This window comes from Serratia sp. BIGb0234 (assembly GCF_024809915.1).
Lineage (GTDB): Bacteria > Pseudomonadota > Gammaproteobacteria > Enterobacterales > Enterobacteriaceae > Serratia > Serratia liquefaciens.
The window spans coordinates 1-56688 of the sequence record NZ_JANUEI010000011.1 but is presented as its reverse complement, the minus strand read 5'-3'; the positions used below and the strand labels follow the sequence as shown (position 1 = coordinate 56688).

At 56.1% G+C, this 56688-nt stretch carries 54 protein-coding genes and 1 riboswitch (1 of these 55 only partly in view); of the genes, 25 read left to right on the top strand and 29 right to left on the bottom strand.

Annotated features, from left to right (window positions below):
• Positions 1-768, bottom strand: partial view of a 2,3-bisphosphoglycerate-independent phosphoglycerate mutase gene (gpmM, locus tag M2407_RS24725; RefSeq protein ID WP_259220107.1) — the 5' portion only. Its footprint begins 777 nt before the window's first position; only the first 768 of its 1545 coding nucleotides appear in the window; its start codon is at positions 766-768; its stop codon lies beyond the left edge, outside the window.
• A 298-nt stretch (positions 769-1066) separates the two neighbouring features.
• Here gpmM and M2407_RS24720 point away from each other — a divergent pair, with 298 nt between their 5' ends.
• From M2407_RS24720 to cysE, 5 genes are all read left to right on the top strand, one after another.
• Complete coding sequence (locus tag M2407_RS24720; protein WP_020837580.1) at positions 1067-1501, top strand: rhodanese-like domain-containing protein; 435 nt, start codon at positions 1067-1069, stop codon at positions 1499-1501.
• A 28-nt stretch (positions 1502-1529) separates the two neighbouring features.
• On the top strand, positions 1530-1778 hold the full coding sequence (gene grxC / locus M2407_RS24715; RefSeq protein ID WP_012147490.1) for a glutaredoxin 3: 249 nt from the start codon (positions 1530-1532) through the stop codon (positions 1776-1778).
• 59 nt (positions 1779-1837) lie between these two features.
• On the top strand, positions 1838-2308 hold the full coding sequence (secB, locus tag M2407_RS24710; RefSeq protein WP_020837579.1) for a protein-export chaperone SecB: 471 nt from the start codon (positions 1838-1840) through the stop codon (positions 2306-2308).
• Positions 2308-3327: an NAD(P)H-dependent glycerol-3-phosphate dehydrogenase gene (gene gpsA, locus M2407_RS24705; RefSeq protein ID WP_020837578.1), complete on the top strand. Its 1020-nt coding sequence runs from the start codon at positions 2308-2310 to the stop codon at positions 3325-3327. Before secB ends, gpsA begins: the two co-directional genes overlap by 1 nt.
• 106 nt (positions 3328-3433) lie before the next feature.
• A complete protein-coding gene (cysE, locus tag M2407_RS24700) occupies positions 3434-4255 on the top strand; it encodes a serine O-acetyltransferase (protein ID WP_046374883.1) in 822 nt (273 codons plus the stop codon).
• Positions 4256-4318: 63 nt separating this feature from the next.
• Here the strand turns inward: cysE and M2407_RS24695 are convergent, their stop codons facing one another.
• The 5 genes from M2407_RS24695 to cpxR all read right to left on the bottom strand — a co-directional run bounded on the left by M2407_RS24695 (position 4319) and on the right by cpxR (position 8541).
• Positions 4319-4990 carry a DUF3313 domain-containing protein gene (locus M2407_RS24695; RefSeq protein WP_020837576.1) on the bottom strand — a complete coding sequence of 224 codons (672 nt, stop codon included), beginning with the start codon at positions 4988-4990 and terminating at the stop codon, positions 4319-4321.
• A 133-nt stretch (positions 4991-5123) separates the two neighbouring features.
• Positions 5124-5873, bottom strand: coding sequence for a CHAD domain-containing protein (locus tag M2407_RS24690; protein ID WP_259220105.1), 750 nt, complete (start codon positions 5871-5873; stop codon positions 5124-5126).
• Between the two features lie 62 nt (positions 5874-5935).
• Positions 5936-6409 (bottom strand): tRNA (uridine(34)/cytosine(34)/5-carboxymethylaminomethyluridine(34)-2'-O)-methyltransferase TrmL, encoded by a 474-nt coding sequence (gene trmL / locus M2407_RS24685; RefSeq protein ID WP_020837573.1) that lies wholly within the window; start codon positions 6407-6409, stop codon positions 5936-5938.
• A gap of 63 nt (positions 6410-6472) precedes the next feature.
• The gene (cpxA, locus tag M2407_RS24680; RefSeq protein WP_020837572.1) at positions 6473-7846 is read right to left on the bottom strand and encodes an envelope stress sensor histidine kinase CpxA; all 1374 of its coding nucleotides are present in this window, start codon (positions 7844-7846) and stop codon (positions 6473-6475) included.
• Positions 7843-8541, bottom strand: coding sequence for an envelope stress response regulator transcription factor CpxR (cpxR, locus tag M2407_RS24675; RefSeq protein WP_004953234.1), 699 nt, complete (start codon positions 8539-8541; stop codon positions 7843-7845). Before cpxR ends, cpxA begins: the two co-directional genes overlap by 4 nt.
• Positions 8542-8689: 148 nt before the next feature.
• Here cpxR and cpxP point away from each other — a divergent pair, with 148 nt between their 5' ends.
• The 4 genes from cpxP (at position 8690) to M2407_RS24655 (ending at position 12751) form a co-directional block, all read left to right on the top strand.
• Positions 8690-9184 (top strand): cell-envelope stress modulator CpxP, encoded by a 495-nt coding sequence (gene cpxP, locus M2407_RS24670; protein ID WP_041415106.1) that lies wholly within the window; start codon positions 8690-8692, stop codon positions 9182-9184.
• Positions 9185-9471: 287 nt separating this feature from the next.
• On the top strand, positions 9472-10374 hold the full coding sequence (gene fieF, locus M2407_RS24665; protein WP_020837568.1) for a CDF family cation-efflux transporter FieF: 903 nt from the start codon (positions 9472-9474) through the stop codon (positions 10372-10374).
• A gap of 232 nt (positions 10375-10606) precedes the next feature.
• A complete protein-coding gene (gene pfkA / locus M2407_RS24660; RefSeq protein ID WP_020837567.1) occupies positions 10607-11569 on the top strand; it encodes a 6-phosphofructokinase in 963 nt (320 codons plus the stop codon).
• Between the two features lie 192 nt (positions 11570-11761).
• Positions 11762-12751, top strand: coding sequence for a sulfate ABC transporter substrate-binding protein (locus M2407_RS24655; RefSeq protein WP_046375108.1), 990 nt, complete (start codon positions 11762-11764; stop codon positions 12749-12751).
• Between the two features lie 68 nt (positions 12752-12819).
• Here the strand turns inward: M2407_RS24655 and tpiA are convergent, their stop codons facing one another.
• Together tpiA and M2407_RS24645 are read right to left on the bottom strand one after the other, a co-directional pair.
• On the bottom strand, positions 12820-13587 hold the full coding sequence (gene tpiA / locus M2407_RS24650; RefSeq protein ID WP_041415104.1) for a triose-phosphate isomerase: 768 nt from the start codon (positions 13585-13587) through the stop codon (positions 12820-12822).
• 127 nt (positions 13588-13714) lie between these two features.
• Positions 13715-14305, bottom strand: a complete 591-nt coding sequence (locus tag M2407_RS24645; RefSeq protein ID WP_020837562.1) for a DUF1454 family protein — start codon at positions 14303-14305, stop codon at positions 13715-13717.
• A gap of 199 nt (positions 14306-14504) precedes the next feature.
• On the opposite strand from M2407_RS24645, the gene M2407_RS24640 reads away from it, so the two are divergent.
• Positions 14505-14930 carry a DUF805 domain-containing protein gene (locus M2407_RS24640; protein ID WP_041415101.1) on the top strand — a complete coding sequence of 142 codons (426 nt, stop codon included), beginning with the start codon at positions 14505-14507 and terminating at the stop codon, positions 14928-14930.
• Positions 14931-14946: 16 nt separating this feature from the next.
• On the opposite strand, the gene fpr is transcribed toward M2407_RS24640, so the two are convergent.
• On the bottom strand, positions 14947-15693 hold the full coding sequence (gene fpr, locus M2407_RS24635) for a ferredoxin--NADP(+) reductase (RefSeq protein ID WP_020837557.1): 747 nt from the start codon (positions 15691-15693) through the stop codon (positions 14947-14949).
• A 3-nt stretch (positions 15694-15696) separates the two neighbouring features.
• Complete coding sequence (locus M2407_RS24630; protein WP_128865471.1) at positions 15697-16320, bottom strand: metalloregulator ArsR/SmtB family transcription factor; 624 nt, start codon at positions 16318-16320, stop codon at positions 15697-15699.
• Positions 16321-16616: 296 nt separating this feature from the next.
• On the opposite strand from M2407_RS24630, the gene emrD reads away from it, so the two are divergent.
• Entirely contained in the window at positions 16617-17801 is a 1185-nt protein-coding gene (gene emrD, locus M2407_RS24625) for a multidrug efflux MFS transporter EmrD (protein WP_128865472.1), read from the top strand.
• Positions 17802-18039: 238 nt separating this feature from the next.
• On the opposite strand, the gene glpX is transcribed toward emrD, so the two are convergent.
• The 3 genes from glpX to M2407_RS24610 all read right to left on the bottom strand — a co-directional run bounded on the left by glpX (position 18040) and on the right by M2407_RS24610 (position 21579).
• Complete coding sequence (glpX, locus tag M2407_RS24620; protein WP_020837550.1) at positions 18040-19050, bottom strand: class II fructose-bisphosphatase; 1011 nt, start codon at positions 19048-19050, stop codon at positions 18040-18042.
• A gap of 131 nt (positions 19051-19181) precedes the next feature.
• Positions 19182-20690, bottom strand: a complete 1509-nt coding sequence (gene glpK / locus M2407_RS24615; protein ID WP_020837549.1) for a glycerol kinase GlpK — start codon at positions 20688-20690, stop codon at positions 19182-19184.
• Between the two features lie 43 nt (positions 20691-20733).
• Positions 20734-21579, bottom strand: coding sequence for an MIP/aquaporin family protein (locus M2407_RS24610; RefSeq protein WP_020837548.1), 846 nt, complete (start codon positions 21577-21579; stop codon positions 20734-20736).
• A 539-nt stretch (positions 21580-22118) separates the two neighbouring features.
• Here M2407_RS24610 and zapB point away from each other — a divergent pair.
• Positions 22119-22358 (top strand): septal ring assembly protein ZapB, encoded by a 240-nt coding sequence (zapB, locus tag M2407_RS24605; protein WP_020837547.1) that lies wholly within the window; start codon positions 22119-22121, stop codon positions 22356-22358.
• A 56-nt stretch (positions 22359-22414) separates the two neighbouring features.
• On the opposite strand, the gene rraA is transcribed toward zapB, so the two are convergent.
• From rraA to priA, 7 genes are all read right to left on the bottom strand, one after another.
• Positions 22415-22900, bottom strand: coding sequence for a ribonuclease E activity regulator RraA (rraA, locus tag M2407_RS24600; protein WP_020837546.1), 486 nt, complete (start codon positions 22898-22900; stop codon positions 22415-22417).
• An 80-nt stretch (positions 22901-22980) separates the two neighbouring features.
• Entirely contained in the window at positions 22981-23898 is a 918-nt protein-coding gene (locus M2407_RS24595) for a 1,4-dihydroxy-2-naphthoate polyprenyltransferase (protein WP_020837544.1), read from the bottom strand.
• Positions 23899-23989: 91 nt separating this feature from the next.
• Positions 23990-25324 carry an HslU--HslV peptidase ATPase subunit gene (gene hslU, locus M2407_RS24590; RefSeq protein WP_259220104.1) on the bottom strand — a complete coding sequence of 445 codons (1335 nt, stop codon included), beginning with the start codon at positions 25322-25324 and terminating at the stop codon, positions 23990-23992.
• A gap of 12 nt (positions 25325-25336) precedes the next feature.
• Complete coding sequence (gene hslV, locus M2407_RS24585) at positions 25337-25867, bottom strand: ATP-dependent protease subunit HslV (RefSeq protein ID WP_012147466.1); 531 nt, start codon at positions 25865-25867, stop codon at positions 25337-25339.
• Between the two features lie 102 nt (positions 25868-25969).
• Positions 25970-26911: a cell division protein FtsN gene (ftsN, locus tag M2407_RS24580; protein WP_020837536.1), complete on the bottom strand. Its 942-nt coding sequence runs from the start codon at positions 26909-26911 to the stop codon at positions 25970-25972.
• A gap of 65 nt (positions 26912-26976) precedes the next feature.
• Positions 26977-28005 (bottom strand): DNA-binding transcriptional regulator CytR, encoded by a 1029-nt coding sequence (gene cytR, locus M2407_RS24575; protein ID WP_020837535.1) that lies wholly within the window; start codon positions 28003-28005, stop codon positions 26977-26979.
• A gap of 288 nt (positions 28006-28293) precedes the next feature.
• On the bottom strand, positions 28294-30489 hold the full coding sequence (priA, locus tag M2407_RS24570) for a primosomal protein N' (protein WP_259220103.1): 2196 nt from the start codon (positions 30487-30489) through the stop codon (positions 28294-28296).
• Positions 30490-30688: 199 nt separating this feature from the next.
• Between priA and rpmE the strand changes: the two genes are divergently transcribed.
• Positions 30689-30904: a 50S ribosomal protein L31 gene (rpmE, locus tag M2407_RS24565; RefSeq protein ID WP_012147462.1), complete on the top strand. Its 216-nt coding sequence runs from the start codon at positions 30689-30691 to the stop codon at positions 30902-30904.
• Positions 30905-30981: 77 nt separating this feature from the next.
• Here rpmE and metJ read toward each other — a convergent pair whose 3' ends face one another.
• Entirely contained in the window at positions 30982-31299 is a 318-nt protein-coding gene (gene metJ, locus M2407_RS24560; RefSeq protein WP_012147461.1) for a met regulon transcriptional regulator MetJ, read from the bottom strand.
• A 317-nt stretch (positions 31300-31616) separates the two neighbouring features.
• On the opposite strand from metJ, the gene metB reads away from it, so the two are divergent.
• The 3 genes from metB (at position 31617) to metF (ending at position 36335) form a co-directional block, all read left to right on the top strand.
• A complete protein-coding gene (gene metB, locus M2407_RS24555; RefSeq protein WP_020837533.1) occupies positions 31617-32777 on the top strand; it encodes a cystathionine gamma-synthase in 1161 nt (386 codons plus the stop codon).
• A gap of 2 nt (positions 32778-32779) precedes the next feature.
• The gene (locus M2407_RS24550; protein ID WP_020837532.1) at positions 32780-35215 is read left to right on the top strand and encodes a bifunctional aspartate kinase/homoserine dehydrogenase II; all 2436 of its coding nucleotides are present in this window, start codon (positions 32780-32782) and stop codon (positions 35213-35215) included.
• Between the two features lie 226 nt (positions 35216-35441).
• On the top strand, positions 35442-36335 hold the full coding sequence (metF, locus tag M2407_RS24545) for a methylenetetrahydrofolate reductase (RefSeq protein WP_020837531.1): 894 nt from the start codon (positions 35442-35444) through the stop codon (positions 36333-36335).
• A 177-nt stretch (positions 36336-36512) separates the two neighbouring features.
• On the opposite strand, the gene ppc is transcribed toward metF, so the two are convergent.
• Positions 36513-39149 (bottom strand): phosphoenolpyruvate carboxylase, encoded by a 2637-nt coding sequence (gene ppc / locus M2407_RS24540; protein WP_046374890.1) that lies wholly within the window; start codon positions 39147-39149, stop codon positions 36513-36515.
• 387 nt (positions 39150-39536) lie between these two features.
• Positions 39537-40682, bottom strand: a complete 1146-nt coding sequence (gene argE / locus M2407_RS24535; protein ID WP_164171170.1) for an acetylornithine deacetylase — start codon at positions 40680-40682, stop codon at positions 39537-39539.
• A 216-nt stretch (positions 40683-40898) separates the two neighbouring features.
• Between argE and argC the strand changes: the two genes are divergently transcribed.
• The 4 genes from argC (at position 40899) to argH (ending at position 45404) form a co-directional block, all read left to right on the top strand.
• Complete coding sequence (argC, locus tag M2407_RS24530) at positions 40899-41903, top strand: N-acetyl-gamma-glutamyl-phosphate reductase (RefSeq protein WP_046374891.1); 1005 nt, start codon at positions 40899-40901, stop codon at positions 41901-41903.
• Between the two features lie 29 nt (positions 41904-41932).
• The gene (argB, locus tag M2407_RS24525; protein WP_020837527.1) at positions 41933-42706 is read left to right on the top strand and encodes an acetylglutamate kinase; all 774 of its coding nucleotides are present in this window, start codon (positions 41933-41935) and stop codon (positions 42704-42706) included.
• A gap of 25 nt (positions 42707-42731) precedes the next feature.
• Entirely contained in the window at positions 42732-43952 is a 1221-nt protein-coding gene (locus tag M2407_RS24520; protein WP_020837526.1) for an argininosuccinate synthase, read from the top strand.
• A gap of 78 nt (positions 43953-44030) precedes the next feature.
• On the top strand, positions 44031-45404 hold the full coding sequence (gene argH / locus M2407_RS24515) for an argininosuccinate lyase (protein ID WP_020837524.1): 1374 nt from the start codon (positions 44031-44033) through the stop codon (positions 45402-45404).
• A 36-nt stretch (positions 45405-45440) separates the two neighbouring features.
• Here argH and M2407_RS24510 read toward each other — a convergent pair whose 3' ends face one another.
• The 4 genes from M2407_RS24510 to M2407_RS24495 all read right to left on the bottom strand — a co-directional run bounded on the left by M2407_RS24510 (position 45441) and on the right by M2407_RS24495 (position 48437).
• Entirely contained in the window at positions 45441-45767 is a 327-nt protein-coding gene (locus M2407_RS24510; RefSeq protein ID WP_128865477.1) for a type II toxin-antitoxin system HicB family antitoxin, read from the bottom strand.
• Complete coding sequence (locus M2407_RS24505) at positions 45754-46014, bottom strand: toxin HicA (protein ID WP_122080447.1); 261 nt, start codon at positions 46012-46014, stop codon at positions 45754-45756. The genes M2407_RS24510 and M2407_RS24505 overlap by 14 nt, the downstream gene beginning before the upstream one ends.
• Before the next feature lie 165 nt (positions 46015-46179).
• On the bottom strand, positions 46180-47628 hold the full coding sequence (locus M2407_RS24500; RefSeq protein WP_259220095.1) for a dihydrolipoyl dehydrogenase: 1449 nt from the start codon (positions 47626-47628) through the stop codon (positions 46180-46182).
• 77 nt (positions 47629-47705) lie between these two features.
• Positions 47706-48437 (bottom strand): glutathione peroxidase, encoded by a 732-nt coding sequence (locus tag M2407_RS24495; protein ID WP_044554933.1) that lies wholly within the window; start codon positions 48435-48437, stop codon positions 47706-47708.
• 151 nt (positions 48438-48588) lie between these two features.
• Here M2407_RS24495 and oxyR point away from each other — a divergent pair, with 151 nt between their 5' ends.
• On the top strand, positions 48589-49506 hold the full coding sequence (gene oxyR, locus M2407_RS24490) for a DNA-binding transcriptional regulator OxyR (RefSeq protein WP_020837516.1): 918 nt from the start codon (positions 48589-48591) through the stop codon (positions 49504-49506).
• On the opposite strand, the gene sthA is transcribed toward oxyR, so the two are convergent.
• Entirely contained in the window at positions 49489-50886 is a 1398-nt protein-coding gene (gene sthA, locus M2407_RS24485) for a Si-specific NAD(P)(+) transhydrogenase (protein ID WP_020837515.1), read from the bottom strand. The two genes, oxyR and sthA, sit on opposite strands and share 18 nt — an antisense overlap.
• Positions 50887-51101: 215 nt before the next feature.
• On the opposite strand from sthA, the gene fabR reads away from it, so the two are divergent.
• Both fabR and M2407_RS24475 read left to right on the top strand, forming a co-directional pair.
• Entirely contained in the window at positions 51102-51734 is a 633-nt protein-coding gene (fabR, locus tag M2407_RS24480; RefSeq protein WP_020837514.1) for an HTH-type transcriptional repressor FabR, read from the top strand.
• A gap of 14 nt (positions 51735-51748) precedes the next feature.
• Positions 51749-52117 carry a YijD family membrane protein gene (locus M2407_RS24475; RefSeq protein WP_259220094.1) on the top strand — a complete coding sequence of 123 codons (369 nt, stop codon included), beginning with the start codon at positions 51749-51751 and terminating at the stop codon, positions 52115-52117.
• Positions 52118-52159: 42 nt separating this feature from the next.
• On the opposite strand, the gene trmA is transcribed toward M2407_RS24475, so the two are convergent.
• Positions 52160-53263, bottom strand: a complete 1104-nt coding sequence (gene trmA, locus M2407_RS24470; RefSeq protein WP_259220093.1) for a tRNA (uridine(54)-C5)-methyltransferase TrmA — start codon at positions 53261-53263, stop codon at positions 52160-52162.
• 120 nt (positions 53264-53383) lie between these two features.
• Positions 53384-53597: riboswitch (cobalamin riboswitch) on the top strand.
• Between the two features lie 67 nt (positions 53598-53664).
• Here trmA and btuB point away from each other — a divergent pair.
• Both btuB and murI read left to right on the top strand, forming a co-directional pair.
• Positions 53665-55536, top strand: a complete 1872-nt coding sequence (btuB, locus tag M2407_RS24465) for a TonB-dependent vitamin B12 receptor BtuB (RefSeq protein ID WP_115060808.1) — start codon at positions 53665-53667, stop codon at positions 55534-55536.
• Positions 55481-56344 (top strand): glutamate racemase, encoded by an 864-nt coding sequence (gene murI, locus M2407_RS24460; protein WP_122080446.1) that lies wholly within the window; start codon positions 55481-55483, stop codon positions 56342-56344. Before btuB ends, murI begins: the two co-directional genes overlap by 56 nt.
• Positions 56345-56688: the final 344 nt, after the last annotated feature.

The window sequence follows — 56688 nt, the reverse complement described above, 5'->3', positions numbered from 1 at the left end:
TGCGTCACCGTCGTGCAGTTCGGCCGTGGCCTCCCCGGCAGTCTGGAGAACGGTCGGCTTGACGAACTCGTCGTTCTCGCCGCGCTGGTAAGCGGCCTGCAGGGCAGCAACGGCGTTGTCGGCGACAAAGTCGCCCTTGGCCTGGGTCAGTAAATCATAAGCCAGTTGAACGCGATCCCAGCGGTTGTCGCGGTCCATGGCGTAGTAACGGCCGATCAGCGATGCGATACGCCCGCAGCCGAGGCTGGCAAAGGTATCGCTAAAGCGTTGCAAGGAGGGTTCAGCACTGCGTGGCGGGGTATCGCGACCGTCGAGGAAGGCATGCAGATAAACGGCTTTTGCACCGCGTTGCGCGGCCAGTTCAATCATGGCCAGAATATGGTCTTCGTGGCTGTGCACGCCGCCCGGCGACAGCAACCCCATGATATGCACTGCTTTGCCGGCCTGCACGGCCTTATCGACCGCCGCCGTCAGCGTTGGGTTAGCGAAGAAATCGCCTTCTTTGATTTCTTTATCCAACCGGGTCAGATCCTGATAAACGATGCGCCCGGCCCCCAGATTGACGTGCCCGACTTCCGAGTTGCCCATCTGACCGTCAGGCAGGCCAACATCCAGCCCGGATGCGGCGATAAGAGTATGCGGCTGTTGTTGCCACAGGCGATCCATCACCGGCGTTTTGGCGTTCACAATGGCGTTGTCCTGTTGCTCCTCACGGTGGCCGTAGCCGTCCAGGATCACCAGTACCATCGGTTTTTTGTTGCTCGACATTGCATTAACCTCATTATGAATTTTAAGTTGTGAATAGCCATCTGCCCGATGCCGGAGTGATGGCTATTCACCCTAAAAACCGGCCGATTTTACAACGCCGACGGTTAAAAAGAGCCCAGAGAGATCAAAGTTGCGGTCAACAAGGGCGGCTTTTAGGCTGTGGCGCAGAGAATTTCTCAGCGTAGCCCGCAGTTTCTGCACTAGCACTTGCTTATTGGCTGTATTTGCTGCACTCGGCAGGTATACTCTGGAACCTTGAGTTATTTTTTCCTTAAACTGACGGGAGTTGTTACACCTCATGCTGCAAGAAATTATGCAATTCGTTAGCAAGCATCCCATACTGAGCCTGGCCTGGATCGCCCTGCTGGTTGCGGTGATCGTCATGACCTTCAAGAGCAGTTTCTCCAAGGTGAAAGAGATCACCCGTGGTGAAGCCACCCGACTGATTAATAAAGAAGATGCCGTTGTGGTGGATACCCGCAGCCGTGATGATTTCCGCAGAGGCCACCTGGCCAACGCCATTAACCTGACCGCCAGCGAAATCAAAAGCGGCAGCCTGGGCGAGCTGGAAAAACACAAGGCTCAGCCAATCATCGTGGTGTGTGCCAACGGCACGACTTCACGTGAGCCGGCAGAAAACCTGCACAAGGCGGGCTTTGAAAACGTCACTACGCTGAAGGACGGGATTGCCGGCTGGAGCGGGGAAAACCTGCCGTTAGTGCGCGGTAAGTAATTGTTTAACGTAGTTGAGGTGGTAATCCATGGCTAACATTGATATCTACACCAAAGCGACCTGCCCGTTCTGCCATCGCGCTAAAGCGCTGCTGAACAGCAAGGGCGCCGCGTTTAACGAAATCGCCATCGATGGCGATAATGAAAAACGCGAAGCGATGATTGCGCGCAGTGGGCGCACCACCGTGCCTCAGATTTTCATCGATGGCCAACATATCGGCGGCTGCGATGATTTATATGAACTCGATGCTCGTGGTGGTCTGGATCCGCTGCTTTAAGCGGGCCGCTACCGGTTACTGAGTGTCAATAAGGACGTTTAACCAAGGGTATTACACACATGTCAGAACAAAACAGCACAGAGATGGCTTTCCAGATTCAGCGTATTTACACCAAGGATATCTCTTTCGAAGCGCCAAAAGCGCCGCAGGTTTTCCAGCAGGAATGGCAGCCAGAAGTTAAACTGGATCTAGATACCGCTTCCAGCCAGTTGGCTGACGAAGTGTATGAGGTTGTACTGCGCGTAACCGTGACGGCGTCTCTGGGCGAAGAAACTGCGTTCCTGTGTGAAGTGCAGCAGGCGGGCATCTTCTCCGTAGCGGGCATCGACGGCACGCAGCTGGCGCATTGCCTGGGCGCATACTGCCCGAACATTCTGTTCCCGTATGCGCGTGAGTGCATCACCAGCCTGGTTTCTCGCGGTACATTCCCGCAGCTGAACCTGGCACCGGTTAACTTTGACGCGCTGTTCATGAACTATCTGCAGCAGCAGGCGGAAGGCGAAGGTGCCGCACCACATCAGGATGCCTGATGAACAGCGTCAATGCTTCAATGACAGTGATCGGTGCCGGCTCGTACGGCACCGCATTAGCTATTACGCTGGCGCGTAACGGCCACTCCGTGGTGCTCTGGGGCCATAACCCCGAGCAGATTCAAAAAATGCAGCACGATCGCTGCAATCAGGCCTTTCTTCCCGACGTCACCTTCCCCGATACGCTGTTGCTTGAAGCCGATTTGGCCCGTGCGCTGGCGGCTAGTCGCGACGTGTTGGTGGTGGTGCCAAGCCATGTATTCGGTGATGTGCTACGCCAGTTGAAACCGCATTTGCGGCCGGATGCCCGTATCGTTTGGGCAACCAAAGGGCTGGAGGCAGAAACTGGTCGGCTGTTGCAGGACGTGGCGCGCGAAGCACTGGGCGAAGCCATTCCGCTGGCGGTGGTCTCCGGACCGACGTTCGCCAAAGAGCTGGCCGCCGGGCTGCCTACCGCCATTGCGTTGGCCTCTACCGATGCGCAGTTCGCCGATGACTTGCAGCAGTTGCTGCACTGCGGCAAAAGTTTCCGCGTCTACAGCAACCCCGATTTTATCGGCGTGCAGTTGGGCGGGGCGGTGAAAAACGTGATTGCCATTGGCGCTGGGATGTCAGACGGTATCGGGTTTGGTGCCAATGCCCGTACCGCATTGATTACCCGCGGCTTGACGGAAATGACACGCCTTGGCTCTGCTCTGGGTGCCGATCCTTCGACCTTCATGGGCATGGCAGGGCTGGGCGATCTGGTGTTAACCTGCACCGATAACCAATCGCGCAACCGCCGCTTCGGTATTATGCTGGGGCAGGGAAAAGGCGTGCAGGAAGCGCAGGACAGTATAGGTCAGGTGGTCGAAGGCTATCGCAATACCAAAGAGGTATTGGCGTTGGCGCAGCGGCACGGCGTTGAAATGCCGATTACCGAACAGATTTACCAGGTGCTGTACTGCCATAAAGATGCCCGCGAGGCCGCGCTAAGCCTGTTGGGGCGGACCAGAAAAGACGAAAAACACAACGCTTGACCTATAAAATAGAATGCGGGGCGGCATGCTGACCCCGGCAACTGAATTGGGCTGCCTGATTGCTATGCGATGAGGTAGCCTGTTTTGCAAGGCGGAGAGGAACCTGATGTCGTCAGAAGAGTTAGAGCAGGTCTGGAATAGCATTAAATCAGAGGCGAGAGAGCTGGCTGAGTGTGAACCGATGCTGGCTAGCTTTTATCATGCGACGTTGCTCAAGCACGATAACCTGGGCGGTGCGCTCAGCTATATTCTGGCAAACAAGCTGGCAAATCCCATTATGCCGGCCATTGCGGTGCGTGAAGTGGTGGAAGACGCCTACTTAGCCGACCAGCAAATGATCGCTTCGGCCGCCCGTGACATCCTGGCCGTGCGCCTGCGAGACCCGGCGGTAGATAAATATTCAACGCCGCTGCTGTACCTGAAAGGTTTTCATGCGCTGCAGGCCTACCGTATCGGCCACTGGCTGTGGCTGCAGGGGCGGCAGGCATTGGCGATATATCTGCAGAATCAGATTTCGGTCGCTTTCGGCGTGGACATCCACCCGGCGGCCACGATTGGCTGCGGCATTATGCTTGACCACGCTACTGGTATCGTGATCGGTGAAACTGCCGTAGTAGAAAATAACGTGTCTATTCTGCAGTCGGTTACCCTTGGTGGTACCGGAAAGACCAGCGGCGATCGCCATCCGAAGATCCGTGAGGGCGTAATGATTGGCGCCGGGGCTAAAATTCTCGGCAATATCGAAGTGGGTAAAGGCGCTAAAATCGGTGCTGGCTCGGTGGTGCTGCAGTCTGTACCTGCGCATACGACCGCCGCGGGCGTGCCTGCACGCCTCGTCGGCCGGCCAGAAAGCGATACGCCGTCGATGGATATGGACCAGTACTTCAACGGTACCAATCACGGCTTTGAATACGGTGACGGGATTTAATCCGGTGAGTTGACGAATAAAATCGGGGGAGCTTTGGCTCCCCTGATTTGTTTCTTCGCAGGGTTAACCCTGTTTAGGGAAGTTGGTGATGTCTTTAACCATGTCGTCGATCGCTGCTTTGACGTCTTCCGCTGTTACCGGTGAGCTGTCGTTGCTGACGGTTTTACCATAGGCTTTACGAGCGACTTCCAGCACCGTTTTGCCGGTGTCCTGATCGATCAATTCACCTTCGATATACAGCGTGGTGTTTTGGGTTCTGTGACCGCTGGCCGCCATGGTGCTGGCAACCACAGCCGCGACCGGTACCACCTCATAGAATTTCATATCTTCGTTTTCTGCAGACACTGCGGTGATGGCGAGTTTAGCCACCAGCACGCGTGATCCGGCCGGACTATTGAGTACGGTAAAGCGATCTTGAAGCGCGGTTTTAATCCGCTGAGAAGCGTAAGCCTTTATTTTATTCAGCGTATCTTGGCTAACGCGCGTCGTCGGTTTTTCAGCAGGGAAATAGACTACTGGCTCAAAATACAGGCCGCGGTAGTTGGACTCTTTGTAGCTTGGGTCGATCCAGCGCAGCGTTTTGTGGCCGCTTGGTGATGTGGTTTCCTGCAGTTTGCTGTAGTCAGACAGGAATCCCGAGTACTGATCCGTTTTGGTTACTTTGGACGAACAGCCCGCCAGTAACAGGCCCGCTGCCAAAACCGCCATGGCAACGCCCAAACGTTGTTTTTTCATACGATTTCCTATGATGAATGTCGATTACCCTTACAAAACATAGCTTATTATCCTCCGGGGCAGTGAATGTTTTCGGCGCTCGCCGTGCCCTGTTTCTGCATTCTTTTGACAGTATCGTGATACGCCGCTGGTTTTAGGCACTCAGCGTTCGCGAAAGTGAAAGCAGTGCCTTTTCTGCTTGCTCCCGCGTCGTCTCCAGCGCCATTTGCCACTGCGGCAACAGCGGCCAGAGATCTTGCTGGTTTTCGGCCTGCTGGCACCAGACAAAACGATCGTGCCAATCTCCGAGTGCGCTTTGTGCCGTTTTCAGGCTGGCGACGGTTTCAGGCGTGATGAGGGAGAGTTGAGAATAGGCTTCGGCAACATAACGCAGACGCTTAACCAGCAGGCGCAGTTGGTGCCGATCGTAATGTATGTCGGCCAATGCCAGGCGTAGCTGTTTTACCTGGAGGCGCAGGCGGAGGGCAACACGACGTTTGATGTGTCGGGGTTGAGTTCGGTGAAAGATTTTTGGCCAGGTATGTAGCAGAGTGGGAAAATGGGTCAGCAACGGGTGTGACATCAGCGCGAGTTTGCGGCGGTACAGCTCGGTTTTGCGCGTATTGGCCTGCCATGCCAACTGATGCAGTTCCAGTTCGGCGATCAGCACTTCCAGATCGCGTATCGGCGTAGTGATTTTTCCCAAGTCGGCAGCAGCGCTGCTGAGGCCAGTTACGCCGGGGATACCGCGTAATGGTCGCAGCAGACTTCTGATACGCTGCAGGTTGATGCGTACGTCGTGCAAGGCCTCAACGTCTGAGGGGGCCTGCAAACGCAGCAGCGCCTGATTCAGCGCGCGCTCGAGCCTGCGTATCTGCGCAATAATGCTCTTAGCCAAAGCCATGCGATGTCCCCGGAGAGGAAACCTTTCAGTATTATCGTCTCCGCAGGAGCGGTTGTCATTGATTAAGACTTAATCAGCGCGCCCGCGTAGTCCAACTGCCGCCAGGCTTCGTACACGACTACCGCGACAGCATTGGACAGGTTCATGCTGCGGCTTTGTGCCTGCATGGGGATGCGGATTTTCTGCTGTGCCGGCAAGGCGTCAAGGATCTCGGCGGGCAGACCGCGAGTTTCCGGTCCGAACAACAGGTAGTCGCCAGCCTGGTAGCTGACTGCGCTGTGTGCCGGGGTGCCTTTGGTGGTCAGGGCAAACAGACGCTGCGGATTTTCGCTGGCGATAAAGGCGGCGTAGTCGGCATGACGTCGGATACTGGCGAATTCATGGTAGTCCAGCCCGGCGCGGCGCAGGCGTTTATCATCCCACGGGAAGCCCATTGGCTCTATCAGATGCAGTTGAAAACCGGTATTGGCGCACAGACGGATGATATTGCCGGTATTGGGTGGAATTTCAGGTTCGAATAAAACGATGTTCAGCATGTAAAAAGCCCCTCATGACGAGGGGCGCAGAATAGCAAAATCTTACCGGCCTGTCTTAGGCTATCAGCGTTGGTGGAGCGGTAACCACAGCACCAGACGCAGGCCGCCGAGCGGACTGTCTTCCGCTTTCACCCAGCCACGGTGCTGGTTAACCGCTGCCTCTACGATGGCCAGGCCCAGACCTGTCCCGCCGGATGCGCGATCGCGTGCTTCATCGGTTCGATAGAACGGTCGGAATATTTGCTCGCGATCTTCCGCGCTGACACCGGGACCGTCGTCGTCGACCACAATGGTGATGCCTTGGTTGTCTGCGCTGAACGCCACGGCAATATGGGTGTTCGAATAACGCAGGGCATTACGCACGATATTTTCCAACGCGCTATCCAGCGCACCGGCGTTACCGTACAGGGTCCACGGGCCGGGAGGGGAGGTGATCTCCAGCTGTTTGCCCATTTGTTCTGCTTCGAAGCTGGCGTCGTCCAGCACGTCGGCCCACAGTTCGTTGGCCAGCAAGCGCTCACGCACCAACTCACTTTTCTGTTGCCCACGCGACAACACCAGTAAATCGTTAATCATCGAGTCCAGGCGCTGTGCTTCGGTTTCGATACGTGCCAGCTCGTGCCCTTCGCCGTGGCGACGGCGCATTAATGCCGTGGCCAGCTGCAAACGGGTTAGCGGCGTGCGCAACTCATGCGAAATATCGGAGATCAGCCGTTGCTGAGCGGTCATCATGCGTTCCAACGCGCTGACCATTTGGTTAAAACTGGCGCCGGTCGCCAGGAACTCTTGTGGCCCGGCCTCCAGCTCAGGATGCTGTTTCAGGTTGCCACGTGCGACATCGTCCGCCGCATTCTTCAGCTTGCGCGCCGGTTTTGCCAGGCTCCAGGCCAGCCATAGCAGCAAGGGGGCGCTGATCAGCATAGTGACGATCAGCAGCAGCAGCGGCCGGTCGAACATCAGGTTGATAAAATCGGATTGTGGGCTGTTGGCAGGGCGGATCAGGTACAGCTGGTAGTTGTCTTCACCATCCCGCACCGAGAAAGGGCCGACCAGTTCGACACGGCCATATTTCTTCTTCTTCGGATGATCGGCGTTATCGGATTGGCCGATAAAATTGCGCACCAACTGCATTTCGTTGCGCTGCATGTTGCCAATCACCCGGCCTTCGCTGGTGACCAGCAGCAGGCGCTGCCCTGGCGGGGCCCATTTTTCAATGGCGCGGAATAAGCGTCGCCACCACATCAGATCGTTGGCCGGATCGTTTTGCAACTCGGCCTCGACGTGTTGTTCCAGCATCAGCCCCTGCCGCTGTTCGCTGTCCAGCAGCGAGGTCATTTGGCGGGAGTCTAACTTGGGCACCATCAACACCAACATCAGCACCAGGGCCAATGTGAACCAGAAAATGGCGAAGATGCGTGCCGTCAAACTGTTGATCATGTTGCAGATACCATTAAGTAACCCCGACCACGCAGCGTTTTGAACCACGGATGACCGTCTTTGCGGTTCGGCAACTTACGTCGCAGGTTGGAGATGTGCATATCGATAGCGCGATCAAAAGGCGTCAGCCGTTTACCCAGTACTTCCTGGCTCAGCAGTTCGCGTGACACCACTTGACCAAGGTGCTGCGCCAGCAGGTACAGCAGGGTAAATTCGGTGCCGGTGAGATCCAGCGTTTGGCCGTCGAAGCTGGCTTCCTGGCGACCCGGGTTGAGCTGCAGGCCGTCTACGTCCAGCGTTGGTGCGCCGGTATCGACATTCTGCTGTTGTTCGCTCCAGTTGGAACGGCGCAGAATTGCGCGGATACGTGCCACCAGTTCGCGATCGTTAAAGGGTTTTGGCAGGTAGTCATCGGCGCCCAGTTCCAGGCCCAAAACGCGGTCAAGTTCACTGCCGCGAGCGGTCAGCATGATGACCGGCGTCTGGTGATGCTGACGCAGCTCTTTCAACGTATCGATACCGTTTTTCTTCGGCATCATGATATCGAGCAGCAGCAGATCGATGGAGCTGTCCAGTAGCGACAACGCCTGTTCGCCATCGTAAGCAACCACGATGGTAAAGCCTTCCATTTCAAGCAGTTCTTTTAACAGCGAGGTCAGCTCGCGGTCGTCGTCAACTAACAGAATTTTATTCATTATGTTTTACCTCCTGACGCAAAATACGTCATCAACTGTTGGCATTCCATGACTTTACGTAGTTTTACATGCACTGACGCATGTTTGCAGGTGCAGCAGTACACTGCTCCTCGTTGATTCGCAAAGTGAGAAAGCACGAGGAGTTGAAATGCGTAAGGTGACCGCATTAGTTATGGCATCAATGCTGGCAATAGGTTCTACCGCTGCGTTCGCTGCCGACACTACATCGGAAACTGCACCGACTCCCGGAAACGATGCGACCACCAGAACACCTGGCCAACACCACATGTTTGACGGTGTCAGCCTGACTGAGCAACAGCGCCAGCAAATGCGCGATTTAATGCGCCAGGCGCGCCACGATCTGCCAGGTGTCAATGTAGCTGAAATGGAAGCCATGCATAAGCTGGTGACCGCAGACAAATTTGATGAAGCCGCCGTGTATGCCCAGGCGGAACAGATGGCCCAGCAGCAGGTTAAGCGTCAGGTCGAAATGGCCCGGGTACGCAACCAAATGTATAACCTGCTGACGCCACAGCAAAAAAGCGTTTTAGACCAGAAACATCAGCAGCGCATGCAGCAGATGGAGCAACAGATTTCTGGTTTGCAGCAAACTTCTGCCCAGAAGTTAAGTACGACTGAGTAGTCCCCTGTTTTTTCCTTGCCATAGACACCATCCCTGTCTTCCCCCGCCATGATGGCGGGGTTTTTTTTATCCATCAATTACAGCTTGATAGCCCGCCAGGCAACTCTGCAAGGTTAAACCACAGAGTATGGACCATGACGACGTTTAGCGCCGGTCGCACGGATTGTTTGCATCGATATGGCGACATCCCTTCGCGATATGCACTACGTTGGCGGCGGTTATCTGAAGGGCTTTTTTGCTCACCATTCCGTTATACTGACCCTCTGAACGTTTAACCGGGATGGGTTATGGAACCGCAATATGCGCGTTTGGTTAAATCCGCCGCGTTAGCGGCCACCGTTTTGGCCTCAACGCTGTTACTGATCAAAATTGTCGCCTGGTACCGCACCGGTTCGGTGAGCCTGTTGGCCGCGCTGGTGGATTCGCTGGTGGATATTGCCGCGTCGCTGACCAACCTGCTGGTGGTACGTTACTCGCTGCAGCCGGCCGATGAGGAGCATACCTTCGGGCACGGCAAGGCCGAATCGTTGGCGGCGCTGGCGCAAAGCATGTTCATTTCTGGCTCGGCGCTATTTTTGTTTCTCACCGGTTTTCAGCATCTGTACTCACCGGAAACCTTGCGTGACCCTGGCATCGGTATTGCCGTGACGATAGTGGCGTTGGTCAGCACCCTGCTGTTGGTCACCTATCAGCGTTGGGTGGTAAGAAAAACTCGCAGTCAGGCCGTCCGAGCAGATATGCTGCATTATCAGTCAGATGTCATGATGAATGGTGCTATTCTTATAGCGCTTGCGCTAAGCTGGTACGGTTTTCACCGGGCAGATGCGCTGTTTGCACTGGGAATCGGCGTCTACATTCTTTATAGCGCGCTGCGAATGGGCAATGAAGCTGTGCAATCGCTGCTGGACCGGGCATTGCCGGACGACGAGCGCCAGGCGATTATCGACGTGATCTCCTCATGGCCTGGGGTCAAAGGCGCGCACGATCTACGCACTCGCCAGTCCGGTCCGACGCGTTTTATTCAGTTGCATCTGGAGATGGACGATGCGTTACCGCTGATGCAGGCGCATATTCTGGCTGAACAGGTGGAACAGGCGCTGTTGCACCGTTTCCCGGGGGCTGATGTTCTTATCCATCAGGATCCTTGTTCTGTAGTGCCCGCGGGCCGACAGGGGCGTTGGGAGCTATAATTAATGCAGGACAACGGGAACTCGCACAGCGGATAGATAACGGCATTAGCTCCGCGTGCCATGACGCTTTTTTACCGCAATATTGCGTGACTTGAATCAATTCAGCTGGGTGTTTTTGCTATAATATCCAGCAATAAAGCCGTAAAGCTGGTTTTCTGCAGCCGGAGAGGTTTCAAGACAATCGGCGAATACAGAATTCTTAAGAAATTGCATCTACAGTTCAGAGGTAGTCATGATCAAGAAAATCGGTGTACTGACGAGTGGCGGTGATTCGCCGGGTATGAACGCTGCAATCCGCGGCGTTGTGCGTGCTGCACTTTCGGAAGGTCTGGAAGTTTTTGGTATTTACGATGGCTACCTTGGCTTGTACGAAGATCGCATGGAACAATTGGACCGCTATAGCGTGTCCGATATGATCAATCGCGGCGGCACTTTCCTCGGTTCAGCCCGCTTCCCTGAGTTCAGAGACGACAGCGTACGCGCCAAGGCAATTGAGAATCTGAAAAACCGCGGTATTGACGCGCTGGTGGTGATCGGCGGCGACGGTTCCTATATGGGCGCCAAACGCCTGACGGAAGAAGGTTTCCCTTGTATCGGCCTGCCAGGCACCATCGATAACGATGTGGCCGGTACCGACTACACCATCGGCTTCTTCACCGCGCTAGAAACCGTCGTGGAAGCTATTGACCGTCTGCGCGATACCTCATCTTCTCATCAGCGTATTTCCATCGTTGAAGTGATGGGGCGCTACTGTGGCGATCTGACCCTGGCGGCGGCGATTGCCGGTGGTTGTGAATTTATCGTATTGCCTGAAACCGAGTTCAACCGCGAAGACCTGGTCTGCGAAATCAAGGCTGGTATTGCCAAAGGCAAAAAACACGCGATTGTGGCGATCACCGAACACATCTGCGATATCGATGAGTTGGCTCGCCATATCGAACAAGAAACCAAGCGTGAAACCCGCGCGACCGTGCTGGGCCACATTCAGCGCGGCGGCTCGCCGGTAGCTTATGACCGTATTCTGGCTTCCCGCATGGGCGCTTACGCGATTGAGTTGCTGCTGCAGGGCTACGGCGGTCGTTGCGTCGGTATCCAGAACGAGAAGATGGTGCACCACGACATCATCGATGCGATCGAAAACATGAAGCGTCCGTTCAAGGGCGACTGGCTGGATACAGCGAAAAAGCTGTACTGATCCCGCATTAATTCAGCTCGAGAAGCCTCCGCACGCGGAGGCTTTTTTTATGCCCGTGGTAGTTATATTCCATAATCGTCTAGCCCAACATTTTTTATTCTTTAATTGGCGGGAAAGTTTCTGGCAGGCTCTGATGCTAAATCAACCGATTGAGGTTGTGATTAATTTTCCTGGGAGAGCGAGTCGATGCGTATGCGTAAATGGGGTGTAGGTCTGACAATAATGCTGTTGGCGTCCGGCGCCATGGCGAAAGATATCCAACTGCTGAACGTTTCGTACGACCCGACACGCGAGTTCTATCAGGAATATAACACCGCATTCGGTAAATATTGGCAGCAGCAGACCGGCGATAAAGTGACGGTACGTCAGTCACATGGCGGCTCCGGCAAGCAGGCGACCTCGGTGATTAACGGCATTGAAGCCGATGTGGTCACGCTGGCGCTAGCCTATGACGTGGATGCCATTGCCGAACGCGGACGCATCGATAAAGATTGGATCAAACGCCTGCCGGACAACTCGGCACCTTATACCTCGACCATTGTATTTCTGGTGCGTAAAGGCAACCCAAAACAAATTCACGACTGGCCAGATCTGATTAAACCGGGCGTCTCGGTGATCACCCCGAACCCGAAAACTTCCGGGGGTGCACGCTGGAACTATCTGGCGGCCTGGGGTTACGCACTACACCAGAACAATAACGATCAGGCCAAAGCGCAGGAGTTCGTTAAAAACCTGTATAAGAACGTCGAAGTGCTGGATTCCGGCGCACGCGGTTCAACCAATACCTTCGTTGAGCGTGGTATTGGCGATGTGCTGATCGCCTGGGAAAACGAAGCTTTGCTGGCGGAGAAAGAGCTGGGTAAAGACAAGTTTGAAATTATCACCCCAAGTGAATCGATTTTGGCGGAGCCGACCGTCTCGGTGGTGGATAAAGTGGTTGATAAGCGCGGTACCCGTGATGTGGCGACGGCTTACCTGAAATATCTGTATACGCCGGAAGGACAAACCATCGCGGCGAAAAACTACTACCGTCCGCGTGACGCGGCTGTGGCGGCCAAGTTTGCCGAGCAATTCCCGAAACTGAAGCTGTTCACGGTGGATGATACCTTCGGCGGTTGGACTCAGGCACAGAAGGTACACTTCGCCACCGGCGGTGTGTTCGACGAAATCAGCAAACGCTGATGCCTTGATGACAATAATAAAAAACCCCGGCAAGCCGGGGTTTTTTATTTAGCAGCCAGAGAAAGAAATCAGGCTTTTTTAGCAGCGGCAGCGGCTTTGACGATCACAGCGAAAGCATCGGCTTTCAGTGAGGCGCCGCCAACCAGCGCGCCGTCGATGTCCGGCTGGGTGAACAGCTCGGCGGCATTTTTATCGTTCACAGAACCGCCGTACTGGATGATCACTTCTGCAGCTACTGCAGCGTCCTGTTTGGCGATGTGATCGCGGATAAATTTGTGTACTGCCTGAGCCTGCGCAGGGGTGGCGGATTTACCGGTACCGATAGCCCAGATTGGCTCATAAGCGATAACGGCGCCTTTGAAGGCTTCTGCGCCCTGAGTTTTCAGCACGGCGTCGATCTGGCGTGCACAAACTTCTTCGGTTTTACCCGCTTCGTTTTCTGCGTCGGTTTCACCGATGCACAGCACTGGGATCAGGCCGGCTTTTTTCAGCACGGCAAATTTCTCGGCGATCGCTGCATCGGTTTCTTTGTGGTAAGTACGACGCTCGGAGTGGCCGATGATGATGTATTGCGCACCGATATCTTTCAGCATGTCGGCGGAAACTTCACCGGTGAATGCGCCGGACAGGTTCACGTCTACGTTTTGAGCGCCCAGAGCAATGCGGCTGCCGGCCAGTGCGTGTTTCGCCTGGTCCAGGTACATCACAGGCGGTGCGATAGCGACGCCACAACCGTCAACGCTGCTCAGCTCATTGCGCAGAGCGGCGATCAGTTCGTTAACCATGTGAGTGCTGCCGTTAAGCTTCCAGTTACCCATAACTAATGGATGACGCATGTTTTTTCCTCCAACAAGGGAACGCGAGAGTCGAAATAACCACTGCCGGACCGGCAGTTTACCTGCCCAACAGTATAGAGATGATTAAGCGCGAAGGCTTTGCTTTTTGTCATTAAATAGCCTGCCGTTACGGCTCGGATAACGTCAGCTTAACCGGTTCAACAGCGAAAGTTACTCCTTTATCGCCGTTGTCTGCCACTACATAGCGGATCGCACCGACCTGCTGTTGGTAAAAGCGCTGGCCTTTGCCTTTTTCCAGCAGGTTGGCCACTTTACTCAGGCTTTTTTCCACCGTCAGCGTCGGTTCAAACTGGCGCATCAACGCGGCCATATAGCTGACGGCAATGGTGCGAGCGGCTTTTTCTTCGTTGCTCTGCTGTAGCGGCAGGTGGGTAATTTGCAGCGTTTTGATTTTTCCGGTGCCTTTTTCCAGCGCGGTTGAGGCATAGAGATTTTCATTTAGCTTGCTGGCAGCGCGCGTCAACAGCGGCGTATCGTCTTCGGTGGTGGCAATAGCGCGGAATTCGCCGATCGGTAGCGTCGGGTTATCGCGGTTATATTTTTCGCGGAACTTCACCACCGTCAGATCAAACGTTGGCGCTCCGGCCAGCAGGTAGGGCGCGGTAGGCGAAGCGTTGGCGGGGGCATCCGGCGGATCGGCCCAGGCGCTGCCGATGCCCAGCAACAGGCAGGCAATGGCGATGGTTTTTCTCAGCATGGTATACACGGCATCAATGACAAAGATGGCTCCGATTAAAGCGAGAACAGAGGGGGGTGTCAAAGATCCCGCGCCATTATCGCTCGCTGACAAGAAAGCTGTGCGTTACTCCGCGTAATGCAGGGCAGAAATCTTCGCCCGGCAGCGCCTATGTTACACTGCACGGCAGAATATGGGCAGGCAAACAACGCAGGATTCAATGACAATACAACAGTGGTGTTTTTCGTTTAAGGGTCGTATTGGGCGGCGTGATTTCTGGATTTGGATGGTGCTGTGGGTAGTGCTGATGGCGGTGGCTTTTTCACTCGCCAGCAATAAACTGGTGGATATCCAAACCATCGCCTTTTTTATCGTTGGGCTGCTGTGGCCAACGGCGGCGGTGCTGGTGAAGCGTTTGCATGACCGCAATAAAGCCGGTTGGTGGGCGTTGTTACTGATTGTGGCTTGGCTGCTGGCGGCGGGTAACTGGCAAATGCTGGCGCCGGTTTGGCAGTGGGGCGTGGGGCGTTTTATCCCGACGTTGATCATTGTGATGATGATGATCGATTTGGGCGCGTTTGTCGGCACGCCCGAGGATAATCGTTTTGGTCCGCCGGCCAAACCCGTTAAGTTCGGCGCGGATTAAAACCAGAGGCTATCAATTACCAATAGTGTTCGCTGGTGATATGGCCCGGTTTGCGGCGCAGGTGCTTGCGCATCTGGCGCTGATCTTTCAGCGTTTGCTGGGTATCGCGTACCATTTGCGGGTTACCGCACAGCATGACGTGGTCAGTTTCGGCGTCGAGGGTCAAGCCTACCGCCGCTTCCAGCCGGCCATCCTCAATCAGCGCGGGTACGCGTCCCGTCAGCGAGCCGGGGACTTCTTCACGGCTGACGATGGTTTGAATGCGCAGTTTGCCATTGTAACGCTGTTGCAACTGCTGCATCAGCGGCAGGTAGCTGAGATCGCGCGCAAAGCGTGCGGCATGCACCAGCACCAGGTTTTTGAAGCGCTCCAGGCCTTTGCCTTCCTGCAGAATCGACAGGTAAGGGCCGATGGCGGTACCGGTGGCCAACATCCACAGGGTGTCGCATTCCGGCACCTCGTCCAGCACGAAAAATCCGGCGGCCTCTTTGGTCACCATCACGTCCGAACCCGGCCGTAGCTGATTGAGCCGTGGGCTCAGTTTGCCTTCCGGCACGGTAACCAGGTAAAACTCCAGATTCGGATCGCTGGGGGCGTTGACGTAAGAATAGGCGCGCTGCACGCGTTCGCCGTCAACTTCCAGCGCCAGCTTGGCAAACTGCCCGGCAATAAAGGGATCTATGGGGGCGTCGACGATAATGCTGAACAGCCCGTCGGTCCATTGTTTGACTTGCGTAACCTTGCCATTAACCCAATCAGCCATACTCTAAAGCTCCAATGGTCGAATCAAATAAGCGCAATGTCGTGAGCCGGAAATAGCATGCGCAGTACGCTCTATACGATAGCCGTGGCCAAACAGGCGGTGAAACAGCTGCAGCTCCGAGTTGCACAGGCTGCTGCAGGCGGTGGCCGCTACGCCGATGGGGCAGTGGTTTTCCACCAGCAATGTGCCCTCCGGATGCTCAAGCAGTTCGGCCATATAGCCATCGTGTTGCCGCAGACGCACTAACCGGGCGAGTTTCGCCTGATGACAAGTCTCTTCCGACAGCTCTTCGGCATAGCGCTGATAAAGTTTTTCTTCGCGCGCACTGAGTAACTGTTCAACCGCTTCAGTGCCAAACAGCTGATGGGCGGAATCCAACAACGTCGTCGCCAAAGTATCGTGACCATCGGCGAACCGGCTGTGTCCCTCATGGGTCAGCGACCAGTAGCGCGTCGGACGGCCCACTTTGGTGCGCGCTTCCTCGTAACAAACCAGCTCACGTTTTTCCAGGGATTGCAGATGCTGACGAATGCCCATGGGGGTGATATCCAGATGCTCGGCCAGCATTTTGGCGGAGTGTGGCCCCAGGGTTTTTAACTGCAATAAAATCAGCTCTGGTGTCTTCATAATCCAAATCCCTATGGTGTTATTTTATTTCAAGATGATGAAAATAATTATCGATTAAATGCTAAAGCTAAACTACTGAAAATTTACCCTTTTTAACCCTTAAGCGGTAGACGTACAGTTTAATTTACGAGGCTGGTTGCCTTTGCTGCCACTGTGACGCAGATCAATATCTGTCTGAAACTCGCTAAAAAAATCAGATTTGTTAGCTTATGCCGCCATAGAGGGCTGCTCGCCGTTCTGGCTGAAAGTGGGGCCATACCGGGACGCTGTGACGAGTTAAAACGTTAACGAAGATAATGAGAAAAATAGAAAACTTTCACCTGCTGGTGATGCTTATCCTGTTGGTGGCCGTCGGTCAGATGGCACAAACCATTTATGTTCCTGTTATTGCTGATATCGCCAAGGATCTGTCGGTGCGCTCCGGCGCAGTGCAGCGCGTGATGGCGGCGTATCTGATGACCTACGGGTTCTCGCAGCTGATTTACGGCCCGTTGTCGGACCGCATAGGCCGCCGTCCGGTGATCCTGGCCGGGATGATGATCTTCCTGATGGGGGCCCTGGGCGCGCTGTTGTCCAACAGCCTGACGATGCTGGTTGCTGCCAGCGCCATTCAGGGTATGGGCACCGGCGTGGCGGGGGTGATGGCGCGTACCATGCCGCGTGACCTGTATGCCGGCACTTCGCTGCGGTATGCCAATAGCCTGCTTAACATGGGCATCCTGGTGAGTCCGCTGCTGGCGCCGATCATCGGCGGGGCTTTGGCGATGGTCTTTGGTTGGCGCGCCTGTTATGCCTTCCTGTTGGTATTGTGCGCCGGTGTAGCCTTCTCCATGTTCCGCTGGCTGCCGGAAACCCGGCCGCAGCAAACCGAAAAGCGGCGTATGCTGGCAAGTTTCCGCAAGCTGCTGGCTGACGGCACGTTCAGTTGTTATCTGGTCATGCTGATTGGTGCGCTGGCGGGGATCGCCGTATTTGAAGCCAGCTGTGGCGTGTTGATGGGTGGCGTGCTGGGTCTGAGTGGCCTGACCGTCAGTCTGCTGTTTATTCTGCCGATCCCGGCGGCGTTCTTTGGCGCCTGGTATGCTGGTCGCGACGGTAAAACCTTCCATACTCTGGTGTGGCATTCGGTTATCAGCTGCCTGTTGGCGGGTCTGATGATGTGGATCCCGGGCTGGTTTGGGGTGATGAACATCTGGACGCTGATTGTGCCGGCTGCGCTGTTCTTCTTCGGCGCGGGGATGATGTTCCCGTTGGCCACCACCGGTGCGATGGAGCCGTTCCCCTATCTGGCCGGCGCGGCGGGGGCATTGGTCGGTGGTATGCAGAATATGGGGTCTGGCCTGGCGACCTGGCTTTCTGCCATGCTGCCGCAAACCGGGCAGTTCAGCCTCGGTCTGCTGATGTTTGCCATGGCGCTGCTGATATTGCTGTGCTGGTGGCCGCTGTCGAATCGAATGCAGCATCAGGGCCATACCGCATAAAGCGTGTAGGGAGTTTGATGACAAAGTGGTCTGTGGACCCGAGATACTCGGGCCTAGCGCACCGAGGGGCCATTATGGGACACATCCTTGTGTCCCACCCTACGGGCCGACTGGAAGTCGTTCCCATTTGCTCCCGGCAAATGGGTCGGCGGGCAAGCCGCTACGACCCCATCGGCACGCTCTCCCTAATAACGGGCTTTGTCAGCAGTCTGAGGGCGCCAATCGGCGCCCTGTTTCATTACAGCAGGAACTCGTGCAGCGCCGGGTCTTTGCGATCCAGATAATGGGTCGAACGAATGCGGCGGATAGTGCGTGATTTACCGCGGATCAGCAGGGTTTCCGTGGTGGCCATATTTCCCTGGCGGCTGATGCCTTCCAACAGATCGCCCTTGGTGATGCCGGTTGCGGAGAAAATAACGTTGTCGTTGCGCGCCATGTCATCCAACACCAGCACTTTGCCGGCTTCGATGCCCATCGCTTTGCAGCGTGCCAACTCTTCTTCGCCAATACGGCGATTTTCGGCGCTGTCGCCTTTCACCTGATGGCGTGGCAGCAGGCGAGCCTGCATATCGCCATCCAATGCGCGGATCACCGCGGCAGAAATCACCCCTTCAGGCGCGCCGCCGATGCCGTACATCACGTCGACTTCGCTGTCCGGCATACAGGTCAGAATAGAAGCCGCTACGTCACCGTCAGGAATGGCAAATACGCGAACCCCGAGTTGTTGCATCTGGGCGATAACGCCGTCGTGACGCGGCTTGGCCAGAATGACCACGGTCAGTTGAGTCAGCGGTTTGCCCAGGCAGGCCGCCACCTTATTCAGATTTTCCGCCAGCGGCAGGTTAAGATCGATAGCGCCGCGTGCCGCCGGGCCAACCACCAGTTTTTCCATATACATGTCCGGCGCGTGCAGGAAGGTGCCGCGATCGCCGACCGCCAGCACCGCCAATGCATTGGGCTGGCCCATGGCGGTCATGCGGGTACCTTCAATCGGGTCGACCGCGATATCTACCGCATCGCCCTGACCGCTGCCGACCTGCTCGCCGATATACAGCATCGGTGCTTCATCAATCTCGCCTTCGCCGATCACGATGCGGCCATCGATATCCACTTTGTTGAGCATAATGCGCATTGCGTTGACTGCGGCGCCGTCGGCGGCATTCTTGTCGCCGCGTCCCAGCCATTTGTAGCCCGCCAGCGCGGCGGCTTCGGTAACACGGGAAAATTCGATGGCTAATTCACGTTTCATGGCAAAACCTGTCTGTGAGAAAGGAAGAAAATATCGGCAAAGTTTATCACAGCGGGCGACGGCGAGGGCGGGGCAAAAAAAACGCGCCGCCCGAAGGCAGCGCGTGATCAGGGTAACAAAGCAAAACAGCGTTAGTCGTGCTCTTCCCATGCTTGTGCGCGGGCAACCGCTTTTTTCCAGCCGCTATAACGGAAGTTACGCTCGGTGGTTTCAATGCTTGGACGGAACTCGCGTTCGATAACCGCCTTGCTCTTCACTTCATCCAGGTCATTCCAGTAGCCGATAGCCAGGCCTGCCAGGAATGCGGCACCCAGCGCAGTCGATTCACGCACTTCAGGGCGCTCGACACGGGTACCGAGGATGTCTGACTGGAACTGCATCAGGAAGTTGTTGGCGACCGCGCCACCGTCCACACGCAGCGATTGCAGACGGGTATTGGAGTCTGCCTGCATGGCATCCAGCACGTCGCGCGTCTGATACGCAATGGATTCCAGCGTTGCACGGATGATGTGGTTGCTGTTCGCGCCGCGGGTCAGGCCGAAGATCGCGCCACGGGCATACGGGTCCCAGTAAGGAGCGCCCAGGCCGGTGAAGGCCGGGACCACATACACGCCGTTGCTGTCTTTCACCTTGGTGGCGAAGTACTCGGAGTCGGCCGCATCGCTGATCAGTTTCAGTTCGTCGCGCAACCACTGGATAGAAGCACCGCCGATGAACACAGCACCTTCCAGTGCGTAATTCACTTCGCCGCGTGGGCCGCAGGCGATGGTGGTCAACAGGCCGTGGCTTGAGCGTACCGCTTCTTTACCGGTGTTCATCAGCAGGAAGCAGCCGGTACCGTAGGTGTTTTTCGCCATGCCCGGTTGAACACACAGTTGGCCGTACAGCGCCGCCTGCTGGTCACCGGCGATACCGGCGATAGGAATACGCGTACCGCCTTTACCACCGATGTTGGTCTGGCCATACACTTCAGAAGAAGGACGGACTTTAGGCAGCATGGCGCGTGGGATATCCAGCGCTTCCAGCATGCGGTCATCCCAATCCAGCTCATGGATGTTGAACATCATGGTACGTGAGGCGTTGGTGTAATCGGTCACATGCACCCGCCCTTGGGTCATTTTCCACACCAGCCAGGTATCGACGGTACCGAACAGCAGCTCGCCGCGTTTGGCGCGTTCGCGGGCGCCTTCAACGTTGTCGAGGATCCATTTTACCTTGGTGCCGGAGAAGTATGGGTCAACCACCAGGCCGGTATTGTGACGGATGTACTCTTCCAGGCCGTCACGCTTGAGCTTTTCGCAGATGTCGGCGGTGCGGCGGCATTGCCAGACGATGGCGTTGTAAATCGGTTTGCCGGTCTCTTTTTCCCAGACGATGGTGGTTTCACGCTGGTTGGTGATGCCGATACCGGCGATCTGATCGGAATTGATATCGGCTTTCGCCAGCACTTCCACCAGCGTGGAGCTCTGTGATGACCAGATCTCCATAGGATCATGCTCAACCCAGCCGGCTTTTGGGTAAATCTGCGTGAACTCGCGCTGGGATACCGCAACAATGTTGGCATCGTGGTCGAGCACTACGGCACGTGAACTGGTGGTACCCTGGTCGAGAGCGACAATGTATTTTTTTTCTACAGTCATGATCTTAGTCCTGCTGTTGTTAACCGTTTTAAAACTGTGCCAATCACGCTTTACGCTGCTGGGCCTTGGCGGCGGGTTGCTCTTCGTCTACACAAACGTCACACGGCAGATTGCGGCCAATGAGCATGCGGTAGCCGAAGGCACCCAGGCAGGCACCGATGATTGGACCAAAGATTGGCACCAGGAAGTACGGAATATCACGTGCACCGGTGAAGGCCACTTTGCCCCAGCCGGCCAGATAAGCGAACATTTTCGGGCCGAAGTCACGCGCCGGGTTCAGCGCAAAGCCGGTTAATGGTCCCATAGAGGCGCCGATCACGGCAATCAGAATACCGATCAACAGCGGGGCCAGCGGGCCGCGCGGGATGCCGTTGCCGTCATCGGTCAGTGCCAGGATCAGGCACATCAGGATTGCGGTAATGACCGTTTCAACCAGGAACGCCTGGCCAACGGAAATGTGCGCATTCGGGTAGGTAGAGAAGATGCCGGCCAGGGCCAGGCTTTCGTCGCTGCCGCGTACCATATGATTGGCCGCTTCGAAATCGAAGAACAGGTTGTAGTACAACCCGTAGACCAGGGCTGCTGCACAGAAGGCTCCGGCGATCTGCGCGACAATGTAAGGCAGTACTTTGCGTCCGTCAAAGCAGGCGAACAACCACAGCGCAATGGTCACGGCCGGGTTGAGGTGCGCGCCGGAGATGGCAGCGGTCAGATAGATGGCCATGGCGACGCCCAGGCCCCAAATGATACTGATTTCCCATTGGCCGAAGCTGGCGCCTGCCAGTTTCAGCGCGGCAACGCAGCCTACGCCAAAAAAGATCAACAGACCGGTGCCGAGGAACTCAGCGATGCACTGGCCTTTTAGGGTCGGACTGGTGGTTTGGCTCATAATGTTGTTGTCCTGCAAAACGGCGGTTATAGGTTTATAGGCTCGGAAGGTGTATCGATCCGTCCTAGGGGTACAGTTTTTTTCATCTCGTCCAATTATTAATTGAGGACGTGATGTAAATTTATCGTTAACGAACATAAACGAGAAATAGCGAAATCAAAATGTGTGTGCTTCGTCATAAAATTGAGCGAATTCGCGTCGTTTTGTGTTCTTTCTGCTCCATAAAACTGTGATCTGACCAGTGCTTTTATCCCCGACTGTTAACAAATCAATTTATGACCGAGAGGCATTTTCGGTTTTTGCTGATGGTGGGGGCAGGAAAATTGCAACAGACTGCGCGATGAGCCGGATGTTGCTAGACAGCCGGGGACAGGCTACTTACAATCGTTTTTATCGAAAGAAGCGTTTTATCGAGACAGGCGCGTTATTTTCAATAAAAGCGTGTGTCACTTGGCGCGATGCATATTCGCAGCAGTTGCAACCTGAGTTGCGGCCGTTACCTATAGATGTACGCCTTGCTATCATGAGGGGACTGAAGAATGTCATTTGAAGTATTTGAGAAATTGGAATCAAAAGTTCAGCAGGCGATCGATACCATCACCCTGCTGCAGATGGAAATTGAAGAGCTGAAAGAAAAAAACAATACTCTGTCTCAGGAAGTTCAGGCTGCCTCCGGCAACCAGGAATCGCTGGTACGCGAGAACCAGCAACTGAAAGAAGAGCAGCACGTATGGCAAGACCGCCTGCGCGCGCTGTTGGGCAAAATGGAAGAAGTCTGATTCCGTATTGCACGATCGAAAAGGGCGCCTGAGGCGCCCTTTTTCATGTCGGAAGATTACTCGATATCGAGCGGGTCTTCGGACAGAATAATACCGGTGTTGTCGGCATACAGATGATCGCCGGAGAAGAAGGTCACGCCGCCAAAGTTTACGCGGATGTCGCTTTCGCCGATGCTTTCACTGGCTGCGCCGACCGGAATGGCCGCCATCGCCTGAATGCCGATGTCCAGTTCTTCCAGATCGTCCACCTGGCGTACCGCACCGTAAACCACGATGCCTTCCCATTCGTTCTGGGTAGCCAGGCGCGCCAGTTCTGCGTTGATCAGGGCACGGCGAACCGAACCACCGCCATCAATCACCAGAACACGGCCGCGACCGTTTTCTTCAAGCAGCTCGAATAACAGGCCGTTATCCTCAAAGCATTTCACCGTAGTGATTTGCCCGCCAAATGAAGTACGCCCGCCAAAATTGGAGAATAGAGGTTCAACAACGTTTACCTCTTCATGATAGATGTCGCAAAGTTCGGAAGTATCGTATTTCATAGGATTTTACGTCTGTTTGCCGCTGGAATAACCAGTATATCCCTTTATCCGCCCTGTTGGCAAAATCATCAGTTCGATGGCTAACTGAGCACCACGCCAATCGCGAACAACACATTGGCCAACAGCGCCGCTTTGACCATATGTTCCAGCATCGGGCGCATGCCTGCCGGCGTTGGATCGCGTAACACGCGCAGGCCGTGGCGCACCAGTAACGGGATAGCCAGGACAAACAGCCAGCCCCACGGGCTATGCAGGTTAAGCAGCGTGAACAGCGCGAAGCAGGCTACTGCGCCGATCAGCAGCGCCACGTGGTAATAGCGTGCATTCTGTGGCCCAAGGCGTACCGCCAGCGTATTTTTGCCGTTGGCGCGGTCGCTTTCGATATCGCGCAAATTATTGATGTTCAGCACCGCGGTGGCCAGCAGGCCGCAGGCCGTGGCCGGCAACATCACGATACTGTCGAACGCATGGGTTTGCAGGTAGTAGGTGCCTGCCACGCTCAGCCAGCCAAAGAACACCAGCACCGAAATGTCACCCAGCCCCAGATAGCCATAGGGTTTGGTGCCGACGGTATAGGTAATGGCGGCGACGATAGACAGCCCGCCCAGCACCAGGAAGCCCACCACGTCGCTGGGTTGTTCGCAGGCCACGGCGATCAATGAACAGCCGGCAATCGCGATCAACACTACCGTCACCACCAGCGCGCGCTTCATTTGTGCCTGGGTGATCATGCCTTTCTGCATGCCGCGCAACGGCCCGATGCGATCTTCTTTATCGCTGCCTTTTACCGCATCGCCATAGTCGTTCGCCAGGTTGGAGAGGATTTGCAGCAGGCCAGCAGTCAGGAGTGCCAGCAGCGCCACGCCGGGTTTCAGGCTGCCTTGCCAGGCGGCAATGGCGGAACCGACGACGATCGAGGCAAAGGCCAGCGGCAGGGTGCGCGGTCGTAAACTTTCAAGCCAGGCTCTGGCCGGGGAGGTGGTAGTTGATGAGCTCATTTTTCGCTTCAGAGTTAGTGGCTGTGTCCGTTAGAAATAATTGTGGGAGGCAATGCCTCCCACAGATGACTGACTGGACATGATTGAGCGATTATAGGATAAAACGACTCAAATCTTCATCCGCTACCAGTTCATCCAGATGATTACGTACGTAATCCGCATCAATTGTAATGGATTGACCATTAATTTCACTCGCATCATAGGAAATATCTTCCATCAGACGCTCAAGCACGGTGTGCAAACGACGCGCGCCGATGTTTTCGGTGCTTTCGTTAACCTGCCATGCGGCTTCTGCGATGCGGCGGATGCCATCGGCGGTGAAGTCGATATTGACGCCTTCGGTACCCATCAGCGCTTTGTACTGCTCGGTCAGCGACGCGCTTGGCTCGGTCAGGATGCGCTCGAAATCTTCGGTGGTCAGCGCCTGCAATTCAACGCGAATCGGCAGGCGGCCCTGCAGTTCCGGGATCAAATCTGACGGGCTGGCGGTCTGGAATGCGCCGGAGGCGATAAACAGAATGTGATCGGTTTTCACCATGCCGTGCTTGGTGGAGACGGTACAGCCTTCCACCAGCGGCAGCAGATCGCGCTGAACGCCTTCACGTGACACGTCCGGGCCGGAGCTCTGGCCGCCGCGCTTACAGATTTTGTCGATCTCGTCGATAAACACGATGCCGTGCTGTTCAACCGCTTCAATCGCCTGTTCTTTCAGCTCTTCCGGGTTCACCAGTTTGGCCGCTTCTTCTTCCACCAGCAGTTTGAAGGCTTCTTTAATCTTCAGCTTGCGCGGTTTCTGCTTTTGGCCGCCGAGGTTCTGGAACATCGACTGCAGCTGGTTGGTCATCTCTTCCATGCCCGGAGGAGCCATGATCTCCACGCCCATCGGCGCGGTAGCCAGATCGATCTCGATTTCTTTATCGTCCAACTGGCCTTCACGCAGTTTCTTGCGGAATGCCTGACGTGCAGCAGAAGGCTCTTGATGCTCTTCCGCCTGGCCCCAGTTGTTCTTGGCCGGCGGGATCAGCACATCGAGGATACGCTCTTCGGCCAGCTCTTCGGCACGGGTGCGGTTCTTGTCGATTGACTGCAGGCGCACCATTTTGATCGCGGCATCGGTCAGATCGCGGATGATGGAATCCACTTCTTTACCGACGTAGCCCACTTCGGTGAACTTGGTGGCTTCAACCTTGATGAACGGCGCGTTGGCCAGCTTCGCCAGACGGCGGGCGATTTCGGTTTTACCGACGCCGGTCGGGCCGATCATCAGAATGTTCTTTGGTGTGACTTCATGGCGCAGCATCTCGTTGAGCTGCATCCGGCGCCAGCGGTTACGCAGGGCGATGGCAACGGCACGTTTGGCTTTGTTCTGGCCAATGATGTAGCTGTCCAGTTCGCTGACGATCTCGCGCGGGGTCATTTCAGACATAGTATTCGATCCTTACGCTTTGGAAGGCAATTCTTCAATGGTGTGGAAATGGTTGGTGTAAATACAGATGTCACCGGCGATGTTGAGGGATTTATCAACAATTTCGCGGGCGCTCAGCTCGGTATTTTCCAACATCGCACGAGCGGCTGCCTGGGCGTACGGACCGCCGGAGCCAATCGCAATCAAATCGTTTTCAGGCTGGATCACGTCACCGTTACCGGTGATGATCAGCGATGAGTTTTCATCCGCGACGGCCAGCAGCGCTTCGAGCTTGCGCAGCATGCGGTCGGTACGCCAGTCTTTCGCCAATTCAACGGCTGCTTTCACCAGGTGACCCTGGTGCATTTCCAGCTTGCGCTCGAACAGCTCAAATAGCGTGAAGGCATCCGCGGTGCCACCGGCAAAACCGGCAATCACTTTATCGTTATACAGGCGACGTACTTTCTTGACGTTGCCCTTCATTACCGTATTGCCCAAGGTGGCCTGGCCATCGCCACCGATCACTACCTGGCCATTGCGGCGTACGCTTACAATTGTTGTCACGAGCAGACCCTCGTTGAAGACGGAAAGAAGCCCTCGCAGCATCTGCTTGCGCAGACACTACGAGGCATATTGAGAGTATAGATGGGGGGGGATTGACGCTTTTCAACCCCCAACGGAGAGGGGAATGCAACTTGACATGCCTACGCCCTTCAGGCGCGACAGGGTTTTGTCCGCAGCAGCCCGGCTGCTGTATGGGCCAAGAACCACGCGATTCCAGCCTCCGCCGGCGGTGATACGGCTTTCGATGCCTTCAAACGCCAGGCGCGCACGTACGGATTCTGCCTGATCGGTGGCGCGGAACGAGCCGCACTGTACCATCCACTTCTGCTTCGATTCTGGCTTGGTTTCCGTTTCCTGCTTGGCCGTTTCCTGTTTCACTTCCGGTTTCGGCTGCGGTTTTGGCTCAGGATGCTTAACCTGCGCAGGCGGCGGTGTGACCGGCTGCGGTTTGGGTTGCGGCTTAGGCTGTTGCTGCACCGGCTGTGTCGTCGCACCGTTGTTAAATGGATTACGCGGCTGAGTCACCTGCGGCTGCTGTTGGACCTGTTGCTGCTGGATTGGCTGCTGTTGCATCTGCTGTTGCTGCTGGCGGTTGTTACGCGCAGCGGCTTGTGAAGGGTCGTTATACGGCACTTCATTGAGCTGCGTCGGGCGCTGTTGCATATCCGCCTGCATTTGATCCAGCAGTTGGCGCTGCTCGGCGGTCAGCTGAGTCTTGGAGTTGGCTTCGCCGCCAGCCGTCGGTTCGGTCGGGGTTTGTACGCCAATCTGGCGATTCTCCAGCTCTTTGATATAACGCCAACGTTCTTCCGGCTTCGGCGGTAGGCCATTGCCCGGACGATTGGTGTGCGCAGGCAGCAGCGGCACGTCATCCGGCTTGTTGTGCGTAATGAAATAGAGGCCACCGACAAATATCACCAGAAGTGCGACGGCCAGCGCCAACACGGTTTTGGAGACCTTCGGAGAACTGCGTTTTTTACGGCTGGGGGTTTTTCGCTTAGCTCCTGCTGCGCGCCCACGGCTTACATAGTCTTTTTGTGCCACTATTATTCCGCTGTGTCCTGATGAGGGGATAAGTCCGTCATGTTACTGAACCCTAAAATGTTTGACTAGCGTTTAGGGGCAGCCGTGCTGCCTCTGATAATCAATTCACTGTCCAAAAGCCGGGAGCCGCTGGCCACGTTCTGTCCGTGCAACTGCTCCAACAGCAACAGCATTGCCTGCTGGCCAATCTGGTAGCGCGGTTGAGCCACCGTGGTTAACGGCGGATCGCAATACTGCGCCAGTTTAATGTCGTCAAAGCCGACGATGGAGAGGTCCTGCGGTACCCGCAGCCCCATTTTTTTCGCCTGCGACAGCACGCCAATCGCCATTACGTCGCTATGGCAGAAGACTGCCGTCGGTGGTTTTGGTTGCGCCATCAGCGCCGCCAGCGCCTGCGCGCCAGCTTCGTAGGTGAAATCACCTCGGGTAATATAGCTGCTTTCGACGCTAATGCCATTACGACGTAGCGCCTGAATGTAACCTTGCAGCCGATAATGGCTCAACGGCATCTGTTCAGGCCCGGCGACACAGGCGATTTGCTTGTGTCCGAGCTGATGTAAATAATGCACGGCCTCGAAGGCGGCGGTCAGGTTATCGATGTGTACCGTCGGCAGTTCCAGCTCCGGGGCAAACTCGTTGGCCATCACCATCGGCGGCAGATTGCGTTGTTCTTCCTTGCTGGCGTCGAACGGCAGGTTGGAGCCGAGCAGCAGCATGCCATCGATTTGCTTGGTGATAATCAAATTGACGAAGGTGCGTTCCTGTTGGTTTTGCTGCGCGCAGTCGCCAATCAGCACCAGATAACCCTGTTGTGCCGCGGTCTGCTCGATCCCCTGGATCACATCGGCGAAAAAGGGATCGCAAATGTCGGGGACGATCACCAGGATGGTGCGGGATTCGTTGCGTTTGATATTACGGGAGAGGGCATGAGGAGAATAGCCTACGGCCAGCACGGCCTGTTCCACTTTCTGACGCGTCGGCGTTGACACCTTTTCCGGATTCATCAACGCACGCGACACGGTTGCCGTTGAAACGCCCGCCATTTCGGCAACGTCTTTCATGGTTGCCATGGATAATTCTTTCTTGTGTTCCAACGCCTTTCTCCTTGCGTTAGCCCCATGCCAACGCGACTACTTCAGTTTGCTCACAAATTCTGGCGTGCGGTGGAGTTGTTATGATTTAGCGCCATCCGCGCTTAAACATTCGGTCACGGTAGTGCAGCGGTGACAAAATTGCCTTCACAGACATTCTAAACAGAATATGTCCTGCCTTTGTTACCTAATTTGCATAAAAAGTGTGACCTGAGGAGGTTTTTTAGCGTTCGCTCGCAATTTCAAGGGTAAACGTTTGCCTGGCAGGAACTGAATCAGACTTTTCTGGGTTCAGCTGTCTATCGGGTCGATGTCCAGCGTCCATTTCACCTTGCGTGCCTGCGGCAGGGTACCGACTAACGGCAGGGTGCTCTTCATCAGCCGTTGTAACACCTGCCGTGAAGGGTGCTGCAACAGTAACTGCCAACGAAAACGGCCGCCGCGTTTTGACTGTAGCGCGGGAACCGGCCCCATCACCCACAGGGAATCGTCCTTCAGCGGGCTGGCTTCCAGCAGATTGCGCAATTGCTGCAGGAATTGCGGAGCCTGTTGGTTGTCGTGATCTTCCGAACGGACAATGATGTGGCTGGTATAGGGTGGCAGGAATACGCTGTTGCGCTCTGCCAGCGTCTGTTTGACAAAGGCGTCGTAGCCCTGTTGCAACAGAATTTGCAGCAGCGGATGTTCCGGATGATGGGTTTGCAGCAACACTTCGCCGGCTTTACCTGCCCGGCCGGCACGACCGGAAACCTGGGTATACAACTGGGCAAAACGCTCGGCGGAACGGAAGTCGGCCGAGAACAGCGCACCGTCAACGTCCAGCAAGGCCACCAGCGTGACATCCGGGAAATGGTGCCCTTTTGCCAGCATCTGGGTACCGATCAAAATACGCGCACCGCCGCGGTGAATATCCGCCAGGTGCTGTTCCAGCGAGCCCTTGCGGCTGGTGGTGTCGCGATCGATGCGGGTGATGGGCGTTTCCGGGAACAGCGGCGCCAGTTCGTTTTCCAACTGTTCGGTGCCGACGCCCACCGACACCAGGTGCGTCGAACCGCACTGCGGACACTGGTGCGGTACCGGGCGCTGGCTGTCGCAGTGGTGGCAGCGCAGTTGACGTTGGTTTTGGTGGAAGGTGTAGTAATGATCGCAGCGCTGGCATTCGGCAATCCAGCCGCATTCGTGACACAGCAACGCCGGGGCGTAGCCACGACGGTTAAGGAACAGCATCACCTGGTTACCGGCCTTCAAATGGTGCTGCATGCTTTTCAGCAACGGCTGCGACAACCCTACCTTCAGCGGCAGGCCTTTCAGATCGATCAGGTGCTGAGCCGCCGGTTTGGCGTTGCCCGCACGCTGGGTGAGTTTCAACTGGCGATATTTGCCCAATTGCACGTTGTGCAACGTTTCCAGCGCCGGCGTCGCGGAGCCCATCACCATCGGGATGTTTTCCTCGCGGGCGCGAAACACCGCCAGATCGCGTGCGTGGTAGCGCCAGCCTTCTTGCTGTTTATAAGAGCTGTCGTGCTCTTCGTCGATGATGATCACGCCCAGGCGTGCAAACGGGGTAAACAGCGCCGAGCGGGTGCCGATGACAATCGCCGCTTCGCCGCTGCGGGCGCGCAACCACACCGACAGCCGTTCGCTGTCGTTAAGACCGGAGTGCAGCACCTCTACCGGCGCATTGAAGCGTTCGCGAAAGCGGGCGATGGTTTGCGGCGTCAGGCCGATTTCCGGCACCAGCACCAGCGCCTGTTTGCCGGCAGCCAGAATGTTTTCCAGCACGCTGAGATAGACCTCGGTTTTGCCGGAGCCGGTGACCCCGGCCAGCAGCCAGGCGGCGAACTGAGTATCTTCGCTGCGGATGGCACCCACGGCGGTTGCCTGCTCGGTGTTCAATCGTAACCGTTCGCCCAGCACTTCAAAGCCGGGCCGCCAGTCTTGCGTTGCTACCGTCTGGGCCCGTAAATCGACCAGCCCCTTGGTGCGCAAGGCCTGCAAAGCGCTCTCGGTTAACGCCAGTTCATTGACCTGGTGGCGATAAACCGGGCGTTGCAGCAATGCCGCCAGCGCCTGCTGTTGTTTGGGGGCGCGCTTCAGGCTTTCCGGCGGCGTGGCGCGGCCCTGTTCGGTCGCGAACCATTGCCACAGCGGGGCCGTTTCCGCCGCCTTCCCCTGACGCAGCAGGATGGGCAGCGCGTGGAACAGCACTTCGCCGATCGGGTAATGGTAATAGTCGCTGGCCCAGCGAAGAATACGCCACAGGCTGGAGGAGAATAAGGAGGCGTCGTCGATCACGCTGTCGATCGGTTTGAGCTTATCCAGCGGCAATTCGCTGGTTTCGCTGCAGCCGGTGACGATACCGATCGCCCGCTGCTTGCCCCAGGGAACGCCTACGCGCGCGCCGACCGCAGGCTGCAGGCCTTGCGGCAGCAGATAGTCGAAGGTGCGGGCGAGGGGTACCGGCAAAGCAACGTGAACAACAGGCATTGAGGTCATCCAGAGTAAAAAAACAGTCCATCAGTTTACACGGCGCATCGGCAAATGTACGGTTCCGATTGCGTGGTACTTTTAATTCTGTATAATTTGCCGCCTTTGGTATAATTCGATACCAAATTTTATTATCAACCACGTGTGGTGTCTGGCGAAACAGGGCTGGATAGCGACACGGCCTTAACTGAGGTTTCCCATGAAACAAGGTATCCACCCAAAATACGAAGAAGTTACTGCTAACTGCTCTTGCGGTAACGTGATCAAAATCCGCTCTACCGTGGGTCACGATCTGAACCTGGACGTTTGTGGCGAATGCCACCCGTTCTACACTGGCAAGCAGCGTGACGTTGCTACCGGTGGCCGCGTTGACCGCTTCAACAAGCGTTTCAGCGTGCCAGGCGCTAAGAAATAAGATTTCTTATCGTCAGATGAAAAAGGCGCCTTCGGCGCCTTTTTTCGTTTCTACCGTCTGCTTTCGCAGACCGGCGCTTAGTATTCCCAGGTATCGGGATCCACACCCAATTCACGCATCAACAGCTTCGCGGCTTCCGGGATTTCATCGCTGCGTTCTTTGCGCAGGTCTTCGTCGTTCGGCAGCGGCTGGCCGGTAAAGGCGTGCAGAAACGCTTCACACAGCAATTCGCTGTTGGTGGCGTGGCGCAGGTTATTGACCTGGCGACGGGTCCGTTCATCGGTGAGGATTTTCAGGACCTTCAGCGGAATGGATACCGTGATCTTTTTGACTTGCTCGCTTTTTTTACCGTGTTCAGCGTAAGGGCTGACATACTCGCCGTTCCACTCAGCCATGGGACACCTTAAATTTGTCAGAAAAATTACAAAATTCTAAAAACCGGCCAATTATGCCCGATCTTCACTGTTCTCACTAAATAAATGTCAATTATACGCGACCAGGGTCACTGAATGCGGACGATCAATAGGTGTCGCCTATGCATTCCGGGTTAACATCGTATCGTCATATCAAACCGGCATAATTTTAGCGGGTATTAGGGCATTGCTCAATCTATACGCAAAGAAGTTTAGATGTCCAGATGTATTGACGTCTATCCTCGCTGCGATTAATCTTTAGGCCTCATTCATCCGAATCCCGAGAGCCGAGCGACCCTATGACGCGTAAACCTGCCACGATTGCCGTACGTAGCGGCCTGAACGATGACGAACAGTACGGCTGCGTTGTTCCGCCGATCCACCTTTCCAGCACCTATAATTTTACCGACTTCAATCAGCCTCGCGCTCATGACTACTCGCGCCGCGGTAACCCGACGCGTGACGTGGTCCAGCGTGCGCTGGCGGAACTGGAAGGCGGTGCCGGTGCGGTGATGACCAGCAGCGGAATGTCGGCGATCCATCTGGTGACCACCGTATTGCTGCAGCCCGGCGATCTGCTGGTGGCGCCGCATGATTGCTACGGCGGCAGCTACCGGTTGTTCGATAGCCTCAGCAAGCGTGGCGCTTACCGCGTGCTGTTTGTCGATCAGGGGAATGAAGAGGCGCTGCAGCAGGCGTTGGCGCAAAAGCCCAAGCTGGTGCTGATTGAAAGTCCAAGTAACCCGCTGCTGCGGGTGGTGGATATTGCGGCGATATGCGATGCGGCACACGCAGTGGGGGCCTTGACGGTGGTGGACAACACCTTCCTCAGCCCGGCGCTGCAGCAACCCATCGGGCTGGGTGCCGATCTGGTGGTGCATTCCTGCACCAAATATCTTAACGGCCATTCCGACGTGGTCGCCGGCGCGGTGATCGCCAAAGATAAAGATCTGGCGGTGGAGCTGGCGTGGTGGGCCAATAATATCGGCGTGACCGGCGGCGCGTTCGACAGCTATTTGTTGCTGCGCGGCATGCGTACCCTGTCGCCGCGTATCAAGGCGGCGCAACAAAACGCCGAAGCTATTGTCAGTTATTTACAGCAGCAACCCTTGGTGAAAAAGCTGTATCATCCTTCTCTGCCACAGAACCCTGGGCACGAGATTGCACGTCGTCAGCAACGCGGTTTTGGCGCGATGCTCAGCTTTGAACTGGACGGTGATGAAGCGCTATTGCGCCGTTTTCTGTCTGCCCTTGAGCTGTTTACTCTGGCAGAATCGTTGGGCGGCGTAGAAAGCCTGATCTCGCATGCAGCGACCATGACCCATGCAGGTATGGCGGCAGAAGCCCGTGCGGCGGCCGGTATTTCCGAGAGCCTGCTGCGTATCTCCGTGGGTATTGAAGACAGTGAAGATTTGATTGCCGATCTGGAACGTGCCTTCCAGGCGGCGGCAACGAGGTAAGCATGAATGCAATTGCGGTAGCAGGGCCGGTGAGCGGGCGTCAACTGCACAAGTTTGGCGGCAGCAGCCTGGCGGACGTGAAGTGTTATCTGCGGGTGGCCGGGATCATGGCCGAATACAGCCAGCCAGGCGACATGATGGTGGTGTCGGCTGCCGGCAGCACCACCAACCAACTGATTAGCTGGCTGAAGCTTAGTCAGAGCGATCGCCTTTCTGCGCATCAGGTTCAGCAGACGCTGCGTCGTTATCACAGCGATTTGATTAGCGGTCTGTTACCGCCGGAAACCGCTGAACCCTTGATCGCCGAGTTTATTCAGGATCTGGAGCGTCTGGCCGTGTTGCTGGACGAAAAGCTCGACGACGTCATCTATGCCGAGGTGGTTGGTCACGGCGAGATCTGGTCGGCGCGTCTGATGGCGGCGGTACTGAACAAACTGGATATGCAGGCGGCCTGGTTGGACGCGCGCGATTTCCTGCGGGCGGAACGTGCTGCCCAGCCGCAGGTTGATGAAGGCCGTTCTTATCCTCTGCTGCAACAATTGCTGGCACAGCATCCGGGCAAACGCCTGGTGGTGACCGGTTTTATTTCACGCAATGACGCCGGTGAAACCGTGCTGTTAGGGCGTAACGGCAGTGACTATTCCGCCACGCAGGTCGGTGCGTTGGCCGGTGCGGAGCGCGTGACCATCTGGAGCGACGTGGCTGGGGTCTACAGCGCCGATCCCCGCAAGGTGAAAGACGCCTGCCTGCTGCCGCTGCTGCGCCTGGACGAAGCCAGTGAACTGGCGCGTTTGGCGGCTCCGGTGCTGCACACCCGTACTTTGCAGCCGGTATCCGGCAGCGATATCGATCTTCAACTGCGTTGCAGTTATCAGCCGGAACAGGGTTCAACGCGTATCGAACGCGTGCTGGCCTCGGGCACCGGTGCGAAGATCGTCACCAGCCATGACGACGTGTGTTTGATTGAGCTGCAGGTTGCCAGTCAGCATGATTTTAAACTGGCGCAGCAAGAGTTGGATTTGGTGCTTAAGCGCGCGCAGATCAAACCGTTGGCGGTAGGGGTTCATCCGGACCGCAGTCTGGTTCAGCTGTGCTACACCTCCGAAGTGGTGAACAGCGTCCTGCACACGCTGCAAAACGCGGGGCTGCCGGGGGAGCTGCAACTGCGCGAAGGCTTGGCGCTGGTGGCGCTGGTAGGTGCCGGCGTTTGTAAAAACCCGCTGCACAGCCATCGCTTCTATCAGCAACTGAAAGACCAGCCGGTAGAGTTTATCTGGCAGGCTGAAGACGGCATCAGCATGGTGGCGGTGCTGCGTCAGGGGCCAACCGCGCTGCTGATTCAGGGCCTGCATCAGACCCTGTTCCGCGCTGAAAAACGTATTGGTCTGGTGCTGTTCGGCAAAGGCAATATCGGCGCACGCTGGCTGGAGCTGTTTGCCCGCGAGCAGAAAAACATCTCCGCCCGCAGCGGCTTCGAATTCAGCCTGGCGGGCGTGGTGGACAGTCGCCGCAGCCTGCTCAATTACGACGGGCTGGACGCCAGCCGCGTATTGGCCTTCTTCGAGGACGAAGCGCAGGAACTGGACGAGGAGTCGTTGTTCTTGTGGATGCGCGCGCACCCGTTTGACGATCTGGTGGTGCTGGACGTGACCGCCAGTGAAAATCTGGCCGAGCAGTATCTGGACTTCGCCAGCTACGGTTTCCATGTGATCAGCGCCAACAAACTGGCGGGAGCGTCGTGCAGCGCCAACTATCGCCAAATTCGCGATGCCTTTGCCAAGACCGGCCGCCACTGGCTGTATAACGCTACCGTCGGTGCCGGTCTGCCGGTCAACCACACGGTACGCGATCTGCGCGACAGTGGTGACAGCATTCTGGCCATTAGCGGCATCTTCTCCGGTACGCTGTCCTGGCTGTTCCTGCAGTTCGACGGCACGGTGCCGTTCACCGACCTGGTGGATCAGGCCTGGCAACAGGGGCTGACAGAACCGGATCCCCGCGTCGATCTCTCCGGTCAGGATGTGATGCGCAAGCTGGTGATCCTGGCGCGCGAAGCGGGCTACGACATTGAGCCGAATCAGGTGCGGGTGGAGTCGCTGGTGCCTGCGGGCGCAGAGCTTGGCTCCGTGGATCAGTTCTTTGAAAATGGTGATGCGTTGAACCAACAGATGCTGCAGCGCTTTGAGGCCGCCAGTGAAATGGGGCTGGTGCTGCGCCATGTTGCGCGTTTCGATGCCAACGGCAAGGCGCGGGTCGGTGTAGAAGCGGTCCGCCCTGAGCACCCGCTGGCGTCGTTGCTGCCTTGCGATAACGTATTCGCTATCGAAAGCCGCTGGTATCGTGACAATCCGCTAGTGATCCGTGGACCCGGGGCCGGGCGCGACGTCACTGCCGGCGCGATCCAGTCAGACCTTAACCGTTTGGCGCAGCTGCTTTAATTTTCTTGTGGGCGCGCATTCGTCGCGCCCCTCGTTTTTCCTGCCATAATTCTCTGTGTTGCGAACATGAAATTCCTTCTCTTAACGGGTGAGGATTAATCATCGTATTCCCCTCACTTTCCTGTTGACTCTTTAGCCAACATGCGGCATTTTCTATCTAGACGTCTAAACGTATAGACGCTTATCAAAACAAGCAGAACAGCGATCGATAAGAGGCGGGCAGGGTATGAGTTTTTTCCACGCAAACCAGCGGGAAGCGCTGAATCAGAGTCTGGCGGAGTTAAACGGCCAGATTAACGTATCATTTGAATTCTTCCCGCCGCGCACCAGCGAGATGGAAGACACCCTGTGGCAATCCATTGACCGCCTGAGCAGCCTGAAGCCAAAATTTGTTTCCGTGACCTATGGCGCTAACTCCGGCGAGCGCGATCGCACCCACAGCATCATCAAAGGGATCAAGGATCGCACCGGTCTGGATGCGGCCCCACACCTGACCTGCATCGACGCCAGCCCGGCTCAGCTGCGTGAGATTGCGACCGATTACTGGAACAGCGGCATCCGGCATATAGTGGCACTGCGTGGCGACTTGCCACCGGGCAGCGGCAAGCCGGACATGTACGCGACCGATTTGGTGGCCTTGCTGAAGGAGGTCGGCGATTTCGATATCTCGGTTGCCGCTTACCCTGAAGTGCATCCTGAAGCGAAAAGCCCGCAGGCGGACCTGATTAACCTGAAACGTAAAATCGATGCCGGCGCCAACCGGGCGATTACCCAGTTCTTTTTCGATGTGGAAAGCTACCTGCGCTTCCGCGATCGTTGCGTCGCTACCGGCATTGATGTGGAAATCGTCCCGGGCATTCTGCCGGTATCCAACTTCAAGCAGCTGCAGCGTTTTGCCACCATGACCAACGTACGCGTACCGAGCTGGATGACCAGCATGTTTGAAGGGCTGGATGACGACGCGGAAACCCGCAAAATGGTCGGCGCCAATATCGCGATGGATATGGTGAAGATCCTCAGCCGCGAAGGGGTAAAGGATTTCCACTTCTATACGCTCAACCGTGCCGAGATGAGCTACGCCATTTGCCATACGCTGGGTGTGCGTCCGGTCGCGGCCTGATTCACTCTATTCATCATCATCGGGAAGGGCGCTGGGTCAATACAGCGCCCTTTTTGTTGGGCGCAATTTCCTCCAATACCGCTACCGCTGCTGGGCAACCCGTCGAGATGCAGCATCCGTCAGCGAGGGATAAAAAAAAGGCCCCTGCAAGCAGGAGCCGTGCTTTTGGCGCTTAACCTAGCCGGTATTGCGCATCCCGGCGGCAACGCCGGCAATGGTGACCATCAGCGCCTGCTCAACGCGGGCGTCCGGGTGCTCCTGCTGGCGCGAACGGTGCAGCAGCTCAGCCTGCAGGACGTTCAACGGGTCGGTGTACACGTTACGCAGCGCAATGGATTCGGCGATCCACGGCAGGTCTTCCATCAGGTGCGCGTCATTGGCGATGGTCAGCACCACCTTGATGTCGCTTTCCAACTGATCGCGCAGCTGCTGGCCCAGTGGCCACAGCGATTTGTCCACCAGGCGTTGGTCGTAATATTCCGCCAGCCACAGGTCGGCCTTGGCGAACACCATTTCCAGCATCGCAATACGGGTGGAGAAGAACGGCCAGTCGCGGCACATGGCTTCCAGCTGATCCTGCTTGCCGGCTTTTACCGCTTCCTGCAAACCGGCACCGGCGCCCAGCCAGGCCGGTAACATCAGACGGTTCTGCGTCCAGGCGAAGATCCACGGAATGGCGCGCAGGCTCTCTACGCCGCCGTTTGGCTTGCGCTTGGCAGGGCGGGAGCCCAGCGGCAGTTTGCCCAGCTCCAGTTCCGGCGTGGCGGCGCGGAAATAAGGCACAAAATCCGGGTTTTCGCGCACGTAGCCACGGTACATTTTGCATGAGGTGTCTGACAGCTCATCCATCAGCGTACGCCACTCTTTTTTCGGCTCTGGCGGCGGCAGCAGGTTGGCTTCCAGGATGGCACCGGCATACAGCGCCAGGCTGCTGATGGTGACTTCCGGCAGACCGAATTTGAAGCGGATCATCTCGCCTTGCTCGGTCACGCGCAGGCCGCCTTTCAGGCTGCCCGGCGGTTGCGACAGCAGTGCCGCATGCGCAGGTGCGCCGCCGCGGCCAATCGAACCGCCACGGCCGTGGAACAGAGTCAGCGCTACGCCAGCCTTTTCGCAGGTTTTGATCAGTGCGTCTTGAGCGCGGTATTGCGCCCAGGAGGCGGCCATCACCCCGGCGTCTTTCGCCGAGTCGGAATAGCCGATCATCACCATCTGTTTGCCCTGGATAAAGCCGCGATACCAGTCAATATTCAGCAACTGGGTCATCACGTCGTCGGCGTTATTCAGGTCGTCGAGAGTTTCGAACAGCGGCGCGACCGGCAGCGGGAACGGACAACCGGCTTCTTTCAGCAGCAGGTGAACCGCCAGCACGTCCGAAGGTGTGCGCGCCATGGAGATCACGTAGGCGGCAATCGAGCCTTCTGGCGCCTCGGCGATCACCCGGCAGGTTTCCAGCACTTCCTGGGTATCGGCGCTCGGTTCCCACTTCAACGGGACCAGCGGGCGTTTGGAATTCAGTTCACGGATCAGGAACGCCTGCTTGTCGGCTTCTGACCAGCTTTCGTAGTCGCCAAGGCCCAGGTAGCGGGTCAGTTCGGCGATGGCTTCGGTGTGGCGCGTGCTTTCCTGGCGGACGTCGATGCGTACCAGCGGCACACCAAAGCAGCGCACGCGACGCAGGGTATCCAGCAATTGACCGTTGGCGATGATGCTCATGCCGCAGGCCTGCAGCGACTGGTAACAGGCGAACAGCGGTTCCCACAGCTGTTCGTTATTCACCAGCAGATCGTGCGGCTTCAGTACGCGCTCGCCTTTCAGGCGGCCTTCCAGATAGGCCTGAGAGCTCATCAACTGGCTGCGTAGCTGCTTCATGATTTCGCGGTACGGCTCTTGAACCTCGTCACCACCGGCCCGGGCGCGCAGTTCCGGAGTACATTCGGTCATCGACAGTTCGGACACCAGCACCTGAATATCGCGGGTAAACAGATCGCAGGCTTTCCAGCGGCTCAGCAGCAGCACGTGGCGGGTGATCTCGGCCGTGACGTTCGGGTTGCCGTCGCGGTCACCGCCCATCCAGGATGTGAAACGCACCGGCACCGCTTCCGCCGGCAGGCTGTAATCGATGGAGTTTTCCAGCTGTTCGTTGAATTCACGCAGGAAGGCAGGCACCCCTTCCCACAGGCTGTTTTCCACCACCGCAAAGCCCCACTTGGCTTCGTCAACCGGGGACGGACGGTGTTTGCGGATCTCGTCGGTATGCCACGATTGAGCCACCAACTGACGCAGGCGGCGCATGATCTTGTTGCGCTCGTAGTCGGCCAGATCGTTATGGTCGAGCTGGCTGAGGCAGGTGTTCACCTCTACCAGTTTGTGGATCAGGGTGCGGCGGGTGATTTCCGTCGGGTGCGCAGTCAGCACCAGCTCGATAGAAAGTTGAGACACCGCATTCTGCAGCTCTTTGGTGCTGAGCTTTTTGTCTTTCAGCCGTGTGAACAGTTGAGCCAGCGCTTCCGGGTTGCTGGCGGCTTCACCGTTGGGTGAAATGCTGTGGTACTGCTCGGCGGTATTGGTCAGATTGAGAAACTGACTGAAGGCGCGTGCGACCGGCAGCAACTCGTCGTTGGACAGGTTTTGCAAGGTGGAAAGCAGCTCTTGGCGGTGCGCTTCATTGCCTGCACGTGAAGATTTGGAAAGCTTACGGATAGTTTCAACGCGATCGAGAATATGCTCGCCCAGCGCTTCTTTGATGGTATCGCCGAGCAATTTGCCGAGCATACTGACATTACTTCGCATTGCCGAATATTGTTCGTTCATATAACCCCTGACCCAGTTCTGTATTTACCCTTCATCTTTCAAGCCACAGCGGTGTTGGCTTCGCGCTCTCACCCCGTTCACTTGGTTGATCCAAGCTCCCGGGGATTCAAGCGTTCGCCGCCTAGCTGCAACTTGAAATCTATTGGGTAGATGATTTTTATCTTGTAAGTAAGTTTCACATGTCAGGCGAAGAGCGCCTGTTTTATCTCGCCACGTTCCTGTCCAATCGTCAATTGACACTATTTTTAGCAAAAAAACATCAAAATCGGCGCATTTTCTGAAATTTAATTACGGCACGCCGGTTATCAGTCTGGCTTATTTCATTGGTTTAATACGTATTTTGAGGTAGGGGAAATGATAAATCATAACCCCTACTTTGTATCAGGTTTATTGACGGCAGAAATGATCGACCAGTTGGCCCAGCAGTTTGCGCGTGGGTTCGATAAAGCCGGTATCGATGTATTCATCCGGCTGATGCGCCTGGTCGATAGAGCCGGGGCCCAGCACCAGGGTCGGACAGACCTGCTGGACGAACGGCGCCTCGGTGCAATAGTTGACCACCTGTGTACGGGTGCCCAGCAGTTTCTCAATCACCGCCACCATCTGATGATCGGTCGGACACTCGTAGCCCGGTACCGAGGCATGCAGTTCTTCAATGCTCAGGCGGCCCGGCCAGCGTTGGCTGATGGGTTCCAGCGTTTGGTGCATCAGTTCATTGATATTGTCGAGCGTCATGCCCGGCAGCGGACGGATATCCAGATGCAGTTCACAGCAGGCGCAGATGCGGTTAGCTGCATCGCCGCCGCTGATATGGCCGAAGTTCATGGTGGGATAAGGCACGGCGAATGCCGGGTTGTTGTAGCGCTCCTGCAGCGTTTTACGCAGCTCCATCAAACGGCCGATGGTGTCATGCATCAGATCGATGGCGTTCACGCCGCGCGCCGGGTCGCTCGAATGGCCAGATTGGCCGACAATGCGAATGGCGTTGGCCATATGGCCTTTGTGCGCACGCACCGGCTGCAATGAGGTCGGTTCGCCGATAATCGCGAAGTCAGGGCGGATGCTGGTCGAGGCGGCGAAGTAACGTGCGCCGGCCATCGTCGTTTCTTCATCTGCGGTGGCCAAAATGTACAGCGGCTTGGTCAGCTGGCTGGCATCGATGTCACGCACCGCATCCAAAATAAAGGCAAAGAAGCCCTTCATGTCGGCGGTACCCAGTCCATACAGCTTATTGTCGTGCTCGGTTAGGGTGAAAGGATCGCGTGTCCAACGGCCTTCATCATAAGGCACGGTATCGGTGTGGCCCGCCAGCAGCAGGCCGCCACTGCCTTCGCCAATGCTTGCCAGCAGGTTGAATTTGTTGCGGCTGTCCGGCACCGGCTGCACGTCGACGCGGAAACCCAAATCGGCAAACCAGCCGGCCAGCAAGTTGATTAACGCTTCATTACTCTGATCGAGGGCACCATCGGTGGCGCTGATCGACGGAGTGGCGATCAACGCCCGGTACAGCTCAATAAATGGAGGTAATTTCATCTTCACTGTTGACAGCCTTTGGTTAGGTTGGTATCAATATTCATGCAATTATTGTGAATAAAAATACAATAAGCTGGAGCGTAAGGGAACCCGATTCCCGGATGATTATAAAAACATCAACGCTCGACCTCGTGGGTGAACGGCGAAACAACGCTGGTGAGCCTGGAAACCTGAGTCGAAAACGACCAAACGCAAGTCAAGAAGGTGAAAGGCCCCATGTTGAATACGCTGATTGTCGGTGCCAGCGGTTATGCCGGAGCGGAGCTCACGGCGTACCTTAATCGTCACCCACACATGAACATAACCGCTTTAGCGGTTTCAGCGCAAAGTGCAGATGCAGGAAAATTGCTTTCCGATTTGCACCCTCAGTTAAAAGGTATCGTCGATCTGCCGTTGCAACCACTGGTTGACGTTGCGAAAGCGGCTGAAGGTATCGACGTGGTGTTTTTGGCCACGGCGCATGAGGTCAGCCACGATATCGCGCCGGCATTCCTGGCCGCAGGTTGTGTGGTGTTCGATCTTTCCGGTGCATTCCGCGTAAAAGATACCGCTTTCTACAGCCAGTACTACGGTTTTGAACATCAGCATGCCGAGCTGCTGGAGCAGGCGGTATATGGCCTGGCGGAGTGGCAGAGCGACGAAATCAAACGGGCGCAGCTGATAGCCGTGCCAGGCTGTTACCCAACGGCAGCGCAGCTGGCACTGAAACCGCTGATCGACCAAGGTTTGCTGAACCTCGACCAGTGGCCGGTCATCAACGCCACTAGCGGCGTTAGCGGCGCGGGCCGCAAGGCCAGCGTTACCACCAGCTTCTGTGAGGTGAGCCTGCAGCCGTACGGAATTTTCAACCACCGTCATCATCCGGAAATCGTCGCGCACCTGGGAGTGCCGGTCATCTTTACGCCACATTTGGGTAACTTCCCGCGTGGTATTCTCGAAACCATCACCTGTCGCCTTAAAGCCGGCGTGACCGCGCAGGACGTGGCCGCCGTTTATCACGCTGCCTATGACGACAAACCGCTGGTGCGGCTGTACGACAAAGGCGTGCCGGCGCTGAAGTCAGTGGTTGGGTTGCCGTTTTGCGATATCGGCTTTGCCGTGCAGGGCGAACACCTGATTGCCGTGGCGGTGGAAGACAACCTGTTGAAAGGCGCAGCCGCTCAGGCGGTGCAATGCCTGAATATCCGTTTTGGGTTCCCGGAAACCCAGTCATTACTTTAATAAATCACCAGCGTGGGATGTAAACAGCGATGAACCCGTTAATTATCAAGTTAGGTGGCGTGTTATTAGACAGTGAAGAAGCGCTGGAGCGTTTGTTTACCGCGCTGGACAGCTACCGCCAGCAGCATCAGCGCCCACTGGTTATCGTCCACGGCGGCGGTTGCGTGGTGGACGAACTGATGAAGCAGCTTTCCCTGCCGGTGGTGAAGAAAAATGGGCTGCGGGTCACCCCGGCCGATCAGATCGACATTATCACCGGCGCACTGGCCGGTACGGCCAACAAAACCTTGCTGGCATGGGCGATCAAACACCAGATTAATGCCGTAGGCCTGAGCCTGGCGGACGGCGGCAGCGTCACCGTCACCCCGCTCGATCCGGCGCTTGGCCACGTAGGCAACGCGCAGCCGGGGTCGCCGGCGTTGCTCAATACCCTGCTGGGTGCCGGCTACCTGCCGGTGATCAGCTCTATCGGTATTACCGCCGATGGGAAGTTAATGAATGTAAACGCCGATCAGGCGGCGACCGCGTTGGCCGCCACGCTGGGTGCGGATTTGATCCTGCTGTCGGATGTCAGTGGCATCCTCGACGGAAAAGGGCAGCGCATCGCAGAAATGACGGCGCAAAAAGCGGAACAACTGATTGCCCAGGGCATCATCACTGATGGTATGGTGGTGAAGGTGAATGCGGCGCTCGATGCGGCCCGCACCCTCGGTCGCCCGGTAGATATCGCCAGTTGGCGCCATGCCGATCAGCTTCCTGCACTGTTTAACGGCGTGTCGATTGGCACCCGGATCCTCGCTTAAATTTAGAATTAAAAAGGAAAAGACCATGCAAAACCAAGGCATCAAAAAAATCGTTCTGGCGTACTCTGGCGGCCTGGATACTTCGGCCATCATTCCCTGGCTGAAAGAAAACTACGGCGGCTGCGAAGTGGTGGCGTTCGTGGCAGATATCGGCCAGGAGCGCAGCGATCTGGAAGGCGTGGAGCAAAAAGCCCTGCAATCCGGTGCCTCTGAGTGTCACGTTGTTGATCTGCGTGAAGAATTCATCAGTGATTATGTTTACCCCGTGCTGCAAACCGGTGCTCTGTATGAAGGCAGCTACCTGCTGGGGACCTCAATGGCCCGTCCGATCATCGCCAAGGCGCAGGTTGAGCTGGCGCTGAAGGTCGGTGCTGACGCGCTGTGCCACGGCGCAACCGGTAAAGGTAACGACCAGGTGCGTTTCGAAACCACCTATACCGCACTGGCGCCGCACCTGAAAGTGGTAGCCCCTTGGCGCGAGTGGAACCTGCGTTCCCGTGAAGCGCTGCTGGACTACCTGAAAGAGCGCAACATTCCGACCACGGCGTCGCTGGAAAAAATCTACAGCCGTGACGAAAACGCCTGGCATATCTCTACCGAAGGCGGCGTGCTGGAAAGCCCGTGGAATGCACCGAATAAAGACTGCTGGGTCTGGACCGTCGATCCGCAGGAAGCTCCGGATCAGCCAGAGCAGGTGACTGTCACCGTCGAGAAAGGTCGGGTAGTGGCGGTAAACGGCGAAGCGTTGAGCCCGTACAAATGCCTGGAAACCCTGAACGTGCTGGGCGCCAAACATGGTGTGGGCCGTATCGATATCGTGGAAAACCGTTTGGTGGGTATCAAATCCCGCGGTTGCTACGAAACCCCGGGCGGCACCATCATGGTGGCGGCACTGCGTGGCGTTGAGCAGCTGGTTCTGGATCGCGATAGCTTCAAATGGCGTGAGCAGTTGGGCCTGGAAATGGCTTACGTAGTGTACGATGGCCGTTGGTTCGCGCCGCTGCGTCGTTCACTGCAAGCATCTGCTGAGGCACTGGCCGAAGAAGTGAACGGCGAAGTGGTGCTGCAGCTGTACAAAGGCCAGGTAACGGCAATTCAGAAGAAATCTGCCAATAGCCTGTACTCTGAAGAGTTCGCCACCTTTGGCGAAGACGAAGTTTACGATCACAGCCATGCCGGTGGCTTTATCCGCCTGTTCTCGCTCTCTTCACGCATCCGTGCGCTGAACGAGAAAAAGAACAAGTAACTTTATTGATTATTCGGCGTGACTTGATAAGGGCGCAGCGTGCTGCGCCCTTATTCGCATAAAATTCAGGAGTAAGGTATGGCACTTTGGGGCGGACGGTTCAGTCAGGCGGCAGATCAGCGGTTCAAGCAGTTAAATGATTCTTTGCGCTTCGATTATCGCCTGGCGGAACAGGACATCGTAGGGTCAGTGGCCTGGTCGAAAGCGCTGGTGACCGTCAACGTATTGACGGCGACCGAGCAGCAACAGCTGGAACAGGCGTTGAGCGTGCTGTTGGAAGAGGTACAGGCCGATCCGCAGGCGATTGTCAGCAGCGATGCGGAAGATATTCACAGCTGGGTGGAGCAAAAGCTGATCGACAAGGTCGGCGATCTCGGTAAAAAGCTGCACACCGGCCGTAGCCGTAACGATCAGGTCGCGACCGATCTGAAATTGTGGTGCAAACACCAAATTGGTGAACTGCATCAGGCCATCGTGCAACTGCAACAGGCGCTGGTGGAAACCGCCGAAGCCAACCAGGATGCGGTGATGCCGGGTTATACCCACCTGCAGCGTGCGCAGCCGGTGACCTTCGCGCACTGGTGTCTGGCCTATGTTGAAATGCTGGCGCGTGATGAAAGCCGCCTGCAGGATACGCTGAAACGCCTGGACGTCAGCCCGCTGGGCAGTGGTGCACTGGCCGGCACTGCGTACCCGATCGACCGTGAGCAATTGGCCGGTTGGCTGGGCTTTGCTTCGGCAACCCGTAATAGCCTGGACAGCGTTTCGGATCGTGACCACGTGCTGGAACTGTTGTCTAACGCCTCCATCAGCATGGTGCACCTGTCGCGCTTTGCCGAAGACCTGATCTTCTTCAACAGCGGCGAAGCGGCCTTTGTCGATCTGTCCGACCGCGTGACTTCCGGCTCCTCGCTGATGCCGCAGAAGAAAAACCCGGATGCGCTGGAGCTGATCCGCGGTAAATGCGGGCGTGTACAGGGTGCATTGACGGGCATGATGATGACGCTGAAAGGCCTGCCGCTGGCGTACAACAAAGATATGCAGGAAGACAAGGAAGGGCTGTTCGACGCTTTGGATACCTGGATGGACTGTCTGCAGATGGCGGCGCTGGTGCTGGATGGCATCCAGGTGAAACGTCCGCGTTGTAAGGAAGCGGCAGAGCAGGGCTACGCCAACTCGACCGAACTGGCGGATTATCTGGTCGCCAAAGGCGTGCCATTCCGTGAGGCGCACCATATCGTCGGTGAGGCGGTGGTAGAGGCGATCCGCCAGGGTAAGGCGTTGGAAGCCCTGCCGTTGGCTGATTTGCAGAAATTCAGCGCGGTGATTGGCGACGACGTATACCCAATTCTGGCACTTCAATCATGTCTGGATAAACGTTCGGCCAAGGGCGGTGTTTCTCCTCAGCAGGTCGCCAGTGCGATCGCCGCAGCGAAACAGCGTTTGGCTTGAGTGGCGTAAGGGCAGCCCGGTGCTGCCCTTTATCGATTATCCCGCCAGCCGTGCGCAAAGATAGCGGTTCAGGCTGACACCTTCCTCTATAGCGTTGATCGCCAGACGTCGATGTTGTTCCGGTGTCATACGCAATACCAGTTTGCCGCTGAAAACTCTCTCGGCCAGCGCCTGTGGCGGTGTTTCACCCTGTGCCAACAGGTCATTGATCATCTCACTAACCAGTTTTTCAATACCTTCAAGCGCTGCGGTACGCGTTGCGGCCAGCCACGACAGGGAAGGAAATTCTGTGCAGAGGCCGACATATTCGTTGTCCTCTTCCGACCAGGTGATGCGATAAGTGTAATGCTCATGCTTTTCCATGTTCATCCTCCATTTTGACCAATGCGGCAATGACCTGTTTAACCTGATATACCTTTGCCGTGCCTCCATTTCCGCGTTGTATATTAATCCGGGGATCGCCTTGCCAGGGCATGCGGTAAACGTGATGACTGCCGCCGTTCAAACGCGGTGGGCCGAACCAGCGCGTACAAATTGTTACCAACTCAGTGAATCTGATGCTGTTCTGCCGTTGTTGCAGATCTTCAATGGCACTCCTGATTCCTTTCATGCATGCATCTTATTTTAGTATCATTATTGATATCATTTCAATGTGGCGACATAAAAATGACCTGATATGCGCTGAGCGGCAAGCAGCAAGCGACAAGAGTGGAATTCGAAGCGCAAAAAAAACCGGGCACGAAGGCCCGGTGGGGATAGATAGCAGGGGGAAGAACTACTCGCCCGGACAGCGTTGGCAGCGCTCCGCCTCGGCTTCGCCCAGTTTCAGTTTTGACTGCAAGTCACGCAGTGCGGTACGCAGGCCTTCTTCGATCACCGGGTGATAGAACGGCATGTCCAGCATCTGGTTGATGGTCATTTTCTGCTGATGTGCCCAGGCTAACAGGTGAGCAATGTGCTCGACGTCCGGCCCCATCATTTCTGCGCCGAGGAAACGCCCGGTACCTTGTTCGCCGTAGACGTGCAGGATGCCTTTATTACGCAGCATCACCCGTGAACGGCCCTGATTTTCGAATGACACTTCACCGATTTCGAAACAGCCGCAGGCGCTGAATTTTTCATTCAGCTCGCGGAAGGTGGAACCGACCATGGCAATCTGCGGATCGGAAAATACCACCGAGACCGCACTGCGGCGCAGGCCCGGGGTCACTTCCGGGAAGCTCCCGGCGTTGGTTCCGGCAATGCGCGCCTGATCGCTGGCTTCGTGCAATAACGGCAGCTGGTTACTGGCGTCACCGGCGATAAAGATATGCGGCACGTTGGTTTGCATCGTCAGGCGATCGGCCTGAGGCACGCCTCTGGCATCGAGCACCAGACGGGTGTTCTCAAGACCCAGATTATCGACGTTCGGTCGACGACCGGTGGCAGCCAGGACGTAATCCACCATGATCTCCTGCGGTAAGCCGTTCAGACCCTGATAGCGGATAAAGACCTTGTCGCCTTCGCGCTGCATCATGTCCACTTTCACATCGGCATCCAGATAGAACTCTTCGCCCAACGCTTTGGCGGCATAGTTGCGTACCGTACTGTCGGTTAGCGGCCCGACGGCACCACCAACGCCAAATACTTTGGTTTCGACGCCGAGGCGATGCAGCGCCTGACCCAACTCCAGGCCAATTACGCCGGGCCCGAACACGGCCACCGAGTCTGGCAAATCAGTCCAGTTGAACACGTCATCATTGACGATCAAGCGGTCGCCCAGCGCATTCCATGCTGCCGGCCAGCTTGGGCGGGACCCGGTGGCGATAACGATGCGTTGCGCCACAATGCGGGTGTGATCGTCCACCTGCAAAGTATTGTCGTCGATGAAACGGGCATAACCCTGAATTTTGTCGGTGGCCGGGATTTCGTCGACACCTTCCAGCACGAAGCCGACGAAACGGTCGCGCTCGCGTTTAACACGGTCCATGACTTCACGGCCGTTAATGGTAGTTTTTCCGGCGGGATACACGCCAAAACCCGGTGCCCGCTCGATTTGATGCACCGCCTCGGCGGCGGCAATCAGCAATTTTGATGGCATGCAGCCAACGCGGGCACAGGTGGTGCCATAAGCTCCGCCTTCGATCATCACCACGCTTGGGGTGGCAAGTTTGGCGGCGCGATAGGCGCCCAGACCGGCGGTGCCGCCGCCGATGACCGCGACGTCAACATTCAACTGTTTCATATCCGCTCCTGAAAGCTAAAAAAAGGGCGGGCCGAAGCCCGCCAAAAGTTCACGTTGGCTTTGTTATTACTTATAAATCAGGCTGACAGGAAGGTTTCCAGGTCATCGCTACCGCCGATATGACGACCGCCGATGAAGACCTGAGGTACGGTTGCACGGCCGGTGACGGCGCGCAGGCTAACGGTGGTGGCGTCCTGACCCAGTACGATCTCTTCATACTGGATGCCACGCTCCTGCAGCATTTGTTTGGCTTTGGCGCAGAATGGGCAGCCCGGTTTGGTGAACAGGGAAACCGACTCCTGCACTTTGAATTCCGGCGCCAGGTATTTCAGCATGGTGTCGGCGTCAGACACTTCAAACGGGTCGCCCGGCTTGTTAGGTTCGACGAACATTTTTTCCACCACGCCGTTGCGTACCAGCATGGAATAACGCCATGAGCGCGGGCCAAAGCCCAGATCCGCTTTCTCGACCAGCATGTCCATGCCTTTGGTGAACTCGCCGTTGCCGTCTGGAATGAAGGTGATGTTCTCTGCGTGCTGATCGGCCTTCCAGGCGTTCATAACGAAGGTGTCGTTCACTGAAACGCACAGAATGCTGTCAACGCCGTGCTGTTTGAATACGCTGGACAGTTCGTTGTAGCGTGGCAGATGGCTGGAAGAACAGGTTGGGGTAAACGCGCCCGGCAGTGAAAACACGATGACGGTTTTGTCTTTGAACAGGTCGTCGGTGGTGACGTCAATCCATTGGTCGCCCTGACGGGTGTGGAAGGTAACCTGAGGGACTTTTTTGCCTTCTTGACTGGTAAACATGAATTAACCCCTTAATTAGGAAAAATAATTTTTAGCTGTTAGCGCGGTATCGCTTCGTTGGGTGACATTATTGACGTCGGGGCTTGATAGATCTAATCGCTCATTGCTATCTTATCTATCGCCATGAGCTATCGTGGTCTGGAGGGAAACAATGAATATTCGTGATTTAGAGTACCTGGTCGCTTTGGCCGAGCACCGGCATTTCCGCCGTGCCGCCGATTCTTGCCATGTTAGCCAACCCACGCTGAGTGGGCAGATCCGTAAGCTGGAAGACGAACTGGGTGTGATGCTGCTCGAACGTACCAGTCGCAAGGTGTTATTCACCCAGGCGGGCCTGTTGCTGGTGGAACAGGCGCGTACCGTGCTGCGCGAAGTCAAAGTTCTGAAAGAGATGGCCAGCCAGCAAGGTGAAGCCATGTCGGGGCCGCTGCATATCGGCCTGATCCCCACCGTCGGGCCTTATCTGCTGCCGCAGATCATTCCTACGCTGCACAAAACCTTTCCCAAGCTGGAAATGTACCTGCATGAAGCGCAAACCCAACAGCTATTGGCACAGCTCGACAGCGGTAAACTTGACTGCGCCATTCTGGCGCTGGTGAAAGAAACAGAAGCCTTTATTGAAGTGCCGCTGTTTGACGAACCGATGAAGCTGGCGGTGTATTCCGATCACCCATGGTCGCAGCGTGACCGCGTGGCGATGCCGGATCTGGCCGGTGAAAAGTTGTTGATGCTGGAAGATGGCCACTGTCTGCGCGATCAGGCGATGGGCTTTTGTTTCCAGGCCGGGGCTGACGAAGATACCCATTTCCGGGCGACCAGCCTGGAAACGCTGCGTAATATGGTTGCGGCGGGCAGTGGGATTACGTTGTTGCCGTCACTGGCGGTACCGCCGCAGCGTGAGCGCGACGGCGTGTGTTACCTGGACTGCTTCAAACCTGAACCCAAGCGCACCATTGCGCTGGTGTACCGCCCCGGCTCCCCATTGCGCAGTCGTTATGAGCAATTGGCCGAGGCGATCCGCGAGCACATGCAAAGCTACATGGGCACCACGTTAAAACAGGCGGTTTAAGCCGTTCAGCGCTGCCACCCGGTAGGCTTCGGCCATGGTCGGATAGTTGAAGGTCGTATTAACGAAGTATTCGATAGTATTGCCTTCACCTTTCTGTTCCATGATCGCCTGGCCGATGTGGATGATCTCTGCCGCACGCTCGCCGAAGCAGTGGATCCCAAGGATCTGCAGGGTGTCGCGATGGAACAGGATTTTCAGGCTGCCGACGTTCATGCCGGCAATCTGCGCGCGGGCCAGATGCTTGAACTGTGCACGACCCACTTCATACGGCACTTTCATCGCCGTCAATTCCTGCTCGGTTTTACCGACGGAGCTGATTTCCGGAATGGTGTAGATACCGGTCGGGATGTCTTCAATCAAATGTCCGCTGGCTTCGCCGGAGGAAATCGCCTGTGCGGCAATGCGGCCCTGATCGTAGGCGGCAGATGCCAGACTCGGGTAGCCAATCACGTCACCCACGGCATAAATGTGCGGCAGCGCGGTCTGGTACATGCTGTTCACTTTCAGCAGGCCACGGCTGTCTGACTCCAGACCGACGTTCTCCAGCCCCAGCGAGTCGGTATTACCGGTGCGGCCGTTAGCGTACAGCAGGCAATCTGCCTTCACTTTCTTGCCGGATTTCAGGTGAACAATCACGCCGTCTTCGGTGCCTTCGATCTTCTCGAACTCTTCGTTGTGGCGGATCACCACGCCGTTGTTCCAGAAGTGATATGACAGCGAGTCCGACATTTCCTGATCGAGGAACGCCAGCAGACGATCGCGGGTGTTGATCAGATCCACCTTCACGTTCAAACCGCGGAAGATAGATGCATATTCACAGCCGATCACCCCGGCGCCATAGATGATGACGTGACGCGGTTCGTGGTTCAGTTCGAGAATGGAATCACTGTTATAAATACGCGGATGGTTAAAATCGACGCTCGACGGGTTGTACGGGCGTGAGCCGCAGGCAATAACGATGTGATCGGCGCGGATGGTGTCCTGGGTGCCGTCCATATAGCTGACGCTAACGGTGTTGGCGTCGATAAAGCGCGCATCGCCGGCAAACAGCTTGCACTGGTTGCGCTCATAGAATCCCTGACGCATCCGGGTTTGCTGATTTATGACGTTATCGGCGTGGCGTAAAATGTCAGGGAATGTCGCGCTGAGCGTGCGTGAATTGTTATAAAGCGGGTTCTGGTTGAATTCGATAATGCGGCTAACGGCGTGGCGGAGGGCTTTGGATGGGATGGTGCCCCAATGGGTACATCCACCGCCTACGTTATTGTACCGTTCTATCACGGCCACGCGGGCGCCCTGCTTCACCAACCCCATAGCGGCACCTTCACCACCTGGGCCCGAGCCAATGACTATGGCATCAAATTGATAGTGCTGTTGCATAGGGGAGAGACCTGTCTTATACAAAATTACAACGGTATCTTAACATCATAGCGCTGAGTGCCCAATCACCATTAGGCTTTTTGAGGCAAAGCACAAATGGTGCAGGCTGAAACTGTGACAGGGCGCGTTTGTATAAATGCTGTTGCAATAAAATTTGCTATATTGCCGGGTCTACGGCGTTAGACTGAGAAAATGGATCTTATCTGGATATGCATATGGGCGTCAGAGCACAACAAAAAGAACGGACTCGTCGTTCCCTCATCGAAGCGGCCTTCAGCCAACTGAGCGCTGAACGCAGCTTTGCCAGTCTGAGCCTGCGCGAGGTCTCGCGTGAAGCGGGCATCGCGCCGACGTCATTTTATCGCCACTTCCGTGATGTGGACGAGCTGGGGTTAACCATGGTGGATGAGAGCGGCCTGATGCTGCGTCAACTGATGCGGCAGGCGCGGCAGCGTATCGCCAAGGGGGGCAGCGTGATCCGCACCTCGGTCTCCACCTTTATGGAGTTTATCGGCAATAATCCCAACGCCTTCCGCCTGCTGTTGCGTGAACGCTCCGGGACCTCGGCGGCCTTTCGTGCGGCGGTGGCGCGTGAGATCCAACATTTTATCGCCGAACTGGCGGATTACCTCGAACTGGAAAACCATATGCCGCGCAGTTTCACCGAAGCGCAGGCGGAAGCTATGGTCACCATCGTTTTCAGCGCCGGTGCTGAAGCGCTGGATATCGACATCGATCAACGGCGTCGGCTTGAGGAGCGCTTAGTGTTGCAACTGCGGATGATTTCCAAAGGCGCTTATTATTGGTATCGCCGCGAACAAGAAAAAACTTCTGTATCCCACGTATAAAAAGGTAGAAAGCGATGGAAAAACCAGGCCGTGAGAATGGCACCTTACTGCTGGCGTTGATTGCCGGCCTTTCAATCAACGGTTCGTTCGCCGCGCTGTTCAGCTCGGTGGTGCCGTTTTCGATTTTCCCGATTATTGCTTTGGTGTTGGCGGTGTATTGCCTGCATCAACGGTATCTGCACCGCGTGATGCCGGATGGCATACCTAAGCTGGCGGCGGCGACCTTCCTGCTTGGGGTGCTGCTGTACAGTGCGATAGTGCGTGCCGAATACCCGCAGATCGGCTCTAACTTCCTGCCGGCGATTATTTCCGTGGCGCTGGTGTTCTGGATTGGCATGAAGCTGAAGGCGCGCAAGGCGCTGGATGAGAATACCCCGGCGTAAGGGGAAAACCAGGGGCGCAGCAAGCGCGGCGCCCCTGTGAGATTAAACGCGTTTTTCCAACAGTACGCCGCATTCCATGTGATGGGTATACGGGAACTGATCGAACAATGCCAGACGGCTGATTTGATGAGTTTCCTGCAACGTCTCCAGATTGGCGCACAGCGTTTCCGGGTTGCATGAGATATACAAAATTCGCGGATAAGCCTGCACCATTTTTACCGTTTCATCATCCAGTCCGCTGCGCGGCGGATCGACAAAAATGGTTTCGCAGTTATAGCTGCTCAGATCGATACCCTTCAAACGATTAAACTCGCGTACTCCGTTCATCGCCTGGGTAAAGTCTTCCGCCGCCATACGGATAATCTGTACGTTGTCGATATGATTGGCGGCAATGTTGTACTGCGCCGCGGCAACGGAAGGCTTGGCGATTTCAGTGGCCAGCACCCGCTCGAAGTTATGCGCCAGCGCCAGGGAGAAGTTGCCGTTGCCGCAATACAGCTCCAGCAGATCGCCTTTAGAGCCGGCGGTCACGTCCAGCGCCCATTCCAGCATCTGTATGTTCATCGCCGCATTCGGCTGGGTGAAGCTGTTTTCCACCTGACGGTAAATCATGTCGCGGCCGGCGACCGGCAGGACTTCATCGACGTAATCCTGATCCAGCATGATTTTCATCTTCGACGCACGACCAATCAACTGCAGGTCAAAGCCTTGGGCGCGGAGATCATCCCGCAGCTTTTCTGCCTGCTGCTGCCAGGCGTCGTCCAGCTTACGGTGATACAGCAGCGAGGCGATGATTTTGCCGCTGCGGGTCGACAGGTAATCAATCTGGAACAGCTTGCGGCGCAAAATAGGATCCGGCTTGATGGCGGCGATCAGTGCGCTCATCAGGCGGTTAATCAATTCGCTGGCGGCAGGAAACTGCTCGACGCGGATGCGTTGCTTGGTCTGCTGGTCAAACATGATGTGGTACATCTCGTCCTCATCATGCCAGATGCGGAATTCTGCGCGCATGCGGTAGTGTTCGACTTGCGAGCGGAACACTTCCGGCTCGGGTGCCGTGAACGGTGACATCAGCGTCTTCAGCCGGGCAGTTTTTTCCGCCAGTTGGTCATCGTAACGTTCAATAGGCAAATTCTCGGGCGTCATGTTTCTTCTCGTCAGGCAAATTTGATCAGCGGGGATTGTAGGGAATCAGTCCGTGAAGTCCAGTTTTGTCGTGTTTATTATTTGTAACATTGATAGCAGTCTAGACATCTATTTACATTGATCGTAGCATTGTCGTCCGGCCTCAAGCAGTGAGTGAAAAGGGAATCCGGTGTGAATCCGGAGCTGACGCGCAGCGGTAAGGGGAAGTCACGGCGATAGCGTTTTACGCAGACACTGTCCATTGCAGGACGGGAAGTCATCGCCCGGTGCTGGTAGCTAAGAGGCCGCCCGCAACTCCCAAGCCCGAAGACCTGCCGGTGTTACGTCGCAATGTCCGTGGCCGTCGCGAAATACCGGCCATGATCCTGCGGCATCCGCCAATTAAGTTTGGATGCTTTTTCATGACAATTACAAAAAATACGCTGCTGGCGGTGGTTTCCTCCGTCACGGCTTTTTCTGGCTGGGCGCAAGACAACACCACAGCGAATAACAGCGAAAATCTGGTGGTTTCCGCCAACCGCTTCCCGCAGCCGGTTTCTTCCGTGCTGGCACCCACTTCCGTCGTCACCCGTGATGAAATCGACCGCTGGCAGGCAAAAAGCCTGACCGATGTGATGCGCCGCCTGCCGGGTGTAGACGTTGGGCAGAACGGTGGCCTGGGGCAAAAAAGCTCGCTGTTCATTCGCGGCACCAATTCCAGCCATGTGCTGGTGCTGATCGACGGTATCCGTCTTAATCAGGCCGGTATCAGCGGCTCTTCCGATCTCAGCCAGATCCCGATTTCGCTGGTGCAGAAAGTTGAATATATTCGTGGCCCGCGTTCGGCGGTTTATGGCTCCGATGCCATCGGCGGCGTGGTTAACATTATAACCACCCGCGAAAAGAACGGCACTACGCTTTCCGCCGGTGTGGGGTCTAACGGCTACCAGGCCTATGACGCGTCTACTCAACAACAGCTGGGCGACAGCACGGTTGCCACGGTCGCCGGTAACTACACCTATACCAAAGGTTATGATGTGGTGGCCTACGGCAGCACCGGCATGCAAAGCCAGCAGGATCGCGACGGCTTTATGAGCAAGTCGTTGTACGGCGCTGTTGATCATCAGTTCAACGAGGCTATCAGCGGTTTTGTTCGTGGTTACGGTTACGACAACCGCACGGCTTACGACGCGTATTACTCTTCGCCTACCAGCGCGCTGGTCGATACCCGCAAACTCTATAGTCAAACCTGGGATACCGGCCTGCGTTATAAGGAAGGCATCTACGCGACGCAGTTGATTGGCAGCTATAGCCACAGCAAGGATTATGATTACGATCCTCGTCGCGGCATGTATGACAGCTCAGCCAGCCTGGTGGACTCCGAGCAGTACAACCTGCAATGGGGAAATACTCTTCAGGTAGGTCAGGGTACGGTCAGTTCGGGGATTGACTGGCAGCATCAGCAAATCAAGCCAGACTCCACCACGGTTAACGGTGAAAAAACCCAACGCAACGCCGGTGTTTATCTGACTGCGCAGCAGTTGGTCGGGCCGGTCACTCTGGAAGGAGCGGTTCGCGGCGACGATCATTCCGAATTTGGCTGGCATGGCACCTGGCAAACCAGTGCGGGCTGGGAGTTTATAGAAGGTTACCGTTTCATCGCTTCCTACGGCACGGCATTCAAAGCCCCTAATATGGGTCAGCTGTATGGCAACTTCGGCAATAATACCGATCTGAAGCCGGAAGAAAGCAAACAGTGGGAAGGGGGCTTTGAAGGTTTGACCGGGCCGGTAACCTGGCGCGTGTCCGGCTACCGCAACGATATTGATAACCTGATTGATTCCACCGGCGAGACCAACTACGTCTATTACAATGTTGGCAAGGCCACAATTAAAGGTATTGAAGCTACAGCTTCATTCGACACGGGTCCGTTAACCCATCACATTGGTTACGACTATGTCGATCCGCGTAATGCCAAAACCAATGAAGTGTTGCTGCGCCGTGCCAAACAGCAGGTGAAGTATGAGCTGGATTGGCAGGTCTATGATTTTGACTGGGCAGTGACCTATCAATACCTGGGTGAGCGTTATGATAAAGACTACAGCACCTATCCAGAGCAAAGCGTCAAACTTGGCGGTGTCAGCCTGTGGGATCTCGCAGTTTCGTATCCGGTCACATCTCATCTGACAGTTCGTGGTAGAATCGCCAACCTGTTTGATAAAGATTATGAGACGGCTTATGGCTACGCTACTCCAGGAAGAGAATACTACCTCACTGGAAGCTATACCTTCTAACACCCCTGCTATGGCCCGTCCGACGGTGCTGGTATTTGATTCCGGCGTCGGCGGGTTATCGGTGTATCAAGAGGTTCGGCAACTGCTGCCGGACCTCCACTATATATACGCCTTCGATAATGTGGCGTTTCCCTACGGCGAGAAATCCGAAGAGTTTATTGTTGAGCGCGTGCTGGAGATTGTCAGCGCGGTGCAGCAACGGCATCCTCTGGCGATAGTCATCATCGCTTGTAACACGGCCAGTACGGTCTCCCTGCCGGCCCTGCGTGAACGCTTTACCTTCCCGGTTGTCGGTGTGGTGCCTGCCATCAAGCCTGCTGCCCGCCTGACCGCCAATGGTGTGGTGGGCCTGCTGGCTACCCGCGGTACCGTACAGCGTACTTATACCCATGAGCTGATCGCCCGTTTCGCTACCGATTGCAAGATCGAGCTGCTTGGCTCCTCTGAGCTGGTGGAACTGGCAGAAGCCAAGCTGCATGGTGAAGCCGTACCGCTGCCGGCGCTGAAGAAAATTCTCCATCCATGGCTGAGCATGCGCGAGCCACCGGATACCGTGGTACTCGGTTGCACCCATTTCCCTTTATTAGCAGAAGAGCTAATGCAGGTGTTGCCTGAGGGAACTCGACTGATCGATTCCGGCGCGGCGATTGCCCGTCGTACCGCATGGCTGATTTCGACGCAGGAAAATCTGGTGTCGACGCAGGAAGAGAATCTGGCGTATTGCATGGCGTTAAATGAAGATACTGACGCTTTATTGCCCGTTCTACAGGGATATGGCTTTAAATCGTTGAAAAAACTGCCTCTTTAAGGCTGTTTTGGTTAAATGTTCAACGGTCGGAAAAAATATTGAAATTAGGGGTTGCGGCCTTCTGAGAACTCCCTATAATGCGCCTCCACTGACCGGGAACAACGACTCCTCTAACGAGAACCAGTCGCCCAGCCAGGAAGAAGCAAGCCGGTGAAAACACCGTTTCTTAATAAGAAAAAAGCTTGACTCTTCAGCGGGAAAGCGTAATATGCACCTCCCGCGTTACCGAGAAACATCTTAGTAACGAACGCTCTTTAACAATTTATCAGACAATCTGTGTGGGCACTCCACAAGACGATATCCAGAACCTTCGGGTTCAAAAAAATATCAAGTCTTGAAGAGTG

What these genes read in the sequence shown, in the direction of transcription:
- ppc (WP_046374890.1), bottom strand. Translation starts at nt 39,149, where the DNA reads ATGAACGAACAATATTCGGCAATGCGAAGTAATGTCAGTATGCTCGGC.
- metJ (WP_012147461.1), bottom strand. Translation starts at nt 31,299, where the DNA reads ATGGCTGAGTGGAACGGCGAGTATGTCAGCCCTTACGCTGAACACGGT.
- M2407_RS24510 (WP_128865477.1), bottom strand. Translation starts at nt 45,767, where the DNA reads ATGGAAAAGCATGAGCATTACACTTATCGCATCACCTGGTCGGAAGAG.
- grxC (WP_012147490.1), top strand. Translation starts at nt 1,530, where the DNA reads ATGGCTAACATTGATATCTACACCAAAGCGACCTGCCCGTTCTGCCAT.
- zapB (WP_020837547.1), top strand. Translation starts at nt 22,119, where the DNA reads ATGTCATTTGAAGTATTTGAGAAATTGGAATCAAAAGTTCAGCAGGCG.
- M2407_RS24720 (WP_020837580.1), top strand. Translation starts at nt 1,067, where the DNA reads ATGCTGCAAGAAATTATGCAATTCGTTAGCAAGCATCCCATACTGAGC.
- M2407_RS24520 (WP_020837526.1), top strand. Translation starts at nt 42,732, where the DNA reads ATGCAAAACCAAGGCATCAAAAAAATCGTTCTGGCGTACTCTGGCGGC.
- M2407_RS24695 (WP_020837576.1), bottom strand. Translation starts at nt 4,990, where the DNA reads ATGAAAAAACAACGTTTGGGCGTTGCCATGGCGGTTTTGGCAGCGGGC.
- M2407_RS24645 (WP_020837562.1), bottom strand. Translation starts at nt 14,305, where the DNA reads ATGCTGAGAAAAACCATCGCCATTGCCTGCCTGTTGCTGGGCATCGGC.
- fieF (WP_020837568.1), top strand. Translation starts at nt 9,472, where the DNA reads ATGGAACCGCAATATGCGCGTTTGGTTAAATCCGCCGCGTTAGCGGCC.
- argC (WP_046374891.1), top strand. Translation starts at nt 40,899, where the DNA reads ATGTTGAATACGCTGATTGTCGGTGCCAGCGGTTATGCCGGAGCGGAG.
- cpxP (WP_041415106.1), top strand. Translation starts at nt 8,690, where the DNA reads ATGCGTAAGGTGACCGCATTAGTTATGGCATCAATGCTGGCAATAGGT.
- priA (WP_259220103.1), bottom strand. Translation starts at nt 30,489, where the DNA reads ATGCCTGTTGTTCACGTTGCTTTGCCGGTACCCCTCGCCCGCACCTTC.
- M2407_RS24505 (WP_122080447.1), bottom strand. Translation starts at nt 46,014, where the DNA reads ATGAAAGGAATCAGGAGTGCCATTGAAGATCTGCAACAACGGCAGAAC.
- btuB (WP_115060808.1), top strand. Translation starts at nt 53,665, where the DNA reads ATGACAATTACAAAAAATACGCTGCTGGCGGTGGTTTCCTCCGTCACG.
- fabR (WP_020837514.1), top strand. Translation starts at nt 51,102, where the DNA reads ATGGGCGTCAGAGCACAACAAAAAGAACGGACTCGTCGTTCCCTCATC.
- M2407_RS24495 (WP_044554933.1), bottom strand. Translation starts at nt 48,437, where the DNA reads ATGTTTACCAGTCAAGAAGGCAAAAAAGTCCCTCAGGTTACCTTCCAC.
- glpX (WP_020837550.1), bottom strand. Translation starts at nt 19,050, where the DNA reads ATGAAACGTGAATTAGCCATCGAATTTTCCCGTGTTACCGAAGCCGCC.
- M2407_RS24550 (WP_020837532.1), top strand. Translation starts at nt 32,780, where the DNA reads ATGAATGCAATTGCGGTAGCAGGGCCGGTGAGCGGGCGTCAACTGCAC.
- M2407_RS24500 (WP_259220095.1), bottom strand. Translation starts at nt 47,628, where the DNA reads ATGAAACAGTTGAATGTTGACGTCGCGGTCATCGGCGGCGGCACCGCC.
- hslU (WP_259220104.1), bottom strand. Translation starts at nt 25,324, where the DNA reads ATGTCTGAAATGACCCCGCGCGAGATCGTCAGCGAACTGGACAGCTAC.
- murI (WP_122080446.1), top strand. Translation starts at nt 55,481, where the DNA reads ATGGCTACGCTACTCCAGGAAGAGAATACTACCTCACTGGAAGCTATA.
- metF (WP_020837531.1), top strand. Translation starts at nt 35,442, where the DNA reads ATGAGTTTTTTCCACGCAAACCAGCGGGAAGCGCTGAATCAGAGTCTG.
- rpmE (WP_012147462.1), top strand. Translation starts at nt 30,689, where the DNA reads ATGAAACAAGGTATCCACCCAAAATACGAAGAAGTTACTGCTAACTGC.
- argE (WP_164171170.1), bottom strand. Translation starts at nt 40,682, where the DNA reads ATGAAATTACCTCCATTTATTGAGCTGTACCGGGCGTTGATCGCCACT.
- M2407_RS24610 (WP_020837548.1), bottom strand. Translation starts at nt 21,579, where the DNA reads ATGAGCCAAACCACCAGTCCGACCCTAAAAGGCCAGTGCATCGCTGAG.
- argB (WP_020837527.1), top strand. Translation starts at nt 41,933, where the DNA reads ATGAACCCGTTAATTATCAAGTTAGGTGGCGTGTTATTAGACAGTGAA.
- oxyR (WP_020837516.1), top strand. Translation starts at nt 48,589, where the DNA reads ATGAATATTCGTGATTTAGAGTACCTGGTCGCTTTGGCCGAGCACCGG.
- sthA (WP_020837515.1), bottom strand. Translation starts at nt 50,886, where the DNA reads ATGCAACAGCACTATCAATTTGATGCCATAGTCATTGGCTCGGGCCCA.
- M2407_RS24690 (WP_259220105.1), bottom strand. Translation starts at nt 5,873, where the DNA reads ATGGCTTTGGCTAAGAGCATTATTGCGCAGATACGCAGGCTCGAGCGC.
- pfkA (WP_020837567.1), top strand. Translation starts at nt 10,607, where the DNA reads ATGATCAAGAAAATCGGTGTACTGACGAGTGGCGGTGATTCGCCGGGT.
- cpxA (WP_020837572.1), bottom strand. Translation starts at nt 7,846, where the DNA reads ATGATCAACAGTTTGACGGCACGCATCTTCGCCATTTTCTGGTTCACA.
- metB (WP_020837533.1), top strand. Translation starts at nt 31,617, where the DNA reads ATGACGCGTAAACCTGCCACGATTGCCGTACGTAGCGGCCTGAACGAT.
- glpK (WP_020837549.1), bottom strand. Translation starts at nt 20,690, where the DNA reads ATGACTGTAGAAAAAAAATACATTGTCGCTCTCGACCAGGGTACCACC.
- M2407_RS24640 (WP_041415101.1), top strand. Translation starts at nt 14,505, where the DNA reads ATGACAATACAACAGTGGTGTTTTTCGTTTAAGGGTCGTATTGGGCGG.
- emrD (WP_128865472.1), top strand. Translation starts at nt 16,617, where the DNA reads ATGAGAAAAATAGAAAACTTTCACCTGCTGGTGATGCTTATCCTGTTG.
- secB (WP_020837579.1), top strand. Translation starts at nt 1,838, where the DNA reads ATGTCAGAACAAAACAGCACAGAGATGGCTTTCCAGATTCAGCGTATT.
- cpxR (WP_004953234.1), bottom strand. Translation starts at nt 8,541, where the DNA reads ATGAATAAAATTCTGTTAGTTGACGACGACCGCGAGCTGACCTCGCTG.
- cysE (WP_046374883.1), top strand. Translation starts at nt 3,434, where the DNA reads ATGTCGTCAGAAGAGTTAGAGCAGGTCTGGAATAGCATTAAATCAGAG.
- tpiA (WP_041415104.1), bottom strand. Translation starts at nt 13,587, where the DNA reads ATGCGTCATCCATTAGTTATGGGTAACTGGAAGCTTAACGGCAGCACT.
- trmL (WP_020837573.1), bottom strand. Translation starts at nt 6,409, where the DNA reads ATGCTGAACATCGTTTTATTCGAACCTGAAATTCCACCCAATACCGGC.
- M2407_RS24630 (WP_128865471.1), bottom strand. Translation starts at nt 16,320, where the DNA reads ATGAAGACACCAGAGCTGATTTTATTGCAGTTAAAAACCCTGGGGCCA.
- argH (WP_020837524.1), top strand. Translation starts at nt 44,031, where the DNA reads ATGGCACTTTGGGGCGGACGGTTCAGTCAGGCGGCAGATCAGCGGTTC.
- rraA (WP_020837546.1), bottom strand. Translation starts at nt 22,900, where the DNA reads ATGAAATACGATACTTCCGAACTTTGCGACATCTATCATGAAGAGGTA.
- M2407_RS24595 (WP_020837544.1), bottom strand. Translation starts at nt 23,898, where the DNA reads ATGAGCTCATCAACTACCACCTCCCCGGCCAGAGCCTGGCTTGAAAGT.
- gpsA (WP_020837578.1), top strand. Translation starts at nt 2,308, where the DNA reads ATGAACAGCGTCAATGCTTCAATGACAGTGATCGGTGCCGGCTCGTAC.
- trmA (WP_259220093.1), bottom strand. Translation starts at nt 53,263, where the DNA reads ATGACGCCCGAGAATTTGCCTATTGAACGTTACGATGACCAACTGGCG.
- M2407_RS24655 (WP_046375108.1), top strand. Translation starts at nt 11,762, where the DNA reads ATGCGTAAATGGGGTGTAGGTCTGACAATAATGCTGTTGGCGTCCGGC.
- M2407_RS24475 (WP_259220094.1), top strand. Translation starts at nt 51,749, where the DNA reads ATGGAAAAACCAGGCCGTGAGAATGGCACCTTACTGCTGGCGTTGATT.
- fpr (WP_020837557.1), bottom strand. Translation starts at nt 15,693, where the DNA reads ATGGCTGATTGGGTTAATGGCAAGGTTACGCAAGTCAAACAATGGACC.